Below are 50,866 nucleotides of genomic sequence, written 5' to 3' on the forward strand. Positions count from 1 at the left end.
GGGCCAGCTCGTCCCGCCCGCCCTGCTCGTACTGCTCGATGGACTCCCGCCGCTGCTTGGCCATCTTGTCCAGCAGGGCGAGGACGCCGGCGTCATCCAGTTCGACGCGGTCATCCACCTCCTTCTGCTGGAGGCCGGCGGTGATCATGCGAAGGGTGGTCAGGCGGTCCTTGTCGCGGGCCCGCATGGCATCCTTCACATCCGCCTGGATACGCTCCTTCAGGCCCTCGGCCACGGCGGTGTCCCCCGGTTACTTGCGCTTGCCCCGGGTATTCTCCCGGGAGAGCTTCTTCTGATAGCGCTTGATGGCCGCGGCGCGCTTGCGCTTGCGCTCGGCGGTGGGCTTCTCGTAGTACTCACGACGGCGCACCTCGGAGAGGATTCCGGCCTTCTCGCAGGCGCGCTTGAAGCGCCGCAGCGCCACGTCGAAAGGCTCGTTCTCCTTGACTCGTACCTCGGGCATTGGGACCTCGATTCAGCGTCTTCAGTTGGGCGAATCGGGCATTGTAGAAGGCAATCCGCCGCGTGCCAAGGCCTGTGCTTGTCGGAAGACCGTCGCCCGGGTATGTTCCCCGCCATGCGCGTACTGGGTATCGAGAGCTCCTGCGACGAGACCGCCGCCGCCCTCTACGGCGATGCGGGGCTGGAGGCGGACGTCGTCCACAGCCAGACCGACCTCCACGCCGAGCACGGCGGTGTGGTCCCCGAGCTGGCCTCGCGGGACCACATCCGCCGGCTCACGCCGCTGGTGGAGACGGTCCTCGACCGCGCCGGGCTCACCCCGGCCGATCTCGACGGCATCGCCTACACCGCCGGCCCCGGCCTGGTGGGGGCGCTGCTGGTGGGGGCGACGGTGGGGCGCAGCCTGGCCTGGGCGCTGGACCGGCCGGCGGTGGGGGTTCACCACATGGAGGGGCATCTGCTGGCGCCGCTGCTGGAGCCGGAGCCGCCGGCCTTCCCCTTCGTCGCCCTGCTGGTCTCCGGCGGCCACACCCTGCTGGCCGAGGTCCGCGGCGTGGGGGAGTACCGGCTCCTGGGGCGTTCCGTGGACGACGCCGCCGGGGAGGCCTTCGACAAGACGGCGAAGATCATGGACCTCGGTTATCCCGGCGGGCCCGCCCTGGCGGCGCTGGCCGCCGAGGGCCAGCCAGGAGTCTACCGGCTGCCCCGCCCCATGACCGACAAGCCCGGCCTGGACTTCTCCTTCTCCGGGCTGAAGACGCGGGTGCGGCTGGAGCTGGAGGCGCTGGGCGAGGACCGCCAGGCGCGCGCCGACCTCGCTCGCGGCTTCGAGGAGGCGGTCGCGGAGACCCTGGCCATCAAGGCGACCCGGGCCCTGGGGGCCACCGGCCTGGAGACCCTGGTGGTGGCCGGCGGCGTCAGCGCCAATGCGCGCCTGCGCGCCACCCTGGATGCCCGGGTCGCCGAGCGCGGCGGCCGTGTCTACTACCCGCGACCGGCCTTCTGCACCGACAACGCCGCCATGATCGCCTACGCCGGCTGGTGTCGTCTGGGCGCCGGCCAGAACGAACCGGCGGCCATCACGGTCCATCCGCGCTGGTCCCTGGAGGCCCTGGCGGCGGTCCGAGCCGGCCCTGCCTGAATCAGCGCCGCCCGAACTAATCCTTCCGGCCGATCCGGGACTCCGTCCCGTTGGCGATATTGGCGATATTGCTGCGGTGGCGCCAGAGCAGCAGCACGGCCATCACCGCGGTGGCAAGGACCACCGACTGGGCCAGCCCCAGATACCACGCCGCCACCGGCGCGGCCACGGCGGCGACCAGCGCGGCCAGGGAGGATATCCGGAAGACCGCGGCCACCGCCAGCCAGACCAGCGCCCCGATACCGGCTACCGCTGGAGCCAGGGCGATGAGCCCCCCCAGCGCCGTCGCCACCCCCTTGCCGCCCCGGAAACCGAAGAAGACCGGGTAGAGGTGGCCCAGGAAGGCGGCCAGCGCCGCCGCGGCCGGGATCAGCTCGCCGGGTGCCCAGGCGCGGGCGAGGAGCACCGGGATCACGCCCTTGAGGACATCGCCCCCCAGGGTGGCCGCGGCCGCCCCCTTGCCCCCCAGGCGCAGGACGTTGGTGGCGCCGGGATTCCCGGACCCGCCCTGGCGCGGGTCCGGCAGCCCCAGCAGGCGGCTCACCAGGATCCCGGCGTTGAGGGACCCCAGCAGGTAGGCCGCAATGACGATGGACCAGGCCGCGTTCGGCTCCATGTTCGGCGCGCTCCGAATGGTGTACGGGCCGGCTACTATACCGCGCCGCCGCCGGGGCCGGCGAATATCCTTCCCGGATGCGGGCCGCTAGAATGGGCCCATGGATACCATCTACCTTACCGACCTGCGCCTGGAGGCGACCCTGGGCGTCCCCGCCTGGGAGCGTGCCCTGCCCCAGCCGGTCCGCCTGGACCTGGAGCTGGAGGTCGAACTGGCCGCCGCGGGCGCCAGCGACGACGTCGCCGATACCGTGGACTATGCCGCCGTGACCGAGCGGTTACGGGCCGTGGCGGCCGACGGCGAATACCGCCTGCTGGAGGCGCTGGCCGAACGCCTGGCGGCCACCGTGCTGGGCGAGTTCCCGGTAGCCGCCGCCCGGCTGCGGCTGGACAAGAGCGGGGCCGTCCCCGGCTGCGGCCCCACCGGTGTGGCCATCCGGCGCGAGGCCGGTTGAGCATCTGTGACACGCCGTGTCACATGGTCACACGGCTGTAACATGGCGCTGCTGGAATAACCGGTAATGACCCGCTACCCCCGAGACACGCCATGGCCAGTCACCGCATCCTGATCGTCGAGGACGAGGCCGCCATCCGCGAGATGGTGACCTTCGCCCTGGAGCGGGCCGGTTTCGCCACCGAGGAGACGGACACCGCCGCGGAGGGGCTTACCCGGGCGGTGGACGGCCAGCCCGATCTCATCCTGCTGGACTGGATGCTCCCGGACAGCAGCGGCCTGGACCTCGCCCGCCGGCTCAAGCGCGAGGAGATCACCCGCGAGATCCCCATCATCCTCCTCACCGCCCGGGGCGAGGAGGACGACAAGATCCGCGGTCTGGAGACCGGCGCCGACGACTACATCACCAAGCCCTTCTCGCCGCGGGAGCTCGCCGCCCGCATCAAGGCGGTCCTGCGCCGCACCGCACCGGCCGCCGAGGAGCCCCTTCAGGCCGGGGAGCTGACCCTGGATCCGGAGACCCACCGGGTCGCGGCGAGCGGTACATCGGTGGACATCGGCCCCACGGAATTCCGACTGCTCTATTTCTTCATGACCCACCCGGAACGGGTCTTCAGCCGCAGCCAGCTCATTGATCGGGTCTGGGGCGGTAACGTATATATCGAGGAACGCACGGTGGACGTCCACATCCGCCGCCTGCGCAAGACCCTGGCCGAATACGGTCTGGACCGGCTGGTCCAGACCGTGCGCGGCGCCGGATACCGCTTCTCGACACAGGTCTGACCGCCCGCCTTGACGAATCGCTGGTCCACGGAGCTCGGCCGCGTCGGCCTGCTCGCCCTCCTCGGCCTCGGTCTGGGGCTCTTCACCCCCTGGCCGCTGGTGCCGGTGATCCTCGTCCTCCTCGGCTACCTCACCTGGCACCTCTACAATCTCGCCCGCCTGCAGCGCTGGCTCTACGCCTCCGGCCAGACCGAGCCGCCCCAGTCCCAGGGGATCTGGGAGGACATCTTCAACGGCCTCTACCGCCGCCAGATCCGCCAGCGCAAGCGGCGCAAGCGTCTGAGCCGGCTCATCCACCGCTTCGAGGAATCGGCGGCGGCCATGCCGGATGCCACCATCATCCTGGGCGAGCGCGGCGTCATCGAGTGGTGGAACGACGCCGCCGGCCGCCTGCTGGGCCTGCGTACTCCCGGGGATCACGGCCAGCGCATCCACAACCTGGTCCGCCATCCCGCCTTCACCGATTACCTCGCCGCCGAGGACTTCAGCGACTCGGTGGAATTCCCTTCCCCGGTGGACCCCAACCTGATGCTCTCGGTGCGCGTGGTCCGCTACGGCCGCGACCAGCGCCTGCTGCTCGCCCGGGACGTCACCCGGCTCCACCAGCTGGAGCAGATGCGCCGGGACTTCGTCGCCAACGTCTCCCACGAGCTGCGCACCCCGCTCACCGTCCTGGCCGGCTACATCGAGACCCTGCAGGACGATGTGGGCAAGGACGACCCGGCGCAGGCACGCCCGCTGGCACTCATGGAGCAGCAGACCACCCGGATGCGCGCCCTGGTGGACGACCTCCTCTACCTATCCCGGCTGGAGATGGACGGCGACCGGGGGCCGGCCCCGGAGGCGGTGGACGTCCCGGAGCTGGCCGAAACCCTGGCCGAAGAGGCCCGGCAGCTCTCCGGGGACCGGGCGCACGTCATCACCGTGGATGCCGATCCCGACCTGCTCCTCCACGGGGTCCCCAATGAACTGCGCAGCGCCTTCGCCAACCTGGCCTTCAACGCGGTGCAGTACACCCCGGCAGAGGGCACCATCCGGCTCTCCTGGACCCGTCGGCCCGAGGGCGGCGGCTGCTTCGCCGTCAGCGACACCGGCATCGGGATCCCGGCGCGCCACCTGTCCCGGCTCACCGAGCGCTTCTACCGGGTGGACGTGGGCCGCTCCCGGGACAAGGGCGGCACCGGCCTGGGGCTGGCCATCGTCAAGCACATCCTCCAGCGCCACGAGGGCTGGCTGGAGGTAGAGAGCGAGGCGGAGCAGGGCTCCACCTTCCGCTGCTGCTTCCCGGCAACGCGAGTCAGCAGCCGAAGTGACGGTGTAACAAAAACGTAACGCCCCCGTCATAGGATTACAGCGTACGGCTCCGCGCCGACCCCTAGACCACCATGCAGGAATGCAGGAGTGACACCATGCGACTCAAGCAGCTCGTCCTGACCCTCGGCCTGGCCGCCGGCTTCACCGGTACGGCCGCTGCCGCCGACGTCGACCCGAATCTTCCCGAATACGAGTCCGCCAGCGGCGTCTCCGGGAACATCTCCAGCGTCGGCTCCGACACCCTGGCCAACCTCATGACCCTCTGGGCGGAGAACTACAAGGAGGAGTATCCCAACGTCAACGTCCAGATCCAGGCGGCCGGCTCCTCCACCGCCCCGCCGGCGCTCACCGAGGGGACCTCCAATCTCGGCCCCATGAGCCGGAAGATGAAGCCCGAGGAGCTGCGCGCCTTCGAGGAGGAGCACGGCTACAAGCCCACGCCCATCCGCGTGGCCATCGACGCCCTGGCGGTCTTCGTCAACCAGGACAACCCCATCGAGGGGCTCACCATCCCCGAGGTGGACGCCATTTTCTCTTCCACCCGCGGCTGCGGCTACGGCGAGGACATCAATCGCTGGGGACAGCTCGGTCTCGAGGGCAGCTGGGCCAACCGCAGCATCCAGCTCTACGGCCGCAACTCCGTCTCCGGCACCTACGGCTACTTCAAGAAGCACGCCCTGTGCGGCGGCGACTTCCGCAACGATGTCAACGAGCAGCCCGGCTCCGCCTCGGTGGTCCAGTCGGTCACCGCCTCCAACAGCGCCATCGGCTACTCCGGCATCGGCTACCTGACCTCCGGCGTGAAGACCGTCCCGCTGGCCGAGGAAGAGGGAGGCGAGTACATCCCCGCCAATACCGAGCACGTCCTCACCGGCGAGTACCCGCTGGCGCGCTTCCTCTACGTCTACGTGAACAAGCACCCCAACGAGCCGCTGGATCCCAAGACCCGGGAGTTCATCAAGCTCATCCTCTCCCAGCAGGGCCAGGAGGTGGTGAACAAGGACGGCTACGTCCCGGTGCCCAACGCCGTGGCGCAGCAGGAGCTGAAGAAGCTCGATTAACCCGGCCCGTCAGCCGGTGACTGGCGCCCGCCCCGGTTCCGGGGCGGGCGTCTTTCGTCGGATGGTCGCCATCGTCGCCGTCGAGTTGTAACATTCCTGTCATATGACAGGGCTAGCATGGCCCGTTCGTCGCCCCGGCACCCCATCCGCGATATCCTGAGGCCATGGCCCGTTCCCGACTCGACTCCACTCGCGATCGCTGGCGTTCCGCCAAGGACCACCTCGCCCGCTACGGCGTAGCCGCCGGCGGGATCAGTGTCATCATCGCCCTGGTCCTGATCTTCTTCTATCTGCTCTGGGTGGTCCTGCCGCTCTTCGACAGCGCCGAACTGGCCGCCGGGGAGACCGTACCCGTGGCCGCCCCCGGTGAGCCGGCCCACCTGGCGCTGGAGGAGTATACCGAGGTGGGGGTGCGCTTCTCCGAATCGGGCCACATCACCTTCTTCCGTACCGTCGACGGGCGGACCGTGCGGCAGGAGCGGATCGACCTCCCCGAAGGCGTGGAGGTAACCAGCTTCAGCGCCGCCTCCCCCGATTCCCGGATGGTCGCCTGGGGGCTCTCCAACGGCGAGGTCGTCGTGGTCCGCCACGCCTACGATATCGACTACCCCGACGGCCAGCGCCGGATCACGCCGAAGCTGGAATACCCGCTGGGCGAAGAGCCCATCACCGCCCGGGAGGACGGCGGCGCCATCCAGCATCTCTCCCTGCAGAGCGGCGAATCGGGCCACACCATCGCCGCCGGCGGCGCCGATGGCCAGCTGGAGGTGAGCCGCTTCGAGGTCGATACCAATTTCATGACCGGGGAGAAGGAGACCACCCGCTCCGGCCAGACCATCGACGAGGTCCGGGGCCTCATCCGGGACGTACGCGTCGGCGGCGATCGCGACCGGCTCTACGTCACCCACCCCGGTGGGGCGCTCTCCTTCTACGAACTGGACGGAGAGGAGGCCCGGCTGGCCCAGTACCTGCCGGAGGTAACCCCGGGGGGCGCCGACATCACCGCCCTGGAACTCCTCTCCGGTGGGAACTCCCTGCTCATCGGCGACGGCAACGGCGGCATCGGCCAGTGGTTCGCCGTGCGCGACGAGGACGGCGACGGCCACCGAAAGCTCCGGGAGATCCGGCGCTTCGAGACCGACATGGACGCCATCCTCGCCATCGCCCCGGAGTACGCACGCAAGGGCTTCATGGCCTCGGATGCCGGCGGGCGCATCGGGATCTTCCACGCCACCGCCCACCAGCAGCTCCTGCAGCAGCAGGTAGCCGGCTCCCCGGTGAACCGGATCACCATCGCCCCCCGGGCCGATGCCGCCCTGACCCGCTCCGCCGAGGGGACGCTGCGCTACTGGCACATCGACAACCCCCACCCCGAGGTCTCCCTGTCCGCCCTCTGGGGCAAGGTCTGGTACGAGGGCTACGAAGAGCCGCGCTTCCTCTGGCAGTCCACCTCCGCCAGCGACGACTTCGAACCCAAGCTCTCCCTGGTGCCGATCTCCTTCGGCACCCTGAAGGCGGCCTTCTACGCCATGATCGTCGCCGTGCCGCTGGCCATCATGGGCGCCATCTTCACCGCCCAGTTCATGAACCGGCGCATGCGCTCCATGGTCAAGCCGACCATCGAGATCATGGAGGCGCTGCCCACCGTCATCATCGGCTTCCTGGCCGGCCTGTGGCTCGCCCCCATCATCGAGCGCCACCTGACCTCGACGCTGCTGCTCTTCCTCGCCCTGCCGCCCGTGGTAGTGCTCGCCGCCCTGGGCTGGCAGGGGCTGCCCCGCGCCCTACGCGAGGCCGTTCCCGACGGCTGGGAGGCGGCCCTGCTCTTCCCGGTGGTCATCGTCGCCGGCTGGCTCGCCTTCCAGATCGGCCCGGTACTGGAGCTGGCACTCTTCAAGGGCGACCTGCCGCTGTGGCTCACCTACGAGCTGGGCGTGGACTACGACCAGCGCAACTCCATCGTCATCGGCCTGGCCATGGGCTTCGCCGTGATCCCGACCATCTTCTCCATCGCCGAGGACGCCATCTTCGGGGTGCCGCGCCACCTCACCAACGGCTCCCTGGCCATGGGCGCCACGCCGTGGCAGACGCTGGTCCGGGTGGTCCTGCTCACCGCCAGCCCGGGGATCTTCTCCGCGGTGATGATCGGCCTCGGCCGGGCCGTGGGTGAGACCATGATCGTCCTCATGGCCACCGGGAACACGCCGGTGATGGACATGAGCCTGTTCACCGGCATGCGCACCCTGGCCGCCAATATCGCGGTGGAGATGCCGGAGTCGGCCGTGGGCAGCACCCACTACCGGGTGCTCTTCCTCGCCGCTCTGGTGCTGTTCGCCTTCACCTTCCTCGTCAACACGCTGGCCGAGGTGGTCCGCCAGCGTCTGCGCAAGAAGTACAGCACCCTATGATTCGCGACTGGTTCCGCAGCGGACGCCCCTGGATCTGGCTCAACGCCGCGGCGGTGAGTACCAGCGTCATCGCGGTGGTGGCGCTCATCCTGCTCATCGCCGTCAACGGCCTGGCCCACTTCTGGCCGGCCCAGGTCATCGAGGCGGAATACAACCCGCCCAACGGCGAACCCTACCGCCTTATCGGCGCCGTCACCGACAGTGAGCAGGTGGCCGGCGTCCGCCTGCGGGACAGCGGCGTTCCCGTGGACGATGTCGAGGAGTTCTACACCCGCTACACGGTGAAGACCGGCAACCGCCAGGCCCTGGGCATGGACTTCCGGCCCATCCTCGCCCACCGGATGTCCGACATCTCCACGCCCGAGGACCTCATGGTCCTGGAGCGCCGGGAGTGGGGGGACTTCATCGGCCGCCTCAAGACCGTCCGCGAGCAGGGCGAGGTGGTCGCCGAGGGCGACGAGGCTCGGCCGGCGCTCATGGAGCGGCTGGAGCGGGCACGCGGCCTGGCCGATCGGATCGAGGCCATCGAGTCCGGCCGCATGGCGGACATCAACTACCAGATCGATCAGCTCCGCCTGGATCGCCGCGGCCTGGAGCTGCGCGGGGTGGAGGACGAGTCCGCCTACGCCGCCATCGAGGAACAGAAGGCGGCGCTGGAGGCCGAGTTCGCCGACCTCCGCGCCGAGCTGGAGCGGCTCAAGGAGCAGGCCCAGCGCGACAGCCTCACCGCCGAGATCATGGATGGCCGGGTCATCGAGGTCCCGCTGGCCAACATCGTCCGCCTCCACTACCCCAACGAGATGGGCTGGACCGACGCCGTCGGCCACTACCTGACCATGCTCTGGAACTTCGTCTCCGAGGAGCCCCGGGAGGCGAACACCGAGGGCGGTATCTTCCCCGCCATCTTCGGCACCGTGGTCATGGTCCTGCTGATGTCGGTCTTCGTGACCCCCTTCGGCATCATCGCGGCCATCTACATCCGCGAGTACGCCCGCCAGGGGCCGGTGATCCGGACCATCCGCATCGCCGTGAACAACCTCGCCGGGGTGCCCTCCATCGTCTACGGCGTCTTTGGTCTGGGCTTCTTCGTCTACATGATCGGCGGCACCATCGACCAGGTCTTCTACCCGGAGGCACTGCCCTCGCCCACCTTCGGCACGCCGGGGCTGCTCTGGGCCTCCCTGACCCTGGCCCTGCTCACCCTGCCGGTGGTCATCGTCGCCACCGAGGAGGGGCTGGCCCGGGTGCCGCGCTCGGTGCGCGAGGGCAGCCTCGCCCTGGGCGCGACCAAGGCGGAGACCCTCTGGCGCACGGTCCTGCCCATGGCCAGCCCCGCCATGATGACCGGGCTCATCCTCGCCGTGGCGCGCGCCGCCGGCGAGGTGGCGCCGCTTATGCTGGTGGGCGTGGTCAAGCTGGCGCCGTCGCTGCCCCTGGACGGCAACTTCCCCTTCCTCCACCTGGAGCGGAAGTTCATGCACCTGGGCTTCCACATCTACGACGTGGGCTTCCAGAGCCCCAACGTCGAGGCGGCCCGGCCGCTGGTCTACGCCACCGCGCTGCTTCTCATCGTCATCATCGTGGCGCTGAACCTGGTCGCCATCAGCATCCGTAACCGCCTGCGCGAGAAGTACCGCAACCTGGAATCCTGAACGGGCCGACACCATGAGCGAGAAAGCGAGCACCCCCAACATCCAGATCGCCGGCCTCGACGAAGATCAGCGGGCACTCGACCTCAACCGGGAGGCGATCGCGCTGAAGGTCAACGACCTCGCCCTCTACTACGGCGAGGACCAGGCCCTGAAGGGGATCAACATGCGCATCCCGGAGAAGCGGGTCACCGCCTTCATCGGGCCCAGCGGCTGCGGCAAGTCCACCCTGCTGCGCTGCTTCAACCGCATGAACGACCTCATCGACACCGTCCGCATCACCGGCGAGATCCGGCTGCACGACGAGAACATCTACGACAAGTCGGTGAACGTCCCCCACCTGCGCCAGCGCATCGGGATGGTCTTCCAGAAACCCAACCCCTTCCCCAAGAGCATCTACGAGAATGTCGCCTACGGGCTGCGGATCCAGGGGGTGAAGGACCGGCGCCGGCTGGACGAGGCGGTGGAGAGCGCCCTGCGCGGCGCCGCGCTGTGGGACGAGGTCAAGGACCGGCTCAGCGCCAACGCCCTGGGCCTCTCCGGCGGCCAGCAGCAGCGGCTGGTCATCGCCCGGGCCATCGCGGTGGAGCCGGAGGTCCTGCTGCTGGACGAACCGGCCTCGGCCCTGGACCCCATCTCCACGCTCAAGCTGGAGGAGCTCATCTACGAGCTCAAGGACCGGTTCACCATCGCCATCGTGACCCACAACATGCAGCAGGCGGCCCGGGTCTCCGACTATACTGCCTTCATGTACATGGGCGAGCTCATCGAGTTCGCCGATACCAACACCCTGTTCACCAATCCCTCGCAGAAGCAGACCGAGGATTACATCACCGGTCGCTACGGCTGAGGCAATGGCAGGAGGCGAGATGAGCGAGACGGACACCCCCCGCGGCGATGACGACCGCGACACCGGCCGCGGCGAGTCCATGGACCTGGGCCACCACATCTCCCAGCAGTTCAACACCGAGCTGGAGGATGTGCGCAACAAGGTCCTGACCATGGGCGGGCTGGTGGAGCAGCAGCTCCAGGACGCAGTCACCGCCCTGGTGGAAGGCGACCACCGCATGGCCGAGCTGGTCACCACCAACGACTACAAGGTCAACGCCCTGGAGGTGACCATCGACGAGGAGTGCAGCCACATCCTCGCCCGCCGCCAGCCCGCGGCCGGCGACCTGCGCCTCATCGTCACTATCATCAAGACCATCACCGACCTGGAGCGCATCGGCGACGAGGCGGAGAAGATTGGCCATCTGGCCGTCCATCTGGCCGACCTGGATGGCAGCCGCGCCACCTTCAGCGCCATCCAGAGCCAGGGGGAGCACGTCCGCAACATGGTCCACTCCGCCCTGGACGCCCTGGCACGGCTGGACGTGGACCAGGCGGTGGCCACCGCCCGGGACGACGCCAAGGTGGACAAGGAGTACGAGGGGATCATGCGCCAGCTCATCACCTTCATGATGGAGGATGCGCGCCAGATCACCCGCTCCCTGGACATCATGTGGGCCGCCCGCTCCCTGGAGCGCATCGGCGACCACGCCCGCAACATCTGCGAGTACGTCATCTACCTGGTCCGCGGCAAGGATGTCCGCCACACCAGCATCGAGCAGATGGAGAAGGAGGTTCGCCAGGGGCGTTAAGGCGGGAGCAGCCGGGGCCTCGGCCCGGGCTACTCGCTGTCGAGCATCCCGCGCAGGGCGGCCAGACGGGAGCGATTGCGCTCCTTGCGCTCCTCCGGGTCCTCCTCGGCGCCGTCGCGCCCCGGCCAGTGGATCTCCTCCTCGGGCAGTTCTTCCAGGAATCGGCTGGGATCGCAGCTCACCTTCTCGCCACCGCGCTGGCGCTGGCGCGCCAGGGTCAGGGTCAGGGAGCGCTGGGCCCGGGTGAGCCCCACGTAGGCCAGCCGCCGCTCCTCTTCCACGGTATCGCCGTCCACCGCCGAGTGGTGAGGCAGGATGGACTCCTCCATGCCCACCAGGAAGACGTGGGGGAACTCCAGCCCCTTGGCGGCGTGCAGGGTCATGAGGTTCACCGCGTCCGGCCCCTCCTCGTCGTCCTCCTGGCGGGAGAGGACGTCCACCAGGGTCAGGTGGCGGACCAGCTCCCCCAGCTCCTCGGGGCCGTCCTCGCGCTCGGCCAGCCGCTCCATCCACGCCGTCAGCTCGGTGACGTTGCCCCAGCGCCGCTCCGCCTGGGCCGGGCTCTTGGAGGTATCCGTGAGCCAGGTCTCGTAGTCCATGGCCGCCAGCAGCCGCCGGGTGAGGTTGGCCGCCGACTCCCGGGGCGCCTCCTCCACCAGGTCGGCGATCCACTCGGCGAAGCCGCGCAGCTTCTCCACGGCGCGCTCGTCCAGATGGGCGGTAAGGCCCATCTCGAAGCAGGCGGAGAGCAGGGTGACCTCGCGATCCCGGGCGTAGTAGTTGAGCTTCTCCACCGTCGTGGCGCCGATGCCGCGGCGCGGGGTGTTCACCACCCGCAGGAAGGCGGCGTCATCCGCCGGGTTGGCCAGCAGCCGCAGATAGGCCATGACGTCCTTGATCTCGGTATGGGCGAAGAAGGACTGGCCGCCGGTGAGGGTATAGGGGATGTCGTACTCGCGCAGCGCCTTCTCGAAGGCGCGCGCCTGGTAGTTGCCGCGGTAGAGGATGGCGTAGTCCCGCCAGTCGTTGCCGAGACGCAGGTGGTGGTGCATGAGCTCCGAGGCCACCCGCTCCGCCTCGTGCTCCTCGTTGCGCGTCTCCAGCACCCGGATGGGGTCGCCGGTGCCCAGCTCGCTCCACAGTCGCTTCTCGTAGAGGTGGGGGTTGTAGGCGATGAGGTGGTTGGCCACCCGCAGGATCCGGGTCACCGAGCGGTAGTTCTGCTCCAGCTTGACCACGTGCAGGTCCGGGTAGTCGTGGCGCAGCTGCTCCAGGTTCTCCGGCCGGGCACCGCGCCAGGCGTAGATGGACTGGTCGTCATCGCCCACCACGGTGAGGCCGTTGCGCTCCCCCACCAGCAGCCGCACCAGCCGGTACTGGGCGGCGTTGGTATCCTGGTACTCGTCCACCAGCAGGTAGCGGATGCGCTGCTGCCAGCGCGCCAGCGCCTCGGCGTCGTTCTCGAACAGCCACACCGGCAGGCCGATGAGGTCGTCGAAGTCCACGGCGTTGTAGGCGCGCAGGTGGCGGGTGTACTCGGCGTAGATCCGGGCGGCGGCGATGTCCGCCGGGTCCTCCGGCTCGGCGGCCGCGGCCGCCTCCGGGGTGAGCCCGTCGTTCTTCCAGCGGCTGATCCGGCCGGCCACCGCCTGGGCCAGGTCGTCGTCGGTATTCGCCCGGCGGAGCAGGTCGCGCACCAGGGCCTGGGCATCGCTGGCGTCGTAGATGGAGAAACCGGGCCGCAGGCCCACCGCGCCGGTCTCGTGGCGCAGGATATCCAGCCCCAGGGTGTGGAAGGTGGAGACGCGCAGCCCGCGGGCATTGTTCAGCTGGCCGGAGACGCGGGCCTTCATCTCCCGCGCCGCCTTGTTGGTGAAGGTCACCGCCGCGATGTTGCGCGCCGGCAGGCCGCACTGGTTGGCCAGGTAGGCGATCTTGGCGGTGATCACCCGCGTCTTGCCGGAGCCCGCGCCGGCGAGGACCAGCAGGGGGCTGTCCACGTGCCGGGCGGCCTCGCGCTGCGGGGGATTCAGGCCCTGGAGGGGATTGGCGTCGGTCATGCAGTCATTGTACCGCGCCGGGCGGGGCCCGCGGGAAGCGCCGGTTTTGACCGGCCCGCCGTCGCTTGGGGATAATCCGCGCTCCCGCCCGCCGGAGCGAGCCCATGGCCAGCGATGAACCGGTAACCGAGACCGCCGCGGAGGATGCCGAGACGTACGAGCGCCGCCACCTGGAGCAGGTAAAGCGGCAGCTCCAGCGCGCCCTGCAGACCATCGAGCAGCGGCTGAACGACTACGCCCGCGAGGTCCAGCAGCAGAAGGAGTACCTCTGGGAGGGCCGCGCCGACATGGACCACGCCGAGAAGGTCTCCACCCGGGAGTCCATCGAGCGGGCGGCGGCCACCGGCGAGGCGGTGCAGGAGCGCCAGCGGCGACTGGCCAAGCTCCGCCGCGCCCCCTACTTCGGCCGCTTCGACTTCGCCCCGGCCGGCGGCGAGGGGCAGCCGGTCTACATCGGGATCCACCACTTTCACGACGACGACAGCGGCGAGGACGTCATCCACGACTGGCGCGCGCCCATCGCCTCGCTCTTCTACGACTACGAGACCGGTCCGGCGACCTACCACGCCCCGGAGGGGGCGGTGGAGGGCGAGGTCCTGCGCAAGCGGCAGTTCCGCATCCGCGACGGCGAGATGGCATTCATGATCGAGAGTTCGGTGAACGTCGTCGACGAGGTCCTCCAGGAGGAGCTGGCCCGCTCCTCCGACGAGGGCATGCGCAACATCGTCGCCACCATCCAGCGCGACCAGAATGCCATCATCCGGGATGCCGACGCGCCGGTGCTGGTCATCCAGGGGGTGGCCGGCTCCGGCAAGACCTCCATCGCCCTGCACCGCATCGCCTTCCTCCTCTACCACTACAAGGAGAGCCTGAGCTCCGACGACATCCTCATCCTCTCCCCGAACCGGGTCTTCTCCGACTACATCGCCGACGTCCTTCCGGAGCTGGGGGAGGAGGCGGTCCATCAGGTCGGCATGGAGCAGCTCGCCCACGAGCTGCTGGAGGGGGAATACCGCTTCCAGAGCTTCTTCGAGCAGACCACGGCGCTGCTGGAACGCGACGACCCGGCCATGCGCGAGCGGGTGGCGCGCAAGTCCTCCACCGAGTTCCTGGACCGGCTGGGGGAGTACGCCGGCTACGTGGAGTCCCGGCGCTTCGCCGCCGAGGACATCTGGGTGGCGCGGCGCTACGTCCCCGGCTGGCTGCTGGAGGAGACCTTCCGCAAGCACCGCCGGCTGGGGACCACCGAGCGCGTCCGCCAGGTGACCCACGAGATCGAGCGCAAGATCGGGCTGGAGTACAACGTCGACCTGGAGCCCGGCGAGCGCCGGGAGCTGCGGGAGAAGATCAAGGGCATGGTGCAGCAGTCGACCCTGCGCGAGACCTACAAGGGCTTCTTCGAGTGGCTGGGGGAGCCGGACCTCTTCCGGCCGGTGAAGGGGCGGCTGGAGTACGCCGACGTCTTCCCCCTCATCTACCTCAAGCTGCGGCTGGAGGGGATGAACTCCCGCTGGCGCGACATCAAGCACCTCATCGTCGACGAGATGCAGGACTACACCCCGGTGCAGTACGCGGTGCTGGGCCGGCTCTTCGCCTGCAACATGACCATCCTCGGCGACGCCAGCCAGGCGGTGAACCCGGTCACCGCCTCCGACTCCGCCGAGATCCAGCGCGCCCTCCGCGGGGCGGTGCGAGTAAAGCTCACCAAGAGCTACCGCTCCAGCTACGAGATTACCCGTTTCGCCCAGCGCATCCTCCCCGACCCGGAACTGGAGGCGCTGGAGCGCCATGGCGAGGAGCCGGAGATCATCGCCTGCCGCAACCGCAAGGCGGAGAACGCCACCCTCTGCCGGACGGTGGAGGAGTTCCTCGCCTCCGACCACAACCACCTGGGGGTGATCACCCGAACCCAGCGCCAGGCCCGCCAGGTCCACAAGGCCCTCGCCGACGCCGGGCTGGAGGCCCAGCTCGTGGACGAGGAGACCGGGACCTTCGGCCACGGCGTGCTGATCTGCAGCGCCCACCTGGCCAAGGGGCTGGAGTTCGACCGCGTCGTCGTCCCCATGGCCAGCGCCGACAACTACGCCAGCGAGACCGACCGCCACCTCCTCTACGTCGCCTGCACCCGCGCCATGCACCGGCTCACACTCACCCACACCGGGGCGGTGACGCCGCTCATCGGGCCGGCGGCGTAGGCCGGCTCAGGTCCCGCAGAAGGTCCGCTCCACGCGCTGCTCGTCGCGGGGCGGGCGGGCCAGCTCCTCCTCGCCGGGGTGCTCGGCGAAGGGATCGGTGAGCACCGCCAGCAGCCGTTCCATGGGTTCGAAGTCGCCCTCCTCGGTGGCGGCATCCACCGCCCACTGGGCCAGGTGGTTGCGCAGGACGAACTTCGGGTTCACCACCCGCATGGCGGCCTGGCGGTCCGCCTCGGGGTGCCCCTGGGTCGCCAGCCGCTCGCGCCAGCGCGCCAGCCAGGCAGTGATGGCGTCGCGCTCGCTGAAGCGATCCACCACCGCGGCATCGGCGGGGCCGGCGGTATCCGGGAGGTCGGCGAGGCCGCGCAGGGTGAGGTGGTAGTCGGCCCGGCCATCGGCCATGGCCTGGAGGAGGTCGTGGATGAGTTCGCCGTCGCCCTCGCGGACCTCGGCAAGCCCCAGCCGCTGGGCCATGAGACCGCGCCAGGTCGTCTCGAAGCGCGGCAGGAACTCGTCCAGCAGCGCCCGAGCACGCCCCACCCGGGCCTCGCTCTCCTCTTCCAGCAGGGGCAGCAGGCACTCGGCCAGCCGGGTCAGCCCCCAGCGGGCCATCACCGGCTGCTGGTCGAAGGCGTAGCGGCCGCCGGTGTCGATGGAGCTGTAGACGGTATCGGCGGCGTAGGTGTCCAGGAACCCGAAGGGGCCGTAGTCCAGGGTCTCGCCGGCCAGGGCGAGGTTGTCGGTATTCATGACGCCGTGGATGAAACCGGCGGCCATCCAGTGGGCCACCAGATCCGCGGTGCGGGCGATTACCGCCGAGAAGAGCGCCGGGTAGGGCTCCTCCGCCTCGGCGACCTCCGGGTAGTGGCGGTGGATGACGTAGTCGGCCAGGGTGCGGACGCTCTCGACGTCGCCCTGGCGGCCGAAGTACTCGAAGGTCCCCACGCGGACGTGGCTGGCCGCCACCCGGGTGATGATGCCGCCGGGATGGACCGCCCAGCCCCGGCGCACCGGCTCGCCGGTGGTCACCGCCGCCAGCGCCCGGGTGGTGGGAACGCCCAGGGCGGCCATGAACTCCGAGCCGAGGTACTCCCGCACCACCGGTCCGATGGGGGCACGACCGTCGCCGCCCCGGGAGAAGGGGGTGGGGCCGGCGCCCTTGAGCTGGATGTCCCGCCGGATGCCGTGCCGGTCCACCACCTCGCCCAGGAGGATGGCGCGGCCGTCGCCGAGCTGCGGCACCCAGTTGCCGAACTGGTGGCCGGCGTAGGCCAGGGCCCGGGGTTCGGCGCCCTCGGGGAGCCGGTTCCCGGCCAGCATCGCCAGCCCCTCCGGGGAGCGCAATGCCGCCGGGTCGATCCCCAGCTCCCGGGCCAGTTCGTCGTTCACCCGCACCAGGCCGGGATCGGCCACCGGGGTGGGCGCGACGGCAGCGTGGAACCCCTCGGGCAGGCGCGGCCCCTCGGCGAAGGGGATGGGGCCGGTGGCGGACGGCTCGGCGGATTCGGCGATGGACACGGCACAACTCCCAAGTGTTTTACTCAGGATTTAGGCTACCACGTCTGTCGCCCGGCGGGGAGGGCCGGGCATCCGTATCACTTGCCCGGAAGGGACTCAGCGGTCGGCGCAAGTCCCTGAGCCCGGGTCGTCGGCAACAGGGATGCTGCCGTCGAGCCGACAGGGATGTCTTTACGGCGTACCCGGGATCAGGGACTTGTGCCGACCGCCCCGGATAGGCGGACGCCCTTACTTAAGGGCCAGCCTACTCGCCGCCCTCCCAGAGGTCGACGTCCACCCCCTTCTCCCGCAACCGCTCGCTGCGCGCGTCGATATAGCGCTGGAACTGCGGCTCCTCCTCCCAGGCGCCGGAGGCGACGTAGTCGAGCATGGAGCGCACGTGGAAGCCGCGGAAGTGGGACTCCATGCGAATGACCTCGCCACCCTCGTCGAAGAGGACCATGGTCGGGGTGTAGGCGACGCCGAGTTCATCCGCCCAGGCGCGGGCGGTGCGGGTCTCGCCGGCGGGGGTCACCACCTCGGCCTCCCCCCAGCGGTCGAGCTGGATGGCGTGGAAGGGCGCCATGAGCTCCCGGGCGCGCTCCTCGTCCAGGATCTCGTCGTGCAGGCGGCGGCACTCGGGGCAGCGGCCCTGCTCGAAGAAGACCGCAACGGGGCCATCCCGACCGGCCAGGTCGTGGGGCGGATCGGCGAAGAAGGGCTGGTCGTCGAGTTCGCCGGGGCCGGTGCGCTCGCCGGGTCCGTGCTCGGCCATGTAGTCGCTGAAGGCGACCTCCTGGTGGGCCCCCTCCCCGACATACTCCAGGGCGACCCGGAACTCCTCCGGCGGGTAATAGCCGTTGAGGCGCAGGAGCACCTCGCCGTCGCCGGCGAGGAAGAGCAGGGTCGGCGTGAACTGGACCTCCATGCGCTCCGCCAGGGCCTTCTCGGTGAGCTGCTCGCCGTCCAGGGCGGTCACCGGCCGGTCGCCCCGGAGGTTGAGGGCGACCACGTCGAAGTGCTCCCGGGTGTAGTCGACGATGGGCCGCTGGTGGAAGTTGGTCTCGATGAGGGCCTCGCAGTAGGGGCAGCCCTCCTGCTCCCAGAAGAGGATGAGGCCGCGATCGGCGGCCCGCGCCTCGGCGAGATCCGCCGGGAGGTCGAGGAAGGAGACCTTGAACCAGCCGGGGAGCTGGAAGTCCCCGGCCCCGTGGACCTCCCCCTCCTCCGCGGCGGCGACGGGGCCGGGGAGGAGGAAGAGGAGCGATAAGAGGGTGATGAGTCGGGCGGTCATGGCTCTTTCCCCCTGGGACTCGGGCGACGGAACGCCGCCTGTCACCGAGCTATAGCAGCCGCCGGGGCGAATGAACAGGGCAGGGACTCAGACCTGCCCACCCACCGAGCGGTAGATCTCCAGGGCGTGGGGCAGTTGCTTGCGCAGGGCGCGGATCCGCTGGGCATCCGGGGGGTGGGTGGAGAGGAAGACCGGCGGTGCCCCGCCCTCGCCCTTGGCGGCCTGGAACCGCTCCCAGAAGGCGACGGCGGCGCGCGGGTCGTAGCCGGCGCGGGCCATGTAGATCAGGCCCAGGCGGTCGGCCTCCAGCTCGTTGGCACGGGAGTGGGGGAGCATGACGCCCACCTGAGCGCCGATACTGTAGGCCCCCAGGAGCGCCTCCCGGGTTCCGGGGCCCTCCGAGCCCAGGGCACCCGCCACCACCGTCGCCCCCAGGTCCAGGGCCATGGCGCGGGAGAGGCGCTCGCCGCCGTGGCGGGCCACGGCGTGGGCGACCTCGTGGGCCATGACCGTCGCGAGGCCGGCCTCGTCCTCGGTCACCCCCAGGATCCCGGTATAGATGCCCACCTTGCCGCCGGGGAGGCAGAAGGCGTTGGCGGTCTCCGGCTGGTCGAAGAGGACGAACTCCCACTCGGCATCGGGCAGGGGGGCGACAGCGGCGATCCGCTCCCCGACATCCTCCACCAGGGAGGCGCGCTCGGTCCCCCTCTCCACCGGCAGCTCCTCGACCATGCGCCGGAATTCCCGCTGGCCCATCTCCCGTTCCTGGGCGGGGGAGATGAGCATGAGCTGACTGCGCCCGGTCTCGGGGACCGTCGCGCAGGCAGCCAGGGTAGCCATCAGGGAGAGGAAGAGCAGGCGAACCAGGGTATGGCGCATCCAGGGGATCCCTCTTCGTCCGGGCCGGTCAGGCCTCCGCGCCGGGCGGGGAGGTGCGTCGCCAGGCTCGGGCCAGCAGGAGCAGGCCGGCGGCTCCGGCGCCCCAGGCGGCGGCGGGGACCCCGGCCAGGACCGGCCCCGGGGCGCCGTCGACCAGCAGGGCGGCGGCGACCAGCAGGGCACCGCCGGCGATGGCCACCACCGTCTGGCGCTGGCCGTGGCGCTGGGTGGCCTCCAGCCGCTCCAGGGCGGCGCCGGCCGGCTCGGGGGCCGGGGCGGCGGCGCGGGAGAGCGCCCGGTGGGCGAGCAGCGGCAGCTCCGGCAGCAGCTCCAGGGTCCGCGGCGCCTCGCGCTTCATGTTGTGGTAGAAGGCGCGCGGGCCCACCTGGTCCTTCATCCAGTCCTCCAGGAAGGGCTTGGCGGTCTTCCACAGGTCCAGCTCGGGGTAGAGCTGGCGGCCGAGCCCCTCGATGGCGAGCAGGGTCTTCTGCAGCAGGACCAGCTGGGGCTGGACCTCCATGTTGAACCGCCGCGCCACCTGGAACAGCCGCAGGAGCAGGTGGCCGAAGGAGATCTCGCACAGCGGCCGCTCGAAGATGGGCTCGCAGACGGTGCGGATGGCCGCCTCGAACTCGTCCACCCGGGTATCCGCCGGCACCCAGCGCGACTCCACGTGGAGCTCCGCCACCCGGCGGTAGTCGCGGTTGAAGAAGGCGACGAAGTTCTCCGCCAGGTAGCGCTGGTCCTCGGGGTTCAGCGTCCCCATGATACCGAAGTCCACCGCCATGTAGCGGCCGTCGTCGGCGACGAAGATGTTCCCCGGGTGCATGTCGGCGTGGAAGAAGTTGTGGCTGAAGGCCTGGGTGAAGAAGATCTCCACCCCGCGCTCGGCCAGCCCCTGGCGGTCGATCCCGGCGCGATCGATGGCCTCGATATCGCTCACCGGGATGCCGTCGATGCGCTCGGTGACCAGGATACTCCCCCGACAGTAGCGCCAGTGGACCTCGGGGATGTAGAGCAGCGGCGAGGCGGTGAAATTGCGCCGCAGCATGGAGGCGTTGGCCGCCTCGCGCAGGAGATCCAGCTCGTCGTGGATGGTCTTCTCGAACTCGGCCACCACCTCCACCGGCCGCAGCCGACGCCCCTCGGACCAGTAGCGCCGGATGCGCTCGGCCAGGAAGTACATCAGCTCCACGTCCTGGCGGATGGTCGCCTCGACCCCCGGACGGACCACCTTCACGATGACCTCATGGCCCTCCGGGAGCCGGGCGGTATGGACCTGGGCGATGGAGGCCGAGGCCAGGGGTTCGTCGTCGAAGCGGTCGAAGACCTGCTCCAGCGGCTCACCGTAGGCCGCCTCGACGAGGCCCCGCGCCGACGCCGAGGGGAAGGGCGGCACCCGGTCCTGCAGGCGGGCGAACTCCTCGGCCACGTCCGGCGGCAGCAGGTCCCGCCGGGTGGAGAGGATCTGGCCGAACTTCACGAAGACCGGCCCCAGGTCCTCCAGGGCGCAGCGCAGCCGCTCACCGCGGGGGCGGCGGGCGTGGAGCCAGTAGCCGGGGGTCCCATAACGCAGCCAGCGCAGACGGCGCAGCACCGGCAGGGAGTAGATCAGCTCGTCCAGGCCGTGGCGGCCCATGATCCAGAGGATCCCGCCCAGGCGCAGCCAGCGGCGCGGTCGCAGCATCAGCCCCCGCCCCCGTTGCGCTCCTCCAGCAGGCGCAGGCGCGCCTCCAGCCGGGCGACATCATCCCGCAGGCGGGCCACGTCCGCCGACCAGGCGCGGTAGCGGCCCGCGGAGGGCAGGATCTCCGCCTCCTCCCGGGCGTATTCGGCCGCATTGGCCTCGGCGGTTTCGGCCAGGCCGCGCAGCCAGCCCAGGCCGTCGCGGAGCAGACGGCCGGCGCGATGGGCCACCGGGTCCCCCACCAGGCGGGCGGCGTGGTCCTCCCAGTCGATATCCAGGGCGGCCAGCGCGGCGTTCAGGGACTGAGCGAAGCCGGTATCGCCGGTGATGGTCACGGCCCCCTCGTGGACCGGGCCGTTCCCGGTCTCGGTAAGCAGCCGCAGCAGGGAGAAGGGGGCGCCGGTGACCACGGCATCGGCATCCGCCGGGTCGGCCTCCAGACCCAGGGCGAGGCCTCCCTCCACGGGGGTGATGGCCACGGTGGCCCCGGTCCCGCTGACCACCACCGCCAGGGTCCGCCCCTCCAGCGGGGTCAGTCGGTGGACGGCCTCCGGATCCAGGGCCAGGGCGGCGTTGGCCGCCCGCTCCAGGCCGGCGGCGACCATCTGTATCAGCTCGTGCATCCCGCCTCCCGCATGAGCGTGGTGAGGTCCTTGGTGGACTCGTCCTCGGGGCGGTGGACCACGCCGGTCCGGGCGATCTTGTCGTGGAAGCCCTGCTTGCGCCGATCCCACGCCGCCCAGAGGAAACCGAGATAGACCGGCAGGGCGGAGAGGAAGTAGCCGACGTAGCGGATCACGGCCTGGCCCACGCTGACCCCGCCGCCATCGCGGATATCGATGACGGCGATCTCCATCAGCCGCTTGCCCGGCGTCGCCCCGCGCAGGCGCCAGAACCCCACCAGGGCCAGGGCCGGGGCCAGGTCCACTACCAGCCGCCGCCACCAATCCTCGAAGAGAGCACCCTGGGTCGCCACGGCCAGGGGCAGCAGCAGGGCGGCGGCCAGCAGGCCATCCAGGGCCAGCGCCGCCGCGCGGCGCCAGAAACCGGCCCACTCCCCCGCCACTGCGGCCATGGTCAGGCCTTGTACCCCACGTGGAGGGCGACGATGCCGCCGGTGAGGTCGTGCCAGGTCACGCCGGTGAAGCCGGCCGCCTCGAACATCCCGGCCAGGGTCTTCTGGTCCGGGTGCATGCGGATGGACTCGGCGAGGTAGCGGTAGCTCTCCGCGTCCCCGGCCACCAGCCGCCCCATGAAGGGCAGGGCGGCGAAGGAGTAGGCGTCATAGACCGGCTTGAGCCCCGGCAGGACCGGTTTGGAGAACTCCAGCACCAGGAGGCGGCCGCCAGGCTTGAGGACCCGGTGGATGGAGGCCAGGGCGGCCTCCTTGTCGGTGACGTTGCGCAGGCCGAAGGCCATGGTCACGCGATCGAAGTGGTTGTCCGGGAAGGGCAGGTGCTCGGCATCGGCCTGGACGTACTGGATATTCCCGGCCAGGCCGGCGTTCACCAGCCGTTCGCGGCCGTGGCCCAGCATCTCGGCATTGATGTCCGACAGGACCACCTCGCCGTCCGGACCCACCCGCCGGGCCTCGGCCTCGGCCAGATCGCCGGTGCCACCGGCCAGGTCCAGGACCCGCTGGCCCTTGCGCAGGCCGGCCCGGTCCAGGGTGAAGCGCTTCCACAACCGGTGGACACCCCCGGACATGAGGTCGTTCATGACGTCGTACTTGGCCGCCACCGAGGAGAAGACGCCGGCGACGCGGCGCTTCTTCTCCCCCTTGGGGACCTCCTTGTAGCCGAAGTGGGTGGTGCCGTTGTCCTCGCTCATCCGCCGCTCCCTCCCTGGTAGGGGGCGTTGGCGTCGACCGCCCCGGCGCCGGCATCCACCGGCTCCCGGGAGACGCCGGCCTGCTCCACCTTGGCCAGGTAGTCCTGCCACATCTCGTCCTGGTTCACGCCGAAGCGGTAGAGCAGGTCCCAGGAGTAGATCCCGGTGTCGTGGCCGTCGTCGAAGTAGAGCTGGACGGCGTAGTTGCCCACCGGCTGGACGCTGGTGATGTTGACGTTCTTCTTGCCCCACTGCAGCCGTTCCTGGCCCGGGCCGTGGCCCTGGACCTCGGCGGAGGGGGAGAAGACGCGCAGGAATTCGCAGGGGAATTCGAACCGGCTGCCGTCGTCGAAGGCGACCTCCAGCACGTGGGACTTCTGGTGCAGGCGGATGTCGGTGGGGGTCGGCTGGCTCATTCCGGAACCTCCGTGATCAGAGGATGTAGCGGCTGAGATCGCGGTCGCGGACCAGCTCGCCGAGCTGTTCGTCCACGTAGGCGCGATCCACGGTCACCGCATCGCCGCCGCGATCGGCGGCCTCGAAGGAGAGGCTCTCCAGGAGCCGCTCCATGATGGTGTGCAGGCGGCGGGCGCCGATGTTCTCGGTGCCCTCGTTGACCTCCCGGGCCACCTCGGCCAGGCGCCGGATGCCGTCGTCGGTGAAGGTGAGGCCCACCCCCTCGGCGGCCAGCAGGGCACGGTACTGCTCGGTAAGCGCCGCGCGCGGCTCGGTGAGGATGCGGACGAAGTCCTCGGTCCCCAGCGCGTCCAGCTCCACCCGGATGGGCAGCCGCCCCTGCAGCTCCGGGATGAGGTCGGAGGGCTTGGAGAGGTGAAAGGCGCCGGAGGCGATGAAGAGGATGTGGTCGGTCTTCACCCAGCCCTGCTTGGTGGAGACGGTCGCCCCCTCCACCAGCGGCAGCAGGTCGCGCTGGACCCCCTCGCGGGAGACGTCGGCGCCGCCCTTCTTGTCCTGGGAGCCGGCGACCTTGTCCATCTCGTCGAGGAAGACGATGCCGTGCTGCTCCACCCGCTCCACGGCCTGCTGCTTGATCTCCTCCTCGTTGACCAGCCTGGCCGCCTCCTCGTCCGTGAGCTGGCGCATGGCCTCGGCCACCGGCAGGCGGCGGGTCTGGTGCTGACCGCCGCTACCCATGTTCTGGAACATGGACTGGATCTGGCTGGTCATCTCCTCCATGCCCGGCGGGGTGAGGATGTCCATGCCGCCCCCGGCCTGGCTGACCTCCACGTCCACCTCGCGGTCGTCCAGCTCGCCCTCGCGCAGCTTCTTGCGGAACTTCTGCCGGGTGGATGAAGTGGTCTCGCTCTCCCCGCCCCGGGCCGGCGGCAGCAGGGCGTCGAGGATGCGCTCCTCGGCGGCCTCCTCGGCGCGGTGGCGCACGGCGGCCATGGCCTCCTCGCGCACCATCTGCACGGCGGACTCCACCAGATCGCGGATGATGGACTCCACGTCGCGGCCGACGTACCCCACCTCGGTGAAGCGGGTCGCCTCCACCTTGGCGAAGGGGGCGTTGGCGAGCTTCGCCAGGCGGCGGGCGATCTCGGTCTTGCCCACGCCGGTGGGACCGATCATGAGGATGTTCTTGGGCGTGATCTCCGGGGCGAGCTCCGGGTCCACCTGCGTCCGCCGCCAGCGGTTGCGCAGGGCGATGGCCACGGCGCGCTTGGCCTCCGCCTGGCCGACGATGTGGCTGTCCAGCTCGGCGACGATCTCGCGGGGGGTCATGGGGGCGTCGTCGGACACGGGCTCAGAGCTCCTCGATGGTCAGCTGGTGGTTGGTGTAGACGCAGATGTCGGCGGCGATGTTCATGGCGCGCTCGGCCACCTCCCGGGCGCCGAGGTCGCTGTTCTCGGCCAGCGCCCGGGCGGCGGCCTGGGCGTAGGGCCCGCCGGAGCCGATGGCCACCAGGTCGTGCTCGGGCTCGATGACGTCGCCGTTGCCGGAGATCACCAGCATGCCGCTGGCGTCGGCCACGATGAGCAGCGCCTCCAGCCGGCGCAGGGCGCGCTCGGTGCGCCACTCCTTGGCCAGCTCCACGGCGGCGCGGGTGAGCTGGCCACCGAACTCCTCCAGCTTGCCCTCGAAGCGCTCGAACAGGGTGAAGGCATCGGCGGTGCTGCCGGCGAAGCCGGCGACGACCTTGTCGCGGTAGAGGCGGCGGACCTTGCGGGCATTGCCCTTCATCACCGTATTACCCAGGCTCACCTGGCCGTCGCCGACCATGGCCACGGCGTCATCGCGACGCACGCAGAGGATGGTGGTTCCGTCGAACTGCTCCAAGGGGGGACTCCCGACTGCGAGATTTTCGGTGGACCGATTGTAGCACTGCAGCCCGGCTCGACGAGGCCTACAATGGCGGTTTTACCGGGAATCGAGCGAGAGCCGGGGGCGGGCGCGGTTCCCCGGGACCGTCGGCGGCAGGGATGCCGCCGTCGAGGCTACAGGGATGTATTCACGCCGTGTTCCGGGGAACCGTGCCCGCCCCCGGCGACCCCGCCGACCCCGAAGACGCATCGACCGCGAGCCATGATCACCGATTACTTCCGCTTCCTGCTCACCCACCCCGGCCGCCTCGCCTTCGGGATCCTGGCGACCCTGGGCTCGGGCTTCGGCCAGACCTACTTCATCGGCCTCTACAACGCCGAGATCCGGGGCGCCTTCGACCTCAGCCACGGCGACATCGGCGGCCTCTATGCCGTGGCCACCATCGCCAGCGCCCTCCTGCTGCCGGTGGTTACCCCCCTCTACGACCGCTGGGGGCTGCGCGCCTTCGCCCTGCTGGCCACCGGGCTGCTCGCCGCCGGCGCCCTGGCCATGGCCGGGGCGGCCGGTATCGCCGGGCTGCTGGGGGCGCTCTTCCTCCTGCGGCTGGGCGGTCAGGGGCTCATGGGCCACATGGGGATCACCACCATGGCGCGCAGCTTCGCCGCCAGCCGCGGCAAGGCGACCAGCGTGGCGGCCATGGGCTTCCCCCTGGCGGAGGGGACGCTGCCGGCGCTGGCCGTGGGCGTTGCGGCGATGGTGGCCTGGCGGGAGGCCTGGATGGTCTGGGCCGCGGTGACCCTGGCGGTGGTCACCCCCCTGCTGCTACTCCTGGCCCGCCAGCACGAGGGCGGGCCGGTGGAGGTGGCCGGACCGCCGCCGGGGAGCCAGCGGGACTGGCGCCGCTCCGAGGTAGTGCGGGACACCCGCTTCCTGCTACTGATCCCGGCCGGGGTGGCCGCGCCCTTCGCGGTAACGGTGCTCTTCTTCCACCAGGTGCCGCTGGCGGAGCTGCGCGGCTGGAGCGAGACCATGCTCGCCGCCGGCCTCTCGGTCTTCGCGGTGGGCCACGTCACCGGCCTTTTCCTGGCCGGACCCACGGTGGATCGCTTCGGCGCCGGCCGGGTCCTGCCGCCGGCGCTGATCCCCCTGGCCCTGGCCGGGCTGGCGCTGGCCGTCATCACGCCGAGCTGGGGGATCCTGGTCTGGTCGGGGCTGCTCGGCGTCGGCCTGGCCTTCGGCGCCACCGCGGCCGGGGCGCTCTGGGCGGAGCTCTACGGGGTGACCCACCTGGGCGCCATCCGCGGACTGTTCCAGGCGCTGGCGGTGTTCGCCACCGCCATCGGGCCGGTGACCACCGGCTGGCTGCTGGATGCCGGCCTCGGCCCCTTCGGCCTGGGGCTGGGTCTGGCCGCCGGGATCGGGCTCGCCGCGCTACTGGCAACCCTGGGCCTGCGTCGCTCGCCCGGCTGACCACAGAATTCCCCATCGCTACCCCGGAGGCTCGCATGGATCACGCAGAGGATCTCACCGGACGCACCCTCTACATCACCGGCGGGGGTCGCGGCATCGGCCTGGCCACGGCGCGCCTGGCCCTGGAGGCCGGCGCCCGGGTGGCCATCGCCACCGCCACGGCGGACAGCGCCACCCGGGCGGCTGCCGAACTCGGGGCCGGGTCCGACCGGCTCTTCGCAGCGGCCGCCGACGTCCGCGACTACGCCGCCCTGGCCGCCTGGCTCCGGCAGGCGGAAGAGCGGATCGGCCCACCCGATGCCCTGGTGAACAGCGCCGGGACCGTCGCCGTGGGACCCTTCGCCGAGCAGGCGCCGGCAGACTACCAGGCGGTGGTGGACATCAACGTCACCGGGCTGATGCACGGCTGTCACGCCGCCCTCCCGGCCCTGCGCGAACGCGGGGGTACCATCATCAACATCAGCTCCGGGGCCGGCTTCCACGGGATCCCGGAGGCGGCGGCCTACTCGGCGTCCAAGTTCGCGGTCAACGGCTTCACCCAGGCCCTCCACCTGGAGGAGGGGCCCCGGGTCCGGGTCTTCGCACTCTGTCCCGGCCGGGTGGCCACGGACATGCAGGAGGCCTTCTCAGGCCGACGCCAGGGGATCGCCCCGGAGCAGGTCGCCCGCCGGATCCTGGCGCTGGCCGGCCCCGAACCGGACGGTACCCCCGGCGAGTGCGAGCCGGTGGGCTGAGCGATCGCACCGGCCGCTAACTGCTAGAATTCGGAGAGGGAATTCCCCGAGGAGACAAGGCCATGGAGATCGCCGAAAGTGCCCTCGAGCTGGTCCGGTCCACCGCCGGAAACGGGAACAGCGCCCCCGAGGGCGGGAGCCGGGCCGGCCCCGGCGGTTCGGGTTCCGGATCATCGGGCGCCGCACCGTCCGTCGCGCCCAGCGTGAGCGCGGGGGAACTGCCGGTGGGGGCCAACACCATCGTCCAGCGCAATATCGACCTGCTGCTGGGCGGGCTGACCTATACCAGCAGGGGCGGCGCCAGCGGAGGGGGCAGCAGTAGCGGCAACCTCGTGGACGCCAGCGCCTGACGTCTCCCGGGGACGGACACACAACCGGACAACAGGAGCCGACCATGAGCGAACAGGACCTGCCCGAGATCGAGCTCGAGCGCGACAACCTCTACCGCGAGGAGAGCTATACCGACCGCCGCGTCGGCACCCTCCAGCGGCTCGTCCCGGTCACCGCCGACGGCGAGGAGGACCCGGACCGCGACGTCGTCTTCACCGGCCAGGCCCAGCTCATGACCCCCATGGGCGCCCTGCCCCTCTCCTTCGAGATCCCGGCGACTACCTTCCAGGAGGCGCTGGAAGGCTACAACGCGGCGGCCCGCCAGGCCATGGAGCAGACCGTGCAGGAGCTCCAGGAAATGCAGCGCGAACAGGCCGGCGGCCTGGTCATGCCCGGTCAGGGCGGCGGCGGGGGCATGGGCGGCATGCCCGGAGGAGGCCAGGGGGGTGGCGGCTTCGGCGGGCTGCAGATGCCGTAGAACCGAGGTTGTCCCACCTCGACGGAACGGCTAACCTGTTTCATGTAACACGCCTTTTGAGGGCTTTCAGCATGGGCCGTTCCGTCAACGACCGCGTCCGCAAGCACCGTGACGATCTGCGTGCACAGGGTCTTCGACCCATCCAGATCTGGGTCCCTGACACCCGGGCGGATACCTTCAACGGCGAGTGTGAACGCCAGGCCCGCCTGGTTGCGGAAGCGGACTGCACGGATGAGGGGATCGTCCGGCTTCTCGACGAGGCCACTGGCGATATCGAGGGCTGGGAGGCTTGAGGCGAGGGGACTTCGTGACGGTCGCCCTGCAGGGCGATTTCGGCAAACCGCGACCGGCGCTGGTCATCCAGTCCGATCGCTTCGATGCCCTCCCCACCGCCACGGTCCTGCCCGTTACCAGTTCGCTGATCGACGCCCCCCTTCTCCGCATCACGGTGGAACCGGACGCGCACAACGGTCTGACCCGGCCATCGCAGATCATGGTCGACAAGGTCGTGACCGTCCGACGAGACAAGCTCGGGGAGACCTTCGGTCACGCCAGCGACGAACTCCTCCTGGCGGCCAACCGGGCCCTGACTGTCTTTCTGGGGATTGCCTGAAGCCGGACCCATGAAAAAGGGGCGCCCCGCGGGGCGCCCCTTTTTCTTCGCCGGTTACTGGCCGACCCCGCTCCGGGGAGCGGGGACCGGATCCGGCCCTACTCCGGGTCGTAGCCCAGGTTCGGGCCGAGCCACTTCTCGGCCTCGGACTTCTTCATGCCCTTGCGCTCGGCGTACTCCTCCACCTGGTCGCGGTTGATCTTGCCCACGGCGAAGTAGCGCGCCTCGGGGTGGGCGAAGTACCAGCCGGAGACCGCCGCCGTCGGCATCATGGCCTTGGACTCGGTGAGCTCGATGCCGGTGTTCTCCTCGACGTTGAGCCACTCCCAGAGGGTGTCCTTCTCGGTGTGCTCGGGGCAGGCAGGGTAGCCCGGCGCCGGCCGGATCCCCTGGTACTCCTCCTCGATGAGCTGCTCGTTGGAGAGCCGCTCGTCGGAGGCGTAGCCCCAGATCTCCTTTCGAACCTTGTGGTGCATCAGCTCGGCGAAGGCCTCGGCCAGCCGGTCGGCCAGGGACTTGAGCATGATGGCGTGGTAGTCGTCGTGGTCCGCCTCGAAGCGAGCGACGTGCTCGTCGATGCCGATCCCGGCGGTCACCGCGAAGCCGCCCAGGTAGTCCTGCTTGCCGGAGCCCTTGGGCGCGACGAAGTCGGCCAGGCTGTAGGTCGGCTGCTTGCGCGGCTTCTCGGTCTGCTGACGGAGCATGTGGAAGGTCTCGGTGACCTGCTCGCCCTTCTCGTCGTAGACCTCGATGTCGTCGGTGCCATCGATCCGGTTGGCGGGGTAGACGCCCACCACGGCCCGGGCCTGGAGCCACTTCTCGTCGATGATCTGCTGGAGCATCTTCTTGGCATCCTCGAAGAGCTTGCGCGCCTCCGGCCCCTTCTCCTCGTCATCGAGGATCTTGGGGTAGCTGCCCTTGAGCTGCCAGGAGTGGAAGAAGGGCGTCCAGTCGATGTACTCCGCGATCTCGGACATGGGGAAGTCCTCGAAGACGGTGACACCAGGCTTCTGCGGCGCCGGCGGATCGTAGGCGGTCCAGTCGAGGCTGGCGCCGTTCTCCCGCGCCTTCTCGAGGCCCACCCACTTGGTCTTGGCCTGCCGGCCGGCGTGCTGCTCCCGGGCCTTCTCGTAGTCGGCCTTGATCTCCTTGATGTACTCGTCCTTGTTGCTGCCCACCAGCTTCTGGGCCACGCCCACCGCGCGGGAGGCGTCCTTCACGTAGACCGAGCAGCCGTGGTAGTTCTGGTCGATCTTCACCGCCGTGTGGGCACGCGAGGTGGTCGCACCGCCGATCATCACCGGGATATCGAAGCCCTGACGCTCCATCTCCTTGGCGATGTGGACCATCTCGTCCAGGGAAGGCGTGATGAGGCCGGAGAGGCCGATGATGTCGACGTTCTCCTCCTTCGCCTTGTCGAGGATGTCCTGGGCGGGCTGCATCACGCCCATGTCGATGACCTCGAAGCTGTTGCACTGGAGGACGACGGAGACGATGTTCTTGCCGATGTCGTGGACGTCGCCCTTCACGGTGGCCAGGAGGATCTTGCCGGCGTTGGAGCTGCCCTGCTTCTCCGCCTCGATGTAGGGGAAGAGGTAGGCGGTGGCCTTCTTCATGACGCGGGCGGACTTCACCACCTGCGGCAGGAACATCTTGCCCTCGCCGAAGAGGTCGCCGACGACGTTCATGCCGTCCATCAGCGGGCCCTCGATGACGTCCAGCGGCGACGGGAACTCCTGGCGGCAGGCCTCGGTGTCCTCGTCGACGTAGGTGTCGATACCCTTGACTAGCGCGTGCTCCAGACGCTTGCCCACCGGCCACTCGCGCCACTCCAGGTCCTCCTTGGGCGCGGAACCCCCGCCGCCCTCGCCCTTGAAGCGCTCGGCGGCGTCCAGGAGCTTCTCGGTGCCCTCGGGGTCGCGGTTGAGGACCACGTCCTCCACCAGCTCCCGGAGATCCGGGGCGATGTCGTCGTAGACGGCGAGCTGGGCGGGATTGACGATGCCCATGTCCAGGCCGGCCTGGGTAGCGTGGTAGAGGAAGACGGCGTGGATCGCCTCGCGCACCGCGTCATTGCCGCGGAAGGAGAAGGAGATGTTGGAGACGCCGCCGGAGATGTGGGTCTCCGGCAGATTGTCCCGGATCCAGCGGCAGGCCTCGATGAAGTCGACGCCGTAGTTGTTGTGCTCCTCGATGCCGGTGGCGATGGCGAAGATGTTCGGGTCGAAGACCACATCCTCACCCGGGAAGCCAGCCTTCTCGGTGAGCACCTTGTAGGCGCGCTCGCAGATCTCGGTCTTGCGCTCGAAGGTGTCCGCCTGGCCCTCCTCGTCGAAGGCCATGACGGTCACCGCGGCACCCAGCCGGCGCAGCTCCTTGGCCTGGTTAATGAAGTTCTCCTCGCCCTCCTTGAGGGAGATGGAGTTCACCAGGCCCTTGCCCTGCATCCGCTTGAGGCCGGCGACCATGATGTCCCACTTGGAGGAGTCCACCATCACCGGGACCTTGGCGATCTCCGGCTCGGAGGCCACTAGGTTGAGGAACTCGATCATGGCCTGCTCGCCGTCGAGCATGCCCTCGTCCATGTTGATGTCGATGACCTGGGCGCCGCCCTCCACCTGGTTGCGCGCCACGTCCAGGGCGGTGTCGTAGTCCTCTTCCTTGATGAGGCGCTTGAAGCGGGCGGAACCGGTGACGTTGGTCCGCTCACCGATGTTTACGAAGCCCAGCTCGGGGCCGACGTTGCACGGCTCCAGCCCGGCGAGGCGCATGCGCGGGGGCCGCTCGGGGAGCTGGCGCGGCTGGATGGACTCCACCGCCTCGGCGATGGCCTTGATGTGGTCCGGGGTGGTGCCGCAGCAACCGCCGACGATGTTCAGGAACCCGGCCTCGGCCCACTCCTTGATGTGGGCGGCCATCTCCGCCGGCTCCTGCTCGTACTCGCCGAACTCGTTGGGCAGGCCGGCGTTGGGGTGCGCCGAGACGCGGAACTTGCTCTTCTCGGAGAGCTCCTCCACGTACTGGCGCAGCTCCGCGGCGCCCAGGGCGCAGTTGAAGCCGATGGAGAGCGGGTCGGCGTGGGCGAGGCTGTTGTAGAAGGCCTCGGCGGTCTGGCCGGAGAGGGTCCGGCCGGAGGCGTCCGTGATGGTGCCCGAGATCATGATGGGCAGGTCGATGCCCTTTTCGTCGCAGTACTGCTTCACCGCGTAGACCGCCGCCTTGGCGTTCAGGGTGTCGAAGATGGTCTCGATGAGGACGGCATCCACGCCCCCCTCATGGAGACCATGCACCGCTTCCTTGTACGCCTCGGCGAGCTCGTCGAAGGTGACGTTCCGGTAGCCGGGATTATTCACGTCCGGCGAGATGGAGGCCGTGCGGTTCGTCGGGCCGAGAACACCGGTGACGAAGCGCGGCTTGTCCGGGGTCTGCTCGGTCATGGCGTCCGCCGCCTCGCGGGCGATGAGCGCCGACTCGTAGTTCAGCTCGTAGACCCAGTCCTCCATCTGGTAGTCCGCCTGGGCAATGGAGGTGCAGCTGAAGGTGTTGGTCTCGATGATGTCGGCACCGGCCTTCAGGTACTCGGTATGGGTCTCGCGCAGGATATCCGGCTGCGACAGGGCAAGCATGTCGTTGTTGCCCTTGAGGTCGCTGGGATGGTCCTTGAGCCGCTCGCCGCGGAAGTCCTCTTCCTCGAGCTGGTAGGTCTGGATGAGGGAGCCCATGGCTCCGTCAAGGATCAGGATGCGCTTGGAGAGTTCTTCTTCAAGCCGTTGCTGTCGCTCGTTTTTCATGACCGATCATCTCCCGGGCAGTCGCATGAACCGCCTGTGGACGTTGATGGGTGGCGCCGCGAGGGCGAAGGGAAATTTGCATGAATAGTCGAATAGACTACCACGTTTTTGCCCCCTCTGCAGTCGGAGGCCCCATCTTGCTGATTCCAGGGACCAAATCGGTCTCCTGCCGAGAAAGCAGTCAGCCGAATGCCTGACTCCGCGGTCGGTATTCATGATGGCTCACGGGCCGGGGCCTGCGTAGCATTGGCCGCCATGAACGAACCCGCTTCCGAGTCCACGCTCCGTCCTCCCAAGGCCCTGCTGCGGCCGGTTGGCAAGACCATCCGCGACTTCGACATGATCCGGGACGGCGACCGCATCCTGGTGGCCGTCTCCGGGGGCAAGGATTCCCTGACCCTGGTCACCGTACTGCGCCATCTGGCGACCTACGCGCCGGTGCACTTCGAGGTCGGTGCGGTAACTATAGACCCCCAGGTGGAGGGGTTCGACCCGTCGCCGCTCAAGGAGTGGATGGCCGCGCGCGGCATCGACTACTACTACCGCACCCAGCCCCTCCAGGAGGAGGCGCAGGAGCGCATGCAGGGGGACTCCTTCTGCTCCTTCTGCTCGCGCATGAAGCGGGGAATGATGTACACCGCGGCGCGGGAGGGCGGCTACAACGTACTCGCCCTGGGTCAGCACCTGGACGATCTGGCGGAGAGCTTCCTCATGTCCGCCTTCCACGGCGGTCAGCTACGTACAATGCAGGCCCACTACCGCATCAATGCCGGGGACCTGCGCGTGATCCGGCCCTTCGCCCTGGTCCGGGAGCGCCAGCTGGCCGACTTCGCCGAACGGGCCGGGCTACCGGTGATCCCCGACTCCTGCCCCGCCTGCTTCGGCGCCCCCACCGAGCGCGAGCACGCCAAGGCGCTGCTGGCCGCGGAGGAGGACCGGATACCCCGGCTGTTCGGCAATCTGGAACACACCCTGCGCCCCCTCATGGCACCCGAGGGGATCCCGGACGATCCCGAACCGGATTCCTGACCGCCCCGCCAGGGAGGGCGGAGCGAGGGGCTAGCCGGGGTTGCGCCCGATGCGCCAGGCGGCGACGGTCGGCACCACGGCCGCTACTGCCAGGGCCGTGGAGAGCGCCAGGAAGGAGGAGACGGGCAGACCCAGGACGATGAGCTGGAAGGCCATCCAGGTGGAGAGAGTGGTCCCCGCCCAGATGAGAACCAGGGCCAGCGCCCAGCGCGGGGCGCGGTGCAGGGCCAGGGCTGCCAGCACACCGGTTGCCAGGGTCAGGCCGCTGGCGATGAGCAGCAGATCGTAGCCGCCCCGCACCGTCAGCTCCACCAGCAGGGCCAGGATCCCGGGGGCCAGCAGCAGCGCGGTCATGGCCGGTCCACCCCCTCCGGTACCGGGTGGCGCTCCCGGTCCGGCAGCTCCAGCGGGATGCGACCGTCCTCACCGGGCGTCCCCGGCCCCTCGACCAGACCGCCCATGAAGAGCGCGGCCACGCCCAGGGCCAGAAGCAGCAGGATCAGCAGCAGGAGGCCGGAGAGGCGGGAACGGTCCTTGCGGCCACCCGCCCGGGGCGTGAGGTTCCAGTTCTCGCGTTTGCGGCTCATGTCTCGTCCTCCCCCGTTCCTCGACGGCGGCTCGGGTAGGGAGTGGGAACACCCTCGGGCCGGGTCTTGAACCAGCGCAGGGTCCACATGTACTGCGCCGGGTCCGCCGCCACCAGTCGCTCCAGGGCCGTATTCATGGCGGTGGCATCCGATTCGGCATCCCCGCTGGGGAAGCCCTCCAGCGGCGGGTCGAACCGCACCCGCCAGCCGGACCCGTCCCGCTCCGAATAGCCCATGCAGGGGATCGCCCGCGCCCGGGCGATCTTCGTCAGGCGGCCCAGGCTGGTCAGAGTGGCCTTGGGCTCGCCGAAGAAGGGGGCGAAGACCCACTCGCTCCCCGGCACGTGGGCCAGGTCCTCGTCGGGCTGGTAGTAGAAGGCCAGTCCGGCGCGCATGTCCTGAAGGATGGGCCGCAGCCCGGCGTCGCGCAGGTAGACCTTGCCCTGGAAGCGGGTCCGGCCCCGGGCGATGAGCCAGTCGATGATGGGATTCTTCACCCGCTGCATCATGCCCACGGTGGGCATGCGGCGGGTGATGGCCACACCCAGGGCATCCAGGGCGGCGCTGTGGCCGGTGAACATCACGACGTTGTGCCCGTCGCGCAGCGCCGCCTCCACGTGCTCCCAGCCCTCGACCCGGATGATCCGGTCCAGATAGCGGGCCGGCGCCCACCACAGGAGGGCGTAGTCCAGGGAGGCCTGGGCCATGACCCGGAAGCTGTCCCGGGCCACCTCGGCGCGCTGCTCCTCACCCCAATCCGGGAAGCACAGGCGCAGGTTGGCCTCGACGACGGAACGCCGCCGCTGATTGCGCCGATACCAGTAGTTGCCCACCCAGCGGGCGAGGCTGCGCCGGACGACCTTGGGCGCCAGGGCCAGCAGGGCGAAGAAGCCCAGCCCCAGCCAGGTGGGCCAGTAGCGCGGACCCAGCCAGGCCGGCTGGAAACGGGGTCGGTGGCCGCCTTCGAGCTGCTCGTTCATCGCGCCTCGCTGTTCAGCCGCTCGATGAGGCTGCGCGCCCGCCCGAGGTAGGCCGTCCCGAACAGATTCAGGTGGTTGAGGATGTGGTAGAGATTGTAGAGATCCCGGCGGACGCCGTAACCGCCATCCCGGGCCCAGACGGCGTCGTAGGCGGCATAGAAGTCCCGCGGGAAGCCGCCGAAGAGCTCCGTCATGGCGAGATCCGCCTCGCGATCCCCGTAGTACACGGCCGGATCGAAAATCACCGGATCGCCGTCGGCGGTGACGTCCCAGTTCCCCGACCAGAGGTCGCCGTGGAGCAGGGAGGGCACCGGTGTGTAGTCGGTGAAGAAGGCCGGCAGTCGCTCCAGGAGCTCGTTCCCGCCGTCGCGCAGTTCACGCCCGTAACCGTTGCGCTCGGCGAGATCCAGCTGGAAGCCCAGCCGGCGCTCGCGCCAGAAGGCGACCCAGTCGGCCATCTCGCCGTTGGGCTGGGGCGTGGCGCCGATGGTGTTGTCCCGGTGCCAGCCGAAGCGCTCCCGGGTCCGGCCGTGCATGGTGGCCAGACCCTCGCCCAGGCGCCGGACGGTGGCGGTGTCGAAGCGGCCGCCCAGGGGCAGGTACTCCATGACCAGGTAGACCTGATCGCCGGCCACGCCCCAGACCACCGGCTCGGGACAGCGCACCGCCTCGGCGGCGGCGATCTCCGCCAGCCCCTCGGCCTCCGCGTAGAACATCTCCGCCTCGCTGGCGCGATTGAACTTCACGAAGAAGCGGCGACCGTCCTCCGCCTCCACCCGGAAGGCGGCGCTGATGCAGCCACCCCCCAGATTGCGCTGTTCGGCCATGCGGAAGGGGCGGCCGGTGGCCGCCTCGATGCGCTCGGCGATGGTATTCCAGGCCGTCATATCCACCTCGTTCCTCCGATCCGGGCATAATACTGCAGTTGTCCCCCATCGACGATAGGCTTGCCCCCATGGTCCGCACGCTCAACCCCCTCTGCGATCGCATCGGCCTCCCGACGGTGGAGGCCGTGGTGCGCGACTTCGCCCGACGCCAGGCCGAAGACCCGGTCCTCGCCCCCTGGCTCGCCCACGCCGCCGGGGACGAGGAACACCTGGCCACGGTCATGGACTACTGGTGGACCGCCATGGGCGGCCGCCTAGACCGACCGCCGCGGCCGGTGGACATGATGGGTCGCCACGCCGACCTGGCCCTTACCGAAACGGCGCTGGCCCGCTGGCTCGCCCTGTTCGAGACCACCCTGGCCGATCACCTGGATACAGCCGAGGCGAACGACTGGGCCGCCATGGCCCGGGCCATGGCGGAGAAACTCCGTGCGAGCGGCCTCATCCACCCCGATTAGGGAGCGGTTATGCACACCCACGCCCCCGGCTCATCGCCCTTGACAGACTCACACAAGCAGCCGCCACGGAAACTCAATGACTTACATATTCCCATTTAAAGTCAGTAAGTTACATTGACTGGTCAGCCATTGGCCAGACTGGCGAGACCCGCACCACGGCAGGGCTCGGCCCGCATCCCCGCATCTTCTCAACAGAGTTATCCACAGGTTGTGTGGAAAACCCGGCCAGCGGCGGTGCTACCATGCCGCTATGGCCGAAACCGTCCTCCACGTCGCCGTTCCCTCGCCGGTACGCCGCCTCTTCGACTACCTGCCACCGGCCGGTGACGACCCGGCGTGGATGGCGCCGGGGATGCGGGTGCGGGTGCCCTTCGGCCGCCAGCGCCTGACCGGGGTCATCGTCGCCGCGGGCACCAGCAGCGACCTGCCGGCCGCGAAGCTGCGTCGCGCCGAGGCCGTGCTGGACGGCCGTCCCCTGCTTACCGGGGATATCCTGGCCCTCCTCCACCGCGCCGCCGACTACTACCACCATCCGCCGGGGGAGGTCTTCGCCGCCGCCCTGCCGGTGCGGCTGCGGGACGGCCACCCGGCACGCCCCGGCGGCCCCCCGCGCTGGTGGCTCACCGCCGAGGGTGCGGCGGTGGATCCCGCCGGGCTGGACGGCCGGGCCCCGGTCCAGGGGGCGCTGCTCCGCCACCTGGCCAACGGCTCCGCCGGACCCGACGAACTCTCGGCCGCCCATGCCCGCTGGCGGGACAGCCTCCGCCGGCTGGAGGAGCGCGGCTGGGTGGAACAGGGGCGGGACTCCTGCCTGGAACCGGCGGGCGAGGCCACGGAGGGCCCCGCGGCGGGTCCCCACCAGGCCGCCGCCATCACCGCCATCACCGGGGCCCTGGGCGGGTTCACCCCCTTCCTCCTCGAGGGAGTCACCGGCTCCGGCAAGACCGAGGTCTACCTCCGGGCCATCGAGGCGACCCTGGCCGCCGGCCGCCAGGCCCTGGTCCTGGTCCCCGAGATCGGCCTGACCCCGCAGGCCCTGGCCCGTTTCCGGCGGCTGGGGGTGCCGCTGGCGGTGCTGCACTCCGGCATGAGCGACGGCCAGCGCGCCTGCGCCTGGCTGGCCGCCCGCCACGGCGAGGCGCGCGTGGTCATCGGCACCCGCTCGGCGATCTTCACGCCGCTGCCGGAGCCCGGCCTCATCATCGTCGACGAGGAGCACGATCCCTCGTACAAGCAGCAGGAGGGCTTTCGCTACTCGGGGCGCGACCTCGCCCTGCTCCGCGGCCAGCTGGCCGGTGTCCCGGTGGTACTGGGCTCGGCCACGCCCTCCCTGGAGAGCCTCCACCAGGCCAACGAGGGGCGCTACCAGCGGCTGGAACTGCCGGAGCGGGCGGCCGGCGCCGTCGCCCCCGGGGTGGAGCTGCGCGACCTGCGCGGACGGACGCTGGACGAGGGGCTGGGCCAGCCCATGATCCAGGCCGTGGAACGGGAGCTGGCCACCGGCGGCCAGGTGCTGCTCTTCCTCAACCGGCGCGGCTACGCCCCCACCCTGCTCTGCCACGACTGCGGCTTCGTCGCCCACTGCGAGCGCTGCGATGCCCATCTGACCTTCCACCAGGGGCGCGGCCGGTTGCGCTGCCACCACTGCGGCGCCGACCAGGCGGTGCCGCCGGCCTGCCCCGCCTGCGGCAGCCTGGATGTCCGCGCCATCGGCCTGGGGACCGAGCGTATCGAGCGCGCCCTGGAACGGCTCTTCCCCGAGACCGGCGTGGCCCGTATCGATCGCGACTCCACCCGCGCCCGGGGGCGCATGGAAGAGCTCCTGGAGCAGGCCCACAGCGGCGAGGCGCGGATCCTCCTGGGCACCCAGATGCTGGCCAAGGGCCACCACTTTCCCGAGGTCACGCTGGTGGGGATCCTGGATGCCGACCAGGGCCTCTACTCCGCCGATTTCCGCGCCGCCGAACGGCTTGCCCAGCTGGTTACCCAGGTGGCCGGGCGCGCCGGCCGGGCGGAGCGCCCCGGCCGGGTCCTCATCCAGACCCACCACCCCGACCACCCCCTGCTCCAGCGGCTGGCGGAGGAGGGCTACGCCGCCTGCGCCGCCGAGGCCCTCGCCGAGCGGCGCCTCGCCGCCCTGCCCCCCTTCAGCCACCTGGCCCTGCTGCGGGCCGAGGCGCCCAAGGCGGACGCGCCCAACGCCTTCCTGGCCGCCGCCGCGCGCGCCGCCGGCGACCCGGCCAACGTCCTGGTCCTGGGCCCGGTGCCGGCTCCCATGGAGCGCCGCGCCGGCCGCTACCGCGCCCAGCTCCTGCTCCAGGCCGACCGCCGCTCGGATCTCCACCGGCTACTGGCCGGCTGGCTGCCGGAGGTGGAGGCCCTGCCCGAGGCGCGCCGGACCCGCTGGTCCCTGGACGTGGATCCGGTGGACCTCACCTAGGCAGTCATGCCCGGTGCCTCTACCGGGACGAGTATCAATCGGGGGCGGTCGGCACGGGTCCCGGGCCTGTTCAAGGGCAGCACACGGACTACCGGCCCGGCTTCGTGACGGCGCGCTTGTGCGTTAGAATCGCCGCTCTTCCAGACCCGCCAGCGAGGCCCCCATGAAGGCGCACCTTCGTGACCAGTTCGAGACCGCCATCGCCGCCCTGCAGGCGGAGGGCACCGTCCCCGCCGAGATCCCGGGGTGGACGCTGGAGCGAGCCCGCGATCCGAGTCACGGCGACTTCGCCTGCAACGCGGCCATGGTCATGGCCAAGGCGGCGGGGATGAAACCGCGCGACCTGGCGGAGCAGGTAGTGGCGCGGCTGCCGGCCTCTTCCCGGGTGGACCGGGTGGAGATCGCCGGGCCGGGCTTCATCAACCTCTTCGTGGCCCCGGCGGCCTACCACGAGCTGGTCGGCGACGTACTGGACGCCGGCGAGGCCTTCGGTCGCTCCACGGTGGGCAATGACCGCCGGGTCCAGGTGGAGTTCGTCTCCGCCAACCCCACCGGCCCCCTGCACGTGGGCCACGGCCGGGGGGCCGCCTACGGCGCCGCGGTGGCCGACCTGCTGGCCGCCGCCGGCTTCCGGGTCCACCGGGAGTACTACGTCAACGATGCCGGCCGGCAGATGGACATCCTCGCCGCGTCGGTCTGGCTGCGCTATCTCGAGGCCCACGGCGAGGCCGTCCCCTTCCCCGCCAACGGCTACCGCGGCGACTACGTCCACGCCATCGCGGAACGCCTCACCCGGGCGGAGGGGCCGACCCTGGTCCAGCCGGCGGAGAAGGTCACCGCCGACCTCCCGGCGGATGAGCCCGCCGGCGGCGACAAGGAGGCCCACATCGATGCCCTGGTGAGCCGCAGCCGGGAGCTGCTGGGCGAGGGGGGCTACCAGCGCGTCTTCAATACCGGCCTGGGCTACATCCTCGAGGACATCCGCGAGGACCTGGAGGCCTTCGGGATCGTCTACGAGGAGTGGTTCTCCGAGCGCAGCCTCACCGAGACCGGCGCCGTGGATGCCGCCCTGGACCGGCTGCGCCAGCGCGGCCACCTGTATGAGGCCGACGGCGCCACCTGGTTCCGCGCCACCGACTTCGGCGACGACAAGGACCGGGTAGTCATCCGGGACAACGGCGACCGGACCTACTTCGCCTCCGACATCGCCTACCACATGGACAAGCTGGATCGCGGCTTCGACTGGGTCATCGATATCTGGGGTGCCGACCATCACGGCTACGTACCCCGGGTCCGCGCCGCTCTGGAGGCCATGGGTGAGCCGGTGGAGCGCCTGGACATGCTCCTGGTCCAGTTCGCCGTCCTCTGGCGCAGTGGCGAGAAGGTGCCCATGTCCACCCGCTCCGGGGAGTTCGTCACCCTGCGCGAGCTGCGCGACGAGGTGGGCGCCGACGCCGCCCGCTTCTTCTACGTCATGCGCCGCTGCGAACAGCACCTGGACTTCGACCTGGATCTGGCCAAGTCCGAGAGCAGTGACAACCCGGTCTTCTACATCCAGTACGCCCACGCCCGCGTCCACAGCCTCCTACGCCAGATGGCGGAGCGCGGCTGGCAGCACGACGAGGCCGGGGGTCGGGAGCACCTCCACCGACTGGAGAACGACCACGAGCAGGCGCTGCTGGCGCGCCTGTCCCGCTATCCGGAGGTGGTGGAGTCGGCGGCGCTGGCCCACGAACCCCACCAGCTCGCCAACTACCTGCGCGAACTCGCCGGCGACTTCCACACCTGGTACAACGCCCACCCCGTCCTGGTGGAGGAGGCCGCACTGCGCGACGCCCGCCTGGTACTGGCGCGCGCGGTGCGACAGACCATCGCCAACGGCCTGGGGATCCTCGGGGTCTCGGCTCCGGAGCGGATGTAGATGGCGGCGCAGAAGGGCAAGGGCAGCGGCAACAAGGGTCGCGAGGGGGCCCCGGCCTGGGCCTGGCTGGTGGTGGGCCTGCTGGTGGGGCTCTTCGTGGCCCTGTTGGTCCATCTTCAGGGCCAACAGCGCCCGGCCGGGACCGGGCCGGCGCCGTCGGCAAGTACGGAGCGCGATGCCCGCGCCGTGCGCCAGCCCGAAGGGGGAGAAGGCCCCGGCGAGCCGGAGTTCGACTTCTACTCCATCCTGCCGGAGATGGAGATACCGGTGCCGGAGCCGGAGGAGCAACCGCAGCAGGCCCCCGAGGAAAAGGAGCAGGAGCAGGCCCGCCCCCGGGAGGCGCCGGAACTGGGCGAAAACGAGGCATGGGCGCTACAGCTTGGTTCGTTTCGCTCCGAACCCGACGCCGACCGCTTCCGCGCCCGCTTGAGCCTGCTGGGGCTCGAACCCCATATCCAGGAGGTCACCATCGACGGCGCCGACTGGTACCGCGTCCGCCTGGGCCCCCTGCGCCGGACAGAGGAGCTGCAGGCGGTCCGCCAGCGGCTGCGCGAGAACGAGATCGACGCCATGGTGCTGAAACTGCAACAGACGGACTAGACCCCACGGAGGAACCGCCATGAATCCCATCAAGACCCGCCTGGCCCTCGGCCTGGCCGCCGCGCTCACCGCCGCACCCGTGACCGCGGCCGACTCGCCGCTGGGCTACCTGAACATGACCGGCGCCGTCGCCGACATGGAGGACCTGGACAACGGCCTCTCCGGCGTCCTCGGCCTCGGCTTCCCGCTGGACAACGTCGACCCGAACCTCAGCATCGAGGGGGAGTTCTCCAAGAGCCTCATCGGCCCGGAGAGTGATGGTCGCGGCGGTGATCGGGACTACTTCTCCCTGGGCGGCTTCGCGGCCTACCGCATGCCGGTGACCAACTCCGTGGCCCTGCGCGGCCGGGCCGGCCTGGTCCACCTGGACTGGGAGAACGACCTTACCGCCGACGACGAGCTGGGCATGGCGGTCGGCGTCGGGGCCACCTGGCGGCTGCAGGGCAACTTCGACCTGCTGGGTGAGCTCACCATCATGGATACCGATCCGGACCTGAACCACTTCTCCGTGGGGGTCCAGTACTGGCTGGACTGAACCTCACCGGCGCGGGCCAGACCCGGTCGGGGCGGCCATGATCCTGTGGATCCTGGCCGGCGGCCTGCTGCTCCTCCTGCTCTTCGGCCCGCAATGGTGGGTAAGGTGGGTCATGCGCCGCCATTCCCGCCCTCTGGAGCGCCTCCCCGGGACCGGCGGCGAACTGGCTCGCCATTTGGTGGACCGCTTCGGCCTCGTCGGCGTGGCCGTGGAGACCACCGAATCCGGCGACCACTACGACCCCGAGGCGCGCACCATCCGGCTGACAGCGGACGTCCACGACGGCCGCTCCCTCACCGCCGTGGCGGTGGCCGCCCACGAGTTCGGCCACGCCCTCCAGCACCACCGCAGCTACGCCCCCCTGCTGTGGCGGGGCCGGCTGGTCTCCGCCGCCGGCACCGCCCAGCGGGTGGGCAGCGGGGCGCTCATGGCCCTGCCGGTGGTGGGGGCGGCCACCCGCTCGCCGGCCCTCATGGCCCTGTGCGCCGTGGTCGGTATCGCCGGTCTGGCCGCCGGGGTCGCCGTCCACCTGCTCACCCTGCCGGTGGAGACCGACGCCAGCTTCGGCCGCGCCCTGCCGATCCTGCGGGAGGGGGAGTACATCCGCCCCGAGGAGGAGCGCAAGGTGCGATCCGTCCTGCGGGCGGCGGCCCTGACCTACGTCGCCGCCGCCCTGGGCAGCCTGCTCAACCTCGCCCGCTGGTGGACCCTGCTCCGGGGTGGACGGCTGATCTGAGCCTCGGGCTACCCGTCCGCCGGCTCGTCCCGCCCCGGCCGACGGCGCTCGGCGATCCAGTGCCCCAGCTCCGCCTCCGGCATGGGACGGGCATAGTAGAAGCCCTGCCCCTCCCGACAGCCCTCCTCCCTCAGGGCCACCTCCAGTTCCCGGGTCTCCACCCCCTCCGCGATGACCGAGAGCGACAGGCTCTGCCCCAGGGTCACCACGGAACGGACGATGGCGCGATCGGCACTATCCTCGAGCATGTCCCGGACAAAGGACTGATCGATCTTAAGCCGCTGCACCGGCAGGTACTTGAGATAGGCCAAGGATGAGAAGCCGGTCCCGAAATCATCCACCGCGAGATGGACCCCCAGATCCCGGAGACCGTAGAAGGTCTGCAGAGCCCCGTCCCCGGCAAAGACCGCCTCGGTGACCTCCAGTTCCAGGCATTCGGGCGGCAGACCGGACTCCTCCAGCGCCGCCCGGACTCGCTGGATCAGATCGCCGTGGTGGACCTGGATGGCAGAGATGTTTACCGCCAGCCGCCCCCACGAGGTCCCGGCTCGCCGCATGGCCTCAAAGCTTCGGCACGCCTCCCGGAGTACCCAGTCGCCCACCTGGAGGATGAGGTGGGTCTCCTCCGCCACCGGGATGAACTCACCGGGGGAGATGGGACCCAGCTCCGGGTGCTGCCACCGGACCAGCGCCTCCATCCCGGCGGGCTCGGCGCTCTCCAGGTGCACCTGGGGCTGGTAGACGAGGTAGAGCTGACCCTGCTCCACCGCCTGCCGCAGGTCCATCTCCAGCCGCCGCTTGTGATCCACTGCCTCGGTAAATGCCCGGGTGTAAAAGCGGACCTGGTTGGGGCCGGCCGCCTTGGCCTGGAACATGGCCGAATCGGCGTTGCGGACCAGGGTGGCGGTGTCGGTGCCGTCGTCCGGGTAGAGGCTGATCCCGATACTGGCATCCACCCCGAGGTCGTACCCCTGGACCGGGAAGGGGCCGGCGCTCAGCCGGGCCAGCAACCGGCGGGCAACGCCCTCCGCCTCCTGGCTGTCCGCCACCTCCGGGAGAACCACGGTGAACTCGTCCCCGCCCACGCGAGCCAGGGTGGCGCCCTCTGGGAGGGCTCCCTGCAGCCGCAACGCCACCGCCTGCAGGAGTTCGTCGCCGATGGGGTGGCCCAGGCTGTCGTTAATGGTCTTGAACCGGTCCAGGTCCAGAAAGAGGACCGCGGCCATTTGCTGCTCCCCGGCCTCGTCCCGAAGGATCTTGCGGAGACGCTCCTGGAGCTGGAGACGGTTGGGTAGGTCGGTGAGCGGGTCGTGGTGAGCCAGGTAGGCCAGGCGCTCCTCGGTCTCCCTGAGGGCCTGCTCGCGCCGGCTTACCTCTTGCGCCATCTGGTTCATGGCCTGGCCGAGCCGATCGGTCTCGTGGGTGTCGAGTTCGGGAATCCGGTAGTCGTACTCCCCGCGCCGGAAGGCACTCACACCCTCCATGACCTGGCGCAGAGGCCCGGCAAAGGCGCCTCTGAAGAAACCCAGGCTCGCCGGCAGGACGAGCAGGAGTGCCAGGAAGAGGGCGCCGCCCACCACCCAGCGGGCGGCCGCGATCTCCTGATTGAAGAGGCCACGGCTGTAGAGGACGCTGAGATGGAAGGGGTTGCCGGCCTCGTCCACGAGGCTCCGGCTCCGGACGAGGTAGTTCTTGCCCATGCGCGTCTCGCTTTCCTCCCCACCGACGAGCGGGGGCGGCTCATGCCCGTCGGCCAGTGGGTCCGGGGCGTCCGACGGCCCCAGGATGAGTCGCCCGGAAGCGGCGAAGAGGGCAAAGTCCAGATCCTGGGCGGCGGCCATGCGCTTGATGTCCGCATCACCCATGGCCACTCCCAGGCGGAGCGTACCCACCTGCTCGGACTCGGCGCCTTCCATCGTCAGCTCCACCGGCCGGCGCACGGACTGGACCAGCTCCTCCCGGCGGATACGGTAGGTCGGCTCCAGGGACATCGACCGGCTCGACCCCGGTCGGGCCGCGAAGGGGAACTGCTCGCGAGGGAGCAGGCGCCACTCCCCATCGGCCTGGCGAGTCAGGACCCGCTGCTCGCCCTCCACCCGCCGGGTGATGGCCAGTCGGAGCCCGCGCCCTTCCCGCTCGGGGAAGACCACGGCCACCAGTTCGCCATCCGCCTGGCGAATACAGGCCGTGGTGACCGCCGTGGTCTGCACCACGTCCTGCAGATGGCGCGCCAGCTTCTTTTTCTCGGGGGTGAAGATGAGCGGCCGCGGGTCGGTGGATTCCTGATAGCGGGAAAGGAGATTCAGAGAGGCGATCACCGGCTCCATGCGAGCCAGCTGCGAACCGACCGAACCCAGTTCCTCCGCCTGGGCGTTCAGGTTGATGGTGAGTTCCTGCAGGGCATCCCGGGTCACCTGGCGACCGAAGTCCTCGTGGACATCGTGGAGGTAGTTGTCCATGAGCACGCCCACCACGATGAGAGGCACCAGCGCGGTGGCCAGTAGCAGCAGGAAAAGACGAGTGTGGAGGGAACGCTTCATGGGCCGGGGTCCTGCTCGTCCTGCCGGAAGATCGGCGCCACCTCATCGACGTTCTCGGCGGTCACCCGCCGGGACTCCAGCCGCATCCGGCGCGGCACCGGCTCCCCCGCCAGCAGGCGCAGGGCGATCTCCGCGCCCTCGGCACCGCCGGTGGGATAGGTGTAGCTCACCAGTTGTTCGCCGGAGCGGATGGCGGCCCGCGCCTCCTCGATGTAGTCGATGCCGGCGATGAGGACGCGGGCCGGATCGCCCCCGTTGCGGCGCAGAGCGACACGCGCGCCCTCGGCCATGGAATCGCTCTGGGCATAGAGGGCATCGAAGGGAAAGCCGTCGTGGCGGCGCAGGAACTCATCCACGGCGAGGATGGCATCGCCGCGGAGATAATTGGCCGTCCGGGTAGTCACGGAGATCCCCGGCTCCTCGGCCGCCAGCTCCTCGAAGGCGCGGGTCCGGTGGAGCGTGGGCGTCGCCCCCGGAACCCCGCGAAGCATGAGCACGCGACCCTCGTTACCCATACGCTGGAAGAGGAACCGCGCCAGCCGCCGGGTGATCACACGATTGTCGGGATGGATGTAGGTCGTGAAGGCATCGCTGGTGGTCCGTCGGCCCAGCAGCACCACCGGGATCCCCTTCGCGCGGGCGCGGCGCAGGACGGGGTCCAGGAGCTCGGCATCGGCCGGGCTGGTGATGAGGACGTCCACCCCGCGCCGGATCTGGCGGTCGATATGCAGCGCCTGGACGGCGGCATCGCCCCGGGCATCGGTCACCCGGTAATCCACCTCCGGGTAGCGGGCGAGGACCCGCCCCACTGCCGCCACCTGGGCGCGCCGCCAGTCGTTGCTGAGGTCATCCTGGGCGAAGGCCACGACGCCGGAGACGGCGCCGGCCCCGGGAGCGACTCCCAGGGTCAGGACGCACCACAACAGCAGCATCCCTATCCGCCCAATCCCTGTGCGGTCCACCACTCTCTTCCCCGACGCCCTTTGGGGGAAAATCCTACTCCTCGCCGTATCCGTCGTCGACTCGCCCCTAATGGCTCGTTTCGCTTTGGCCGTGGTCGTCTCCCATCTCGGTGAGGCAGGCCTCGATGACGTCCACCCGCGTCACCAGGCCGATGACCACATGGGTATCCCGGGGCGAGCGTACCGGGAAGCCCTCCAGCCCGTAGGAGGCCATGAGGTCCATGGCCTTCACCGCGCCGTCGCCGGGATAGAGGTTGCGCAGGTTCTCCGCGTCCACGAGGTAGGGGGTGAGGTCGACGCGCCCATCCTCCTCGTCCGGGCTTGCCATGCCGGCCTGGAGAAGCCCTGTCAGGTCCATGATCCCCACCAGCTCGCCCTCCTCCACCACCGGGAAGATGCTCTGGATCCCGGAATCGGACTGGGCGCGGCGCAGCTCCTCCTCGTTCACCCGGCGTGGCAGGGTGTCGAAATCCTCGTGCATGATCTGCTTTACCGGCACGGTGCACTTCTGCCCCGACTCCGGCAGGGTCGGCTCGGAGAGTTCGCGCAGGTGGAGGGTCCAGGCGAAGATGGACTGCGCCTTGAACCAGTCCCGGGAGGTCACGGCAGCCGTCACTGTGGCCAGCATCACCGGCAGGATCACCGCCGGATTCCGGGTGAGCTCGAAGACGGCGACGATGGCGACAAAGGGGGCATTGAGGATGGCCGCCATCCCGGCGGCCATGCCGATGACGGCGTAGATCCCCGTCTCCCCCAGGGGCACGCCGGCCAGGCGGGTCGCCTCGGCCACCGCCGCCCCCACCAGCGCGCCCATGAAGAGCGCCGGGCCGATGGCTCCACCCCGGGACTGGGTGCCGACACTGATGGCCGTGGCCGCCAGCTTCGCCCCCAGCAGGGCGAGCAGCGCCAGCAGGGGCAGGCCGTCGGTGAAGACCTCGTTCAGGGCGCCATAACTCACCCCCATGATGTCCGGCGTCCCCACCGCCAGGATGCCGACGCCGAGCCCGCCCACGGCCGGCAGCGCCCACTCCGGCAGCGGCGCCCACTGGCCCAGACGGTGGATCCCCTCCACCCCGCGCAGGAGCAGGTAGGAGACCAGCGCGGCACCGAAGCCGATTAGCCAGTCCAGCGGGAGATACCAGAAGGAGTGGACCGGCAGCTCCGGCACCGCCAGCACCAGCTCCGGCCCGATGGCCACCTGGGTAACCACCGTAGCGATGACCGCGGCCACCACCACCGGCGCGAAGAGGACCAGGGTGTACTCCCCCAGGATCACCTCCAGGGCGAAGACCACCCCGGCCAGGGGGATGTCCAGCGCCCCGGCGAAGGCCCCCGCCGCCCCGGCTGCTACAAGCACGCGCAGATGGGAGGGGTCGACGCCGAAGCGCTGGCCCACCAGGGAGCCGATGGCCGCCCCCATGTGCAGCGACGGCCCCTCCCGGCCGACGGAGTGGCCGGAGCCGATAGCCAGCACGCCGAAGAGGAACTGCGCCACCGCCCCCTTCGCCCCGAGGTGGCTGGCGCCGTAGGCCACCTGCTCCAGCACTCGGGAGACGCCGACATCCGCATGCCGGGGGAAGACGTAGTAGGCCAGGAGCCCCACCGCCAGGCCGCCGGCTGCCGGTAGCAGCAGGCGCCCCCAGGCGGGCAGGCCGGCGAAGCCGGCGCCCAGGGTGAACCAGTCGGCGGCCACCGCGATGGCGATGCGGAAGAGGACGACCACCGCCCCGGCCAGGACCCCCACGATGACCCCCAGGGCCATCAGGCGCAGGGTCCAGTGCTCGCTCCAGCTCCGCAGAAGGGCGGGAAGATCCATGGGGGTCGGGGCTGCCTCCGATTCGTGGCGTGGGCGAAGCCCACAAGGACAGGACGGAATCAGCCTACCGCCCGGCGATCCCCGGCGGCAAGCGCCGTTGTCCGCCTCCCCGCCCGGGGTTACGCTCGAATGTCCGTCGCCGGAGGCCGCCATGAACCACATCCGCCGCCTTGCAGCCGCCCTCCTCCTCTTCGCCCTCGCCAGCCCGGCCACCGCGCCGGCGGCCGACGGCCCGCTCTTCGATGCCCACGTCCACTACCGTCCCGCCATGATGGCCTCCATCTCACCGGCGGAGGCCGGCCGGTCCCTGGCCGAGGCCGGCATCGACGGGGCGCTGATCCTCGCCTCGGAAGCCACCACCTTCCGCCGCCTGGATGCGGCCAGCGCGGCGCGGCTGGTCCCCTTCCTGGATATCTCCCGCCGCCTGGGGCGCAAGACCGACTGGATGCACGTGGAGGGGGTGGCCGAGCGGGCCCGGGAATGGCTGGAGGCCGGCGAGGGCGTGGACTGGGCCGGCATCGGCGAGCTGCACATCCGCGCCGGGGACCGCTTCGCCCCCGCCTTCGAGGCCCTGTTGCACCTGGCCGCCGAGCGCGACCTGGTAGTCATGATCCACGGCGACCCGGCGGTCATCGACCACGCCTATACCGTGGCGCCGGCGGTCCGGATCCTCTGGGCCCACGCCGGCACCTATCCCTACCCGCCCCTGCTGGACGACTACCTCCGCCGCTACCCGAACCTCGTCGCCGATCTGAGCATGCGCAATCCCACGCTCACCGACGCCGACGGCCGCCTTGAGGAGGCCTGGTTCGAGCTCCTTACCCGCCACCCCGACCGCTTCCTGGTGGGCGTGGACACCTTCAGCGTGAACCGCTGGACCGAATACGGCGACATCGTCACCGCGACCCGCACCTGGCTCGCCGACCTCCCGCCGGAGGTCGGCGAAGCCCTGGCCCGGGAGAACGCCGCACGACTCTTCCCGGAGTAGCGACCCGGACGGCATGGATAGTCGCGAGTGGCGCCCCTACAATCGTCGCCCCCCGAACCCTTGAGGCAGCCCCGTGCAACCCGACCTTACCCACCTGACCGAACGCCTCCTCCCCATCTTCCCGGACTTCGGCGCCGAGGGGCGCGAGCTGGTCCGCCCCCTCTTCCGCCGGCTGGCACACGGCCGGCCGGTGGAACCGGCCGAACTCGCCGCGGCCTCGGGTTGGTCGACAGCGGCCGTCAACGAGACGCTCTCCCGCTGGTGGGGCATTCGATATGACGAGGAAGGGCGGATCAACGGCTTCTGGGGCCTGGACCTGGAGCCCACGCGGCATCAGCTCCGGGCGGGCGAGCGGGCGCTGTTCGCCTGGTGCGCCTGGGACACGCTCTTTCTGGCCGACCTGATGGGAGAGACGCTCGAGGTCACCAGCCCCTGTCCGGCCTCCGGCGAGACGATCCATCTCCGGGTCGGCCCGGACGGGATCGAGGGCTCACCGCCTGCCGCTCGCCTGGCCCTGACCCTGCCGGATCCGGCCCGGGCCCGCCACGGGGTCCGCGAGGCCTTCTGCTGTGGCGTCGACTTCGTCACCGAGGGCGCCGCCGAACCGTGGTGCCAGGATCGCGACGACCGGCACCTCCTGACCCTCGACCAGGGGTATGACCTGGGGCAGATGGTCTGGGAGGCACTCCTTGCGCCCGAGAATGAGGAAACCGCCATGTCCGACTGCTGCGCCAGCCCCGAGCCCGAATCGAAGCCCGTTCGCAAACGGCCGTGCCCGAGCTGCGGCGAGACCGCGCGCTCCGTTGCCGGCCGAACCGTCCTGCACCATCTCCAGCAGCCCTGGGCACAGCCCGACCTGGCCCACCGGAACCTCTGGTTCTGCGAGTCGCCGGCCTGCCCCACGGTCTATTTCGATGCCGAGGGACAGGCCTTCACCCAGGCAGACCTTCGAACCACCGTCGGCCAGAAGGCCTCGGGCGCGGACGCCCCCATCTGCTACTGCTTCGGCGTCGCCCGGGGCGAGGCGACCCCCGAGGTCCGCGGCTTCGTCGAGGCCATGACGCGGGACGGCCTGTGCGCCTGCGAGGCCCGCAACCCCGCCGGTCGCTGCTGTCTGCGCGACTTCCCAGGCAGTTAGGCACTTAGCAGCCGCCTCGGCTACCTGCCCGGCTTCGGCGGCCACGACCAGACCCAGGAGCTCACGACGCCGGGCACCCGGGGACGGAATGACCTGATGGAGCGCTTTTTTCGGTCTTTGAAAGAAGGGTGCATCTTGCTGCACTGGTTCGAATGGCTAGGCCAGCTCGGGTGGTCATCGGCCATTTAATCACGTACGGCAACGAGTAGCGGCCGCATCAGCCCCGGGGTACGCAGCTTCAGGGCCACATCCCACTCGAAGCGCGTACGCCCCGGCGTTCGTCAAGCTAGTTGTCGTATCCCCGAGCATCATGCTGCGACTTGATCGGGTTCGCAGGCCGTTCGCCGTTCCGGGTTCAGCCAGACCGGCCCGGCCGGACGCCAGTCCCGGGTTGGCCCGCTCCAGCGCCTGGGATTCTCCGCCTTCGCCTCGTCATACCGCGCCTGACGGTCGCCCAGGATGGCCTCATCATCACCGTCGTGGCGCTGCTGTGGCGTGACATACTGGATCCGGCTGTGCCGGTTCTCTTCGTTGTACCAGCGAACAAAACCATGCACCCATCCTCGAGCCGCTTCGA

Annotated in this window: 47 protein-coding genes and 1 pseudogene (1 of these 48 cut by a window edge); 25 read left to right on the forward strand and 23 right to left on the reverse strand. The window is 70.1% G+C overall.

Annotation, left to right across the window (positions count from 1 at the left end; genetic code table 11):
• On the reverse strand, positions 1-235 hold the 5' portion of the coding sequence (locus BM272_RS11165; RefSeq protein WP_205407803.1) for a GatB/YqeY domain-containing protein. Its footprint begins 218 nt before the window's first position; only the first 235 of its 453 coding nucleotides appear in the window; it begins with the start codon at positions 233-235; its stop codon lies beyond the left edge, outside the window.
• Between the two features lie 15 nt (positions 236-250).
• Positions 251-463, reverse strand: coding sequence for a 30S ribosomal protein S21 (gene rpsU / locus BM272_RS11170; RefSeq protein WP_093428875.1), 213 nt, complete (start codon positions 461-463; stop codon positions 251-253).
• Positions 464-577: 114 nt separating this feature from the next.
• Between rpsU and tsaD the strand changes: the two genes are divergently transcribed.
• Positions 578-1,603, forward strand: a complete 1,026-nt coding sequence (gene tsaD / locus BM272_RS11175; protein ID WP_093428918.1) for a tRNA (adenosine(37)-N6)-threonylcarbamoyltransferase complex transferase subunit TsaD — start codon at positions 578-580, stop codon at positions 1,601-1,603.
• A gap of 16 nt (positions 1,604-1,619) precedes the next feature.
• On the opposite strand, the gene plsY is transcribed toward tsaD, so the two are convergent.
• The gene (gene plsY / locus BM272_RS11180; protein ID WP_093428876.1) at positions 1,620-2,219 is read right to left on the reverse strand and encodes a glycerol-3-phosphate 1-O-acyltransferase PlsY; all 600 of its coding nucleotides are present in this window, start codon (positions 2,217-2,219) and stop codon (positions 1,620-1,622) included.
• A 100-nt stretch (positions 2,220-2,319) separates the two neighbouring features.
• Here plsY and folB point away from each other — a divergent pair, with 100 nt between their 5' ends.
• The 8 genes from folB to phoU all read left to right on the forward strand — a co-directional run bounded on the left by folB (position 2,320) and on the right by phoU (position 11,527).
• Positions 2,320-2,673 (forward strand): dihydroneopterin aldolase, encoded by a 354-nt coding sequence (folB, locus tag BM272_RS11185; protein WP_093428877.1) that lies wholly within the window; start codon positions 2,320-2,322, stop codon positions 2,671-2,673.
• A 92-nt stretch (positions 2,674-2,765) separates the two neighbouring features.
• Positions 2,766-3,455 (forward strand): phosphate regulon transcriptional regulator PhoB, encoded by a 690-nt coding sequence (phoB, locus tag BM272_RS11190; protein ID WP_093428878.1) that lies wholly within the window; start codon positions 2,766-2,768, stop codon positions 3,453-3,455.
• A gap of 9 nt (positions 3,456-3,464) precedes the next feature.
• Complete coding sequence (gene phoR, locus BM272_RS11195; protein ID WP_093428879.1) at positions 3,465-4,787, forward strand: phosphate regulon sensor histidine kinase PhoR; 1,323 nt, start codon at positions 3,465-3,467, stop codon at positions 4,785-4,787.
• Positions 4,788-4,864: 77 nt separating this feature from the next.
• On the forward strand, positions 4,865-5,830 hold the full coding sequence (locus BM272_RS11200; RefSeq protein ID WP_093428880.1) for a PstS family phosphate ABC transporter substrate-binding protein: 966 nt from the start codon (positions 4,865-4,867) through the stop codon (positions 5,828-5,830).
• A 164-nt stretch (positions 5,831-5,994) separates the two neighbouring features.
• Positions 5,995-8,238: an ABC transporter permease subunit gene (locus tag BM272_RS11205; protein WP_093428881.1), complete on the forward strand. Its 2,244-nt coding sequence runs from the start codon at positions 5,995-5,997 to the stop codon at positions 8,236-8,238.
• Entirely contained in the window at positions 8,235-9,890 is a 1,656-nt protein-coding gene (gene pstA / locus BM272_RS11210; RefSeq protein WP_317622795.1) for a phosphate ABC transporter permease PstA, read from the forward strand. Before BM272_RS11205 ends, pstA begins: the two co-directional genes overlap by 4 nt.
• A gap of 13 nt (positions 9,891-9,903) precedes the next feature.
• Positions 9,904-10,737, forward strand: a complete 834-nt coding sequence (gene pstB, locus BM272_RS11215; RefSeq protein ID WP_093428882.1) for a phosphate ABC transporter ATP-binding protein PstB — start codon at positions 9,904-9,906, stop codon at positions 10,735-10,737.
• Between the two features lie 19 nt (positions 10,738-10,756).
• Positions 10,757-11,527 carry a phosphate signaling complex protein PhoU gene (gene phoU / locus BM272_RS11220; protein WP_399349683.1) on the forward strand — a complete coding sequence of 257 codons (771 nt, stop codon included), beginning with the start codon at positions 10,757-10,759 and terminating at the stop codon, positions 11,525-11,527.
• A gap of 29 nt (positions 11,528-11,556) precedes the next feature.
• On the opposite strand, the gene BM272_RS11225 is transcribed toward phoU, so the two are convergent.
• Positions 11,557-13,587 (reverse strand): UvrD-helicase domain-containing protein, encoded by a 2,031-nt coding sequence (locus BM272_RS11225; protein WP_093428883.1) that lies wholly within the window; start codon positions 13,585-13,587, stop codon positions 11,557-11,559.
• Positions 13,588-13,691: 104 nt separating this feature from the next.
• Between BM272_RS11225 and BM272_RS11230 the strand changes: the two genes are divergently transcribed.
• Positions 13,692-15,782 (forward strand): HelD family protein, encoded by a 2,091-nt coding sequence (locus BM272_RS11230; RefSeq protein WP_093428884.1) that lies wholly within the window; start codon positions 13,692-13,694, stop codon positions 15,780-15,782.
• 6 nt (positions 15,783-15,788) lie between these two features.
• On the opposite strand, the gene BM272_RS11235 is transcribed toward BM272_RS11230, so the two are convergent.
• The 10 genes from BM272_RS11235 to hslV all read right to left on the reverse strand — a co-directional run bounded on the left by BM272_RS11235 (position 15,789) and on the right by hslV (position 25,271).
• Positions 15,789-17,294 (reverse strand): protein adenylyltransferase SelO, encoded by a 1,506-nt coding sequence (locus BM272_RS11235; RefSeq protein WP_240308114.1) that lies wholly within the window; start codon positions 17,292-17,294, stop codon positions 15,789-15,791.
• Between the two features lie 250 nt (positions 17,295-17,544).
• Positions 17,545-18,573 carry a thioredoxin family protein gene (locus BM272_RS11240; protein WP_093428885.1) on the reverse strand — a complete coding sequence of 343 codons (1,029 nt, stop codon included), beginning with the start codon at positions 18,571-18,573 and terminating at the stop codon, positions 17,545-17,547.
• Positions 18,574-18,660: 87 nt separating this feature from the next.
• A complete protein-coding gene (locus tag BM272_RS11245) occupies positions 18,661-19,452 on the reverse strand; it encodes a M48 family metallopeptidase (RefSeq protein WP_093428886.1) in 792 nt (263 codons plus the stop codon).
• Positions 19,453-19,480: 28 nt separating this feature from the next.
• Positions 19,481-21,139: a ubiquinone biosynthesis regulatory protein kinase UbiB gene (ubiB, locus tag BM272_RS11250; protein WP_093428887.1), complete on the reverse strand. Its 1,659-nt coding sequence runs from the start codon at positions 21,137-21,139 to the stop codon at positions 19,481-19,483.
• On the reverse strand, positions 21,139-21,762 hold the full coding sequence (locus BM272_RS11255) for a ubiquinone biosynthesis accessory factor UbiJ (protein WP_093428888.1): 624 nt from the start codon (positions 21,760-21,762) through the stop codon (positions 21,139-21,141). The genes ubiB and BM272_RS11255 overlap by 1 nt, the downstream gene beginning before the upstream one ends.
• Complete coding sequence (locus BM272_RS11260) at positions 21,750-22,214, reverse strand: RDD family protein (protein WP_093428889.1); 465 nt, start codon at positions 22,212-22,214, stop codon at positions 21,750-21,752. Before BM272_RS11260 ends, BM272_RS11255 begins: the two co-directional genes overlap by 13 nt.
• Positions 22,215-22,216: 2 nt before the next feature.
• Positions 22,217-22,969, reverse strand: a complete 753-nt coding sequence (ubiE, locus tag BM272_RS11265) for a bifunctional demethylmenaquinone methyltransferase/2-methoxy-6-polyprenyl-1,4-benzoquinol methylase UbiE (RefSeq protein ID WP_093428890.1) — start codon at positions 22,967-22,969, stop codon at positions 22,217-22,219.
• Positions 22,966-23,385, reverse strand: coding sequence for a gamma-butyrobetaine hydroxylase family protein (locus BM272_RS11270; protein ID WP_093428891.1), 420 nt, complete (start codon positions 23,383-23,385; stop codon positions 22,966-22,968). Before BM272_RS11270 ends, ubiE begins: the two co-directional genes overlap by 4 nt.
• 16 nt (positions 23,386-23,401) lie before the next feature.
• Complete coding sequence (gene hslU / locus BM272_RS11275; RefSeq protein WP_093428922.1) at positions 23,402-24,715, reverse strand: ATP-dependent protease ATPase subunit HslU; 1,314 nt, start codon at positions 24,713-24,715, stop codon at positions 23,402-23,404.
• Between the two features lie 22 nt (positions 24,716-24,737).
• Positions 24,738-25,271, reverse strand: a complete 534-nt coding sequence (hslV, locus tag BM272_RS11280; RefSeq protein ID WP_093428892.1) for an ATP-dependent protease subunit HslV — start codon at positions 25,269-25,271, stop codon at positions 24,738-24,740.
• Positions 25,272-25,517: 246 nt separating this feature from the next.
• Between hslV and BM272_RS11285 the strand changes: the two genes are divergently transcribed.
• The 6 genes from BM272_RS11285 (at position 25,518) to BM272_RS11315 (ending at position 28,881) form a co-directional block, all read left to right on the forward strand.
• A complete protein-coding gene (locus tag BM272_RS11285) occupies positions 25,518-26,726 on the forward strand; it encodes an MFS transporter (protein ID WP_159433075.1) in 1,209 nt (402 codons plus the stop codon).
• A gap of 35 nt (positions 26,727-26,761) precedes the next feature.
• Positions 26,762-27,460, forward strand: a complete 699-nt coding sequence (locus BM272_RS11290; RefSeq protein WP_093428894.1) for an SDR family oxidoreductase — start codon at positions 26,762-26,764, stop codon at positions 27,458-27,460.
• Positions 27,461-27,522: 62 nt separating this feature from the next.
• A complete protein-coding gene (locus BM272_RS11295; RefSeq protein ID WP_093428895.1) occupies positions 27,523-27,810 on the forward strand; it encodes a hypothetical protein in 288 nt (95 codons plus the stop codon).
• Between the two features lie 44 nt (positions 27,811-27,854).
• The gene (locus BM272_RS11300) at positions 27,855-28,268 is read left to right on the forward strand and encodes a hypothetical protein (RefSeq protein ID WP_205407804.1); all 414 of its coding nucleotides are present in this window, start codon (positions 27,855-27,857) and stop codon (positions 28,266-28,268) included.
• 71 nt (positions 28,269-28,339) lie between these two features.
• Entirely contained in the window at positions 28,340-28,561 is a 222-nt protein-coding gene (locus tag BM272_RS11310) for an antitoxin MazE family protein (protein WP_093428896.1), read from the forward strand.
• Positions 28,558-28,881: a type II toxin-antitoxin system PemK/MazF family toxin gene (locus BM272_RS11315; RefSeq protein ID WP_093428897.1), complete on the forward strand. Its 324-nt coding sequence runs from the start codon at positions 28,558-28,560 to the stop codon at positions 28,879-28,881. Before BM272_RS11310 ends, BM272_RS11315 begins: the two co-directional genes overlap by 4 nt.
• 98 nt (positions 28,882-28,979) lie before the next feature.
• Here BM272_RS11315 and metH read toward each other — a convergent pair whose 3' ends face one another.
• Positions 28,980-32,672: a methionine synthase gene (gene metH, locus BM272_RS11320; protein ID WP_093428898.1), complete on the reverse strand. Its 3,693-nt coding sequence runs from the start codon at positions 32,670-32,672 to the stop codon at positions 28,980-28,982.
• Between the two features lie 255 nt (positions 32,673-32,927).
• Between metH and BM272_RS11325 the strand changes: the two genes are divergently transcribed.
• Entirely contained in the window at positions 32,928-33,701 is a 774-nt protein-coding gene (locus BM272_RS11325; RefSeq protein ID WP_093428899.1) for a tRNA 2-thiocytidine biosynthesis TtcA family protein, read from the forward strand.
• A 30-nt stretch (positions 33,702-33,731) separates the two neighbouring features.
• Here BM272_RS11325 and BM272_RS11330 read toward each other — a convergent pair whose 3' ends face one another.
• From BM272_RS11330 to BM272_RS11345, 4 genes are read right to left on the reverse strand one after another with little or no spacing between them, the layout of a single operon-like run.
• Entirely contained in the window at positions 33,732-34,055 is a 324-nt protein-coding gene (locus BM272_RS11330; RefSeq protein WP_093428900.1) for a hypothetical protein, read from the reverse strand.
• On the reverse strand, positions 34,052-34,288 hold the full coding sequence (locus BM272_RS11335; RefSeq protein ID WP_093428901.1) for a hypothetical protein: 237 nt from the start codon (positions 34,286-34,288) through the stop codon (positions 34,052-34,054). The genes BM272_RS11330 and BM272_RS11335 overlap by 4 nt, the downstream gene beginning before the upstream one ends.
• Positions 34,285-35,268, reverse strand: a complete 984-nt coding sequence (locus tag BM272_RS11340; RefSeq protein WP_093428902.1) for an LpxL/LpxP family acyltransferase — start codon at positions 35,266-35,268, stop codon at positions 34,285-34,287. The genes BM272_RS11335 and BM272_RS11340 overlap by 4 nt, the downstream gene beginning before the upstream one ends.
• Positions 35,265-36,155, reverse strand: coding sequence for a fructosamine kinase family protein (locus BM272_RS11345; protein ID WP_093428903.1), 891 nt, complete (start codon positions 36,153-36,155; stop codon positions 35,265-35,267). The genes BM272_RS11340 and BM272_RS11345 overlap by 4 nt, the downstream gene beginning before the upstream one ends.
• A gap of 68 nt (positions 36,156-36,223) precedes the next feature.
• Here BM272_RS11345 and BM272_RS11350 point away from each other — a divergent pair, with 68 nt between their 5' ends.
• The 6 genes from BM272_RS11350 (at position 36,224) to BM272_RS11375 (ending at position 42,845) form a co-directional block, all read left to right on the forward strand.
• Positions 36,224-36,613 (forward strand): globin domain-containing protein, encoded by a 390-nt coding sequence (locus BM272_RS11350; RefSeq protein ID WP_093428904.1) that lies wholly within the window; start codon positions 36,224-36,226, stop codon positions 36,611-36,613.
• A gap of 250 nt (positions 36,614-36,863) precedes the next feature.
• Positions 36,864-39,053, forward strand: coding sequence for a primosomal protein N' (locus BM272_RS11355; protein WP_093428905.1), 2,190 nt, complete (start codon positions 36,864-36,866; stop codon positions 39,051-39,053).
• Positions 39,054-39,216: 163 nt separating this feature from the next.
• Positions 39,217-40,974, forward strand: coding sequence for an arginine--tRNA ligase (gene argS, locus BM272_RS11360; RefSeq protein ID WP_093428906.1), 1,758 nt, complete (start codon positions 39,217-39,219; stop codon positions 40,972-40,974).
• On the forward strand, positions 40,975-41,574 hold the full coding sequence (locus tag BM272_RS11365) for an SPOR domain-containing protein (RefSeq protein WP_093428907.1): 600 nt from the start codon (positions 40,975-40,977) through the stop codon (positions 41,572-41,574).
• A gap of 19 nt (positions 41,575-41,593) precedes the next feature.
• The gene (locus BM272_RS11370; protein ID WP_093428908.1) at positions 41,594-42,109 is read left to right on the forward strand and encodes an outer membrane beta-barrel protein; all 516 of its coding nucleotides are present in this window, start codon (positions 41,594-41,596) and stop codon (positions 42,107-42,109) included.
• Positions 42,110-42,146: 37 nt separating this feature from the next.
• Positions 42,147-42,845 carry a zinc metallopeptidase gene (locus tag BM272_RS11375; RefSeq protein ID WP_093428909.1) on the forward strand — a complete coding sequence of 233 codons (699 nt, stop codon included), beginning with the start codon at positions 42,147-42,149 and terminating at the stop codon, positions 42,843-42,845.
• Positions 42,846-42,853: 8 nt separating this feature from the next.
• On the opposite strand, the gene BM272_RS11380 is transcribed toward BM272_RS11375, so the two are convergent.
• The 3 genes from BM272_RS11380 to BM272_RS11390 form a co-directional block, all read right to left on the reverse strand.
• Positions 42,854-45,385: a putative bifunctional diguanylate cyclase/phosphodiesterase gene (locus BM272_RS11380; RefSeq protein WP_093428910.1), complete on the reverse strand. Its 2,532-nt coding sequence runs from the start codon at positions 45,383-45,385 to the stop codon at positions 42,854-42,856.
• Positions 45,382-46,317, reverse strand: a complete 936-nt coding sequence (locus BM272_RS11385) for a substrate-binding domain-containing protein (RefSeq protein ID WP_093428911.1) — start codon at positions 46,315-46,317, stop codon at positions 45,382-45,384. The genes BM272_RS11380 and BM272_RS11385 overlap by 4 nt, the downstream gene beginning before the upstream one ends.
• A gap of 97 nt (positions 46,318-46,414) precedes the next feature.
• Complete coding sequence (locus BM272_RS11390; protein WP_159433076.1) at positions 46,415-48,163, reverse strand: chloride channel protein; 1,749 nt, start codon at positions 48,161-48,163, stop codon at positions 46,415-46,417.
• Positions 48,164-48,314: 151 nt separating this feature from the next.
• Between BM272_RS11390 and BM272_RS11395 the strand changes: the two genes are divergently transcribed.
• Positions 48,315-49,151, forward strand: coding sequence for an amidohydrolase family protein (locus tag BM272_RS11395; RefSeq protein WP_093428923.1), 837 nt, complete (start codon positions 48,315-48,317; stop codon positions 49,149-49,151).
• 73 nt (positions 49,152-49,224) lie between these two features.
• A complete protein-coding gene (locus BM272_RS11400) occupies positions 49,225-50,289 on the forward strand; it encodes a putative iron-sulfur cluster-binding metallochaperone (protein WP_093428913.1) in 1,065 nt (354 codons plus the stop codon).
• 308 nt (positions 50,290-50,597) lie between these two features.
• Here BM272_RS11400 and BM272_RS13610 read toward each other — a convergent pair.
• A pseudogene (locus BM272_RS13610) lies at positions 50,598-50,866 on the reverse strand (IS3 family transposase); the annotation flags it as partial.

Origin of the sequence: Thiohalospira halophila DSM 15071, assembly GCF_900112605.1 — a bacterium.
Classification (GTDB): Bacteria; Pseudomonadota; Gammaproteobacteria; order Thiohalospirales; family Thiohalospiraceae; genus Thiohalospira; species Thiohalospira halophila.

Coding starts and splice junctions, on each gene's coding strand:
- phoB (WP_093428878.1), top strand. CDS start 2,766: ATGGCCAGTCACCGCATCCTGATCGTCGAGGACGAGGCCGCCATCCGC.
- BM272_RS11375 (WP_093428909.1), top strand. CDS start 42,147: ATGATCCTGTGGATCCTGGCCGGCGGCCTGCTGCTCCTCCTGCTCTTC.
- hslU (WP_093428922.1), bottom strand. CDS start 24,715: ATGACCCCCCGCGAGATCGTCGCCGAGCTGGACAGCCACATCGTCGGC.
- rpsU (WP_093428875.1), bottom strand. CDS start 463: ATGCCCGAGGTACGAGTCAAGGAGAACGAGCCTTTCGACGTGGCGCTG.
- BM272_RS11245 (WP_093428886.1), bottom strand. CDS start 19,452: ATGCGCCATACCCTGGTTCGCCTGCTCTTCCTCTCCCTGATGGCTACC.
- BM272_RS11285 (WP_159433075.1), top strand. CDS start 25,518: ATGATCACCGATTACTTCCGCTTCCTGCTCACCCACCCCGGCCGCCTC.
- folB (WP_093428877.1), top strand. CDS start 2,320: ATGGATACCATCTACCTTACCGACCTGCGCCTGGAGGCGACCCTGGGC.
- phoU (WP_399349683.1), top strand. CDS start 10,757: ATGAGCGAGACGGACACCCCCCGCGGCGATGACGACCGCGACACCGGC.
- BM272_RS11370 (WP_093428908.1), top strand. CDS start 41,594: ATGAATCCCATCAAGACCCGCCTGGCCCTCGGCCTGGCCGCCGCGCTC.
- argS (WP_093428906.1), top strand. CDS start 39,217: ATGAAGGCGCACCTTCGTGACCAGTTCGAGACCGCCATCGCCGCCCTG.
- ubiB (WP_093428887.1), bottom strand. CDS start 21,139: ATGCTGCGACCGCGCCGCTGGCTGCGCCTGGGCGGGATCCTCTGGATC.
- BM272_RS11355 (WP_093428905.1), top strand. CDS start 36,864: ATGGCCGAAACCGTCCTCCACGTCGCCGTTCCCTCGCCGGTACGCCGC.
- BM272_RS11325 (WP_093428899.1), top strand. CDS start 32,928: ATGAACGAACCCGCTTCCGAGTCCACGCTCCGTCCTCCCAAGGCCCTG.
- BM272_RS11205 (WP_093428881.1), top strand. CDS start 5,995: ATGGCCCGTTCCCGACTCGACTCCACTCGCGATCGCTGGCGTTCCGCC.
- metH (WP_093428898.1), bottom strand. CDS start 32,672: ATGAAAAACGAGCGACAGCAACGGCTTGAAGAAGAACTCTCCAAGCGC.
- BM272_RS11230 (WP_093428884.1), top strand. CDS start 13,692: ATGGCCAGCGATGAACCGGTAACCGAGACCGCCGCGGAGGATGCCGAG.
- BM272_RS11335 (WP_093428901.1), bottom strand. CDS start 34,288: ATGAGCCGCAAACGCGAGAACTGGAACCTCACGCCCCGGGCGGGTGGC.
- pstA (WP_317622795.1), top strand. CDS start 8,235: ATGATTCGCGACTGGTTCCGCAGCGGACGCCCCTGGATCTGGCTCAAC.
- BM272_RS11385 (WP_093428911.1), bottom strand. CDS start 46,317: ATGCTGCTGTTGTGGTGCGTCCTGACCCTGGGAGTCGCTCCCGGGGCC.
- BM272_RS11380 (WP_093428910.1), bottom strand. CDS start 45,385: ATGAAGCGTTCCCTCCACACTCGTCTTTTCCTGCTGCTACTGGCCACC.
- BM272_RS11350 (WP_093428904.1), top strand. CDS start 36,224: ATGGTCCGCACGCTCAACCCCCTCTGCGATCGCATCGGCCTCCCGACG.
- BM272_RS11345 (WP_093428903.1), bottom strand. CDS start 36,155: ATGACGGCCTGGAATACCATCGCCGAGCGCATCGAGGCGGCCACCGGC.
- BM272_RS11340 (WP_093428902.1), bottom strand. CDS start 35,268: ATGAACGAGCAGCTCGAAGGCGGCCACCGACCCCGTTTCCAGCCGGCC.
- BM272_RS11390 (WP_159433076.1), bottom strand. CDS start 48,163: ATGGATCTTCCCGCCCTTCTGCGGAGCTGGAGCGAGCACTGGACCCTG.
- BM272_RS11260 (WP_093428889.1), bottom strand. CDS start 22,214: ATGGCCGCAGTGGCGGGGGAGTGGGCCGGTTTCTGGCGCCGCGCGGCG.
- BM272_RS11290 (WP_093428894.1), top strand. CDS start 26,762: ATGGATCACGCAGAGGATCTCACCGGACGCACCCTCTACATCACCGGC.
- plsY (WP_093428876.1), bottom strand. CDS start 2,219: ATGGAGCCGAACGCGGCCTGGTCCATCGTCATTGCGGCCTACCTGCTG.
- BM272_RS11365 (WP_093428907.1), top strand. CDS start 40,975: ATGGCGGCGCAGAAGGGCAAGGGCAGCGGCAACAAGGGTCGCGAGGGG.
- BM272_RS11300 (WP_205407804.1), top strand. CDS start 27,855: ATGAGCGAACAGGACCTGCCCGAGATCGAGCTCGAGCGCGACAACCTC.
- BM272_RS11395 (WP_093428923.1), top strand. CDS start 48,315: ATGAACCACATCCGCCGCCTTGCAGCCGCCCTCCTCCTCTTCGCCCTC.
- tsaD (WP_093428918.1), top strand. CDS start 578: ATGCGCGTACTGGGTATCGAGAGCTCCTGCGACGAGACCGCCGCCGCC.
- BM272_RS11295 (WP_093428895.1), top strand. CDS start 27,523: ATGGAGATCGCCGAAAGTGCCCTCGAGCTGGTCCGGTCCACCGCCGGA.
- ubiE (WP_093428890.1), bottom strand. CDS start 22,969: ATGAGCGAGGACAACGGCACCACCCACTTCGGCTACAAGGAGGTCCCC.
- BM272_RS11255 (WP_093428888.1), bottom strand. CDS start 21,762: ATGCACGAGCTGATACAGATGGTCGCCGCCGGCCTGGAGCGGGCGGCC.
- BM272_RS11270 (WP_093428891.1), bottom strand. CDS start 23,385: ATGAGCCAGCCGACCCCCACCGACATCCGCCTGCACCAGAAGTCCCAC.
- BM272_RS11330 (WP_093428900.1), bottom strand. CDS start 34,055: ATGACCGCGCTGCTGCTGGCCCCCGGGATCCTGGCCCTGCTGGTGGAG.
- pstB (WP_093428882.1), top strand. CDS start 9,904: ATGAGCGAGAAAGCGAGCACCCCCAACATCCAGATCGCCGGCCTCGAC.
- BM272_RS11240 (WP_093428885.1), bottom strand. CDS start 18,573: ATGACCGCCCGACTCATCACCCTCTTATCGCTCCTCTTCCTCCTCCCC.
- BM272_RS11200 (WP_093428880.1), top strand. CDS start 4,865: ATGCGACTCAAGCAGCTCGTCCTGACCCTCGGCCTGGCCGCCGGCTTC.
- BM272_RS11225 (WP_093428883.1), bottom strand. CDS start 13,587: ATGACCGACGCCAATCCCCTCCAGGGCCTGAATCCCCCGCAGCGCGAG.
- BM272_RS11310 (WP_093428896.1), top strand. CDS start 28,340: ATGGGCCGTTCCGTCAACGACCGCGTCCGCAAGCACCGTGACGATCTG.